Below are 57,671 nucleotides of genomic sequence, written 5' to 3'. Positions count from 1 at the left end.
TAAGGCAAGGGTTGAGCAAAACATCGGAGACAACGAGGATTTTAATCTTACCTCTGCCACTCTTGGAACATGGCTTACTCCTGGGCTTTCATCTCATCAGAAAATTGAGGAGGTGTTTAGTGACCTTCAGACACTTGAAAACAAGGGTTATATATTCGGTTTTGTTTACTCAGGTATGGAGGGTGTAAGGTGGAATAATGACCACGTATGTGTGGAGATTATTGAGGATGCAGAAGGCAATATCAATCAGCACACTATCGCTTATGGCCGTACTCACGATAAGAGTATAAGGCTTTTAAGGACGGCATTACTGCCAAAGGTTAAAAAGTCTTATCCGGTTGACCCGGCAACGGGTAAACTGCCTGTTGGGGTGCTAAAGTACTTTAAAGGGCTTGGTGATGAAGTGTATGCCGGAATGGTACGCAGGAAAGAAATTTCTGCCGGGGAAATGTTTGTAGACCCAAACAGTGACCTTGTGACAGAAAAGGTATTAAAAACCTCTTACGTAATAGTTCCTTACGGCACTATCGGGGAGATAACAGGAACGTCTAACCTCAGAACAAATATAGCATAATGTCTACAGTAATCAGAAATAGAAAGGCGTACGATAGTGCGGACGTGGAAGTAACTTTTAACGGTGTATCTATTGAAGTGGTGGAAATAACATACGACACCGAGCAGGAGCATCAGCTTAACCATACATTGAAGTCTAAAGCGACTTCATGGTCAAGAGGTAAGATAACGCCAACGGCTACAATGACGGTAATGATGCATGATATCGTGCCTGTAGAACAGGCGGCAGGCGGTAACCTTCTTAATATCGCTCCTTTTGATATTAACGTGACTTTCATTAACGAGTTTAACGTTCCGGTGAATGATACCATCGTGGCCAAGTTCCAGAACCAAGGCCGTGATGTAACAGGAGATATGGGCTTAAATAAGCAATACACTCTGTTTGTTTTAGATATAGACCACAATAACCCAATTTAATAATTAAAGTTATGACAGGAACAAATCCTCAGGAAACAAAAATTGAAAAAGCTGCAAAAGCTGTAAGCTTATGCAAGTCTCCGGCAATAACCCCGGAACAAAGAAGCGCATTTATAACTGCTTACGGTGCTGACAAGTTAAGAATACTTGAAGTGCCTGTAAGTGATACGGGAGCCGAGTACTATGACGTAGTGGCTATAGTTCCGGACAGGGCTACAATGTCGCAGTACATGAAGTACATCGACATTAACCCTAAAAAAGCGCAGGAAATATTAATTAAGCAGTGTGTAAAAACACACCTTGAAGAAGTACTGGCCGATGACGCTTTATTTATGACTACCGTTTCATTAGTTGCAGAGCTAATACCAATTAGAGACGGTAGGGTAAAAAAGTTCTAAGCGACTGCTCCGGCTTAAACTTCAGCGATACAAAGGATACCATAATGAAGATAGATGCAATGATATCGCACTTCTTACATATCCCTTTCCCTGAAGAATTAAGCGACACGCAGTGGGCTGAGAAGTGGGCTCAGGTTCAGTTCTTAGCCGAAAAAGGAATATTAGGTAACAAAATGACAGGAGATTTGTTATGACACAGGAACTGATTATTTCATTAAGCGGCAGGTATGCTGCCGCTTTTGGGTTCTTAGCAACAACTAAGCTCCCCTCTCAGGCAAGGGTTACTAACGACTATAGTCTTGTAACCTATCCGGAAAGCGAAGGAAGCTTTGAAGATATAGAGTTCCTGTATGAGTCAGACAGTGTAAAGTTTGGCGATATGCTAAACGCTAAAGATTTTGACGGGTTACTTGCTCCACCGCCATTAATAAGTTTCACACAGCAAAAGGACTTGATAGAAACGCAAGTCAACGGTACAGATAACTTAGTTATAGAGCGGTGGGGTACCAGACCCTTCGATATCCGGATGCGGGGCTTACTGATAGACGTTAAAAACAGGACATATCCTGAAGACCTGATAAAAAGGCTTTACCGCCTGTTTAAGTACAACAATGTTGTAGATGTAGTAGGTACACAGTTCTTTGATAAAGATATTAAAACGATATACTTCACAGATATAGAGTTCAACCCGGTTCAGGGTTTTGAAGATACAATGCAGTACATGCTTATAGCCCGCAGTATTGAGCCAGTGACGTTTACCCTTATAAATCCCAACGCATAATGAACTATCTGTTTTATAACATGACCTGCGAGGTTACGATAGGGAATGTAAGGTTTGACAGGGTTAACAACATACACATTGAACAAAGTATAAAGAACCAGACAAAAACGGCTAAAATCATCCTGCCACGTGAATACAACTCGGCCATTGTTAACGGGAGCGTTGAGTCGATTGCCCGAAAGAACATTACCGAGTTCATTAAGGCAGGTGATGCCGTTAGCATTAAATTGGGTTATGACGGAGACAATGAGGAGGAGTTTTCGGGTGTTGTCAGCTCCATTGGGGCTGACATACCGCTCGAAATTGACTGTGAGGACGAAATGTGGCATTTAAAGCGCACCAGTTATACAAAGGTGTTCCCTAATGTAACGCTCCTACAGCTTTTAAAATACATTGCTCCGGGTTATACTTATAATGTTATTGATGACATTAACCTCGGAAAGTTCACTTTGTCCAATGCCTCAGCATACAAAATACTTGAGGGTTTAAAATCCAGTTACGGCCTGCACAGTTACTTTAAAAGCGGTGTGCTTACTGTTGGGTTTATGATTGATGTTGCACCCATAGCGGTACATCAGGTAAACATAAACCGCAATGTAAGGGCTAATGAGGCTAACGAACTCAAGTTCCTGAGAAAAGAGGATATACGAGTACTACTCAAAGGAATATCCCTCAACAGGAAAGGCGGCCGTTTAACCTATGACTTTGGCGATAAGCTTGGAGCTGTGCGCACACTGCATTTTACCAACAAGACACTTGACGAGCTGAAGAACCTAACCGAAAAGACATACAAGTCCCTGAGCTTTGACGGCTACAGAGGAAGTATTCCAACATGGGGAGTACCACGAACCAAACCCGGAGACGGTGTTTTTATTACCGACCCTAACTATGAGAATAGTGAGCGTGCGGGTAAATACTTGATAGAGGCCGTTACTATTGATTTTAATGGCAATGACGGATTTAAAAGAACCAATACATTAGGAATGAAGTTATGAGAAAAAAGCAAAGTATATTCTTAAAAAATGTCGCCCTCTTGATTCTTTGGGCTTATGAGAACGGTTACGAGCTTACAGCAGGCGAACTGTTAAGAACTGAGGAACAACAACAAATATACCTGAAAAAAGGGCTGACTAAAACAACACACAGCAGACATCAGGACAAACTTGCAATAGACCTTAACCTGTTTGTTAATGGTGTTTATCAATCCCAAAGAGAGCCTTACAAGCCTCTTGCAGAAAAATGGAAATCACTGCACCCGGATAACGTTGCCGGGTATGACTGGGGTTGGGATGCTAACCATTTTGAAATGAAGCCATGAAAAAGTTAATAGTATTATCCTTCATGGCCGTGTTCATTATGTACGGATGTAAAACCCGGCAAGTGGCCAAAGAGAGTCAGGAACTTGAGCTTAACCAAGAGCAAAAAAGTAGCCTGAGCCAAACGGAAACAGACAGATCGTCTGAAGAAAAGAATACTGAAAAAACGCAAGCATCAGAAAGCAATACGCAAAGTACAGTGACTGCATCCGGTGTTAAGCTTACCCCAATCGATAAGGATAAGCCAATGACAGTGGAAGACCCTGAAGGCCGTAAAACAGTCTTTACAAATGCTGAAGTAGAGCTGACAAACTCTAAGGAAGAAACTACCAAAAAGGAAGCATCTACAGAGACGGCCAAAGAGCAGACTCAAAAACAAAATGATGTGGCCAAAGCTTCAGATTTTGAGAGCGAAGGTTCTACCGAGATTAAGCAGGAAAGCGACAATAAGTTTGTACATAGTGAACCTGTGAGCTTATGGTCGTACTGGTGGGCAGCGATACTGGTTCTCATTGCGGTAGTAATAGTAAGATGGCTGTATAAGAAATACAGGGATTTTAAAAAGACTTTAAAACAGTTTTAAATGTTAGAGACTTTTAAGCAGGCCGTTGAAGCTCTTGTAAAGAAGCAGCTTATTATGACGGTAGTGTCCGGAACTGTAAAAGAGGTACGGGATAATGTTTTAGATGTTTCCCGGACAGACCTGCCGGACTTGTTAGATGTGCGCTTTCATGCAATTATCGATGAGGAGCAGGCCAATAAGTTTAAAGTTGTTCCGAAGGTTGGTAGCGAAGTATTGTGTGCTATTATTGAGAATGATGTTAGCGAAGCTTTCTTACTGGCCTGCTCAGAAGTCGAAACGATAAATGTAAAAATTGGTGCGCTTGTTTTTGACCTTCAGGAAGAAGGTGTAAGGATAACCAATCAGGGAGAGAACCTTAAAACGGTTTTAAACCAATTTCAGGACGGATTCGGAGCTTTATGCGACGAGGTTAACAAGATAGTTGTTTCTGTGGGTGTAACGCCTAATGTTCCGGTGATAACACAAATAAAACAGAGCATAACTGACACTAACAAAACCAAACTTAATAAAATACTGATAGAGTAATGGGATTAGACAAACCAACATTAATTCAAACCTTGATAACCATATTTAATAACCCTACCACCAGTAGCAACGTTGAGACAGTTGCACAGCAGTTGGCCGATGCTATTGAGGTGTATGTTAAGAGCGGTACTGTTGTGGGTCTTTGCCCATCTAACGGCGGTGCGCTATTAAACGGTAAAGTAGAATAAACATGAATAAGGATATAGCCCTGGACGAAAACTTTGACCTGATGACTGAAAACGGGGACTTTGCTATAATACAAAGTGACCAACAGCACGTTAACTGTATTTTTTTAGCGCATCCGGGAGAGTATAAACAATTTCCTTTAGTTGGTTTTGGAGCGTCAAAGTATCTCAAGAAATCAACCGCAAGCAAACAAAAATTTGTACGTGACCTTACATTACAATTACAGATGGATGGTTACGCTAACCCTGAAATCAGTAATGATTTTAATAATCTTATCATAAAAGTATGAAGCTTATAGAGCATTTAAATTACCTGCTTAAAGGTTTTGGTTATGCCAATACAAACGACCTGTGTACAACGGTGTTTAAGCTGTTTTACATGAAGAACCTAAAAGTAACACTCCCTTTAATAGTGTCGCTTGGCACAATAAGAGAGTTTATAGAGGGTTCTTTGGGGCTTGATATCATGGTTGTGGGAGCTTTTGTTTGGCTGTGCGCTGCTGAGTTTCAAACAGGCATAAAGGTCGCTTTAAAGAAGAAGGGTGAGCGCATCCAGAGCCGCAAGCTGGGTAGGATGTTTTTAAAGATTGGCGTGTATATACAGATACTTGCACTGCTGTACACCTTTGCCTCAAAGATGGAGTCAAAAGTAATAGTAGGATTTGAGATTAACCCATTCGGATGGCTATACTACATTGTGTTTGTAGGCATCGTGTTTCAGATGGTTATATCTTATTTGGAAAATTTATCAGCGTTGGGCTATGCTGAAGCAAAAGGCCTGCACGGAGTAGTACTAAGGAAGTTTAACAAATGGTTTGAGTTTGATGGCACAAAAAACGGTGACAATATCCAATAATCAAAGCCTTTTTGATATAGCGGTTCAGGAGCTTGGCAATGCTCAGGCAGTTTTTGAATTGGCTCTGGCTAACAACCTGTCAATAACTTCAGCTCTTGTTCCGGGACAAATATTAACTATCCCGGACAGCAAATTTAAGAAGCCTGAGATTGTAAACAACTTTGTGAAGTACAACCAACTTATAGCGACAGCTGCTACTCTGGAACAGATACCAAGCGAACCGGATGGTATAGATTATATGATAATAGGTTCAACTTTTATAGTATCATAATTATGGCAAGACAGATATCTGAAATACAAAATGAAATGTTGTTGGCCATCGCTAATGATAGTGTTTTATCATTAGTGTTTACGTCAACAAGTGCAACGGCCATGTTTAGGCTGTTTACTTATATAGTGGCGGTATCAATAGGAACTATGGAAAATCTGTTTGATACGCACGATGCAGAAGTGGCCACTACCTTATTTAACCAAAAGTCAGGCCGACTGCCGTGGTACAGAACTATGGCATTAGCTTTTTTATATGGCTTTGATTTAGTTACAGACCATGACTATTTTGATACTACAGGGGCAACGGATGAGCAAATAGAAGCGGCTAAAGTTGTAAAGTACTGTGCCGTTAATGAAGCTGAAGACAGCAGTACGGTAATTATTAAAATAGCGGGCGAAGAAAACGGGGTTCTTGCCCCAATACCCCTTGAGCAAAAAGAAGCTTTTGAAGCTTATATGGAGGAGGTTAAATGGGCAGGTGTTGACCTTGAGATTATAAACTTCCTGCCGGACAGGCTTTACCTATCAATACAGGTTAAACGTGATGCGCTTGTACTGGATGCTAATGGCATAAGCATACTAAACGGAAACAACCCGGTTAATGAAGCGATACAGGCATACATGAAGGAGTTGCCATTTAACGGGGAGCTTCGCCTTAACCATTTAATTGACAGGTTGCAGGTTGTTCCGGGAGTGATTGATGCTACAATATTAAACGCTGAGACCTCGTGGATTGATGCAGAGACGGCAGGCTATGGCGACCTTCAGCCGTTAAACATAGCAACGATACCGGAGTCAGGATATTTTGAAGTAGTAACGTTTGATAATATTACGTATGTGGTTTGATGTAAACTTCCTATTGCTGCTTATTAATGAACTACCTATTAATAAGCGGAAGCTTAAAAATATCAGGTTTTTATCCGTGCTTTTAAAGCCTATTGAAACAGTGTATTATAACTGGTTTCAATTAAGAAAGGAGAACATTTACAAGCTTAACCATAACGGGCAGGTATGTTATCTCAGGAAGTCTCTAAACGATAAGTTTGATACGGTGTTAAGGCGCATATATATAACGAATGGCCAGATTAATGAAACGGCCGTAATTTATACCGAGGCAGAACAACAGGATGAATATATAGGCAGTGAAACAGAGGAGGATTTCCTTTGGTTATATACTGAAGGAGAAACGGGCGATACCGGATTAGATTTTATTGTTTATGTGCCTCAGGAGGTTTATGATAACAGCCTGCACAGTGTAAATGCACATATACGCTTTTATAAAGCAGGCGGGAAAAGATATACAATTTTAGTAATAAGCGAATAATATGAACAAATCAGTATTTACTAATACAGGCGGTTTAAAACTGCATCAGGAAAGGCTTCAGGAACTTCAGGATAGCTACACCCTCTTTAATGCACTGGGCTTTTTAGCGGGTGACTTTTCCATTATAGAGGGCTGTGTGTATAACAACTCTAACAACACCACAAGTGACGGTGTTCTCTTTATAAATGGTGAGGTAATGGAGTTTAGAGGCGGTGTAACACAGGCATCTATCATTATTAATGAGCAGAACGTTAACCGACCTTACAAGAACGGAACTATACAGACGGTACACAAAATACGTTGGGCATCTTTCGGCACCGGAACAGGATCTATTTCTTGGGCAGGTTTTCAACGTTGTTACCCAACACGTGGCCTTGAGGCAATACTTAACGCTAAGGCATCACTAACCGCAGTGAATCAGTTAACCGCAAGGGTACAGACTTTAGAGAGTATAAACGCTGTATTTCAGGCGGCAGGAGGTGTTATACTCTGGATGAAGCCCGCAAGCGAAATTCCTGCCGGGTGGGCAGAGTACACTCCTTTACGTGGTAAGTTCCCGGTTGGTCTTGACCCTGACGACTCAACATTTAACACACTATTAGGGCAGGGAGGTTCTAAACAGGTAACACTATCGGCAAACAACCTACCACCTCACTCGCACCCGATAGACAGCAGCATTTTAAAACGTAAGGACGGCGCAGCCGAAGTTATTGACTACGGTAATGACGTACCTGTAAAAACCATAGCTGCTGACGGTGTAACTTCTACCGGGAATAATACTGGAGGTTCGCAGCCTGTTAACATACTTAACCCGCACAGGATAGTTTATTTCATTCATAGAATAGGATAATATGGCAACAAACATCAATACAATTTTAAGTTGGTTTCAAACAGGCGACAAGCCTACAGAAAACCAGTTCCTTCAGACATTTACTTCCTTTTGGCATAAGGATGACAATATACCGCAAAACAAGGTACAGGACTTAACGGCTACTTTAGCAGCTAAGGCAGAGGCCGCTCAATTAAATGGCCATCTAACTGACCCAGAGGCACACGCTGACCTATTTGATGCTAAGGCAAATGATGCCGATATAAGTGCGGTAGGTAAAAGCGGGGATTATGGCGACATTATAAATATCCCTATTTCATTTCCACCAGAAGCACATTCGCATGCGGCCAATGAGATTATTGGTATGGAAGATTATGCGTTAATGACTTTTGTGCAAAGCATGAGTATTGTTTTTGTACCTGCATCGGCAACCCTAAGCTTAAGGGACGGTGCCGGAACCACTATTGCATCAGCTAATCTTGGTTCTCTGAACAACGAAGGTACAAGCATAACTTATAACTCTGTTGATAAGACATTAGAGCTGCGTAATGATGCAGATGAGTTACTTGCTTCTATACCTGTAGCCGATTTTGTAGCCAACTTGGTAAGCATAGCCGGGTGGGGTTCTACTCCGGGTCGTTTACAGTTCAAAAGTAGTACCGGAACGGTTCTCTTTAATGTAGATTTTGATATTTCAAGAATTAACGGTTTACAAACTGCTCTTGATTCAAAACTGGCTACGGCTGACGCTCCTACGACTGTAAGGGGTGTAACGCTTACGGGATTTGCAGTAAGTAATGCGGCTGTAGTTGCTGCCGATACCATACTTGCGGCAGCGGGTAAATTACAGGGGCAGATTAACCAAATACAAACCGACCTCGGCACTAAGATAGCCTTAGGGGTAAACAGCGATATCCCTGTACTGAAGCTTGAAGTTATGAACTCTTTAGCCGTTACCGATGATGAGGGAACGTTAAGCTTTGTAAAAGACGACAGCGAGGAGTACTATGGCAAAACTACCTTAACAGCCCCGGGAGGTACTACGATTAATATACCTCACGGCCTGCCGGGTGTGCCTACATGGGTTAATGTTGTAGCTGCTAATGCGGCAGCTTTACCGGGTCAGTTTGCTGTGAGCTGTGACGCTACCAATATTATTTTAACCTATACGGGTTCTGCACCTGCCGGAACTCTTGAGTATAACCTTTCTTACCGTTCGTAACATGGTTTTAAACAATAATATAAAATACAATCCAATCTATTTTTACGGGGGTAAAAACGAACTGCCCAACAATCATAATTTTACTGTATTAGCAAATACAAGTGAGGTAAGCTTTGACTGGGAAGGGCATATAAATGAGAGTAAGGCCATATCGTTTGGAAACAACAGTATAACAAGACAGGCGGTAATGCCCTGTAATGTTGTGGTTGTACCAAATGGCAGGATTATTATTTCTGCTTACGTAAAAATGGATGACGGCTTAGAGCCAAGTACAGTACCCGGTAATCTCGACTTTGCATTTACCTATAATGCTAACACTGTATATATACCAAATCACCTACATTTAGGTAACGGGATTTATAGGGTTTGGATAAATGTGGCAATTGCACCGGGGGCGACTATTACATCTATTTCAGTATATAAAAACATCAGTGCAGCTACAGCAAAGAGCTTTAAAATATATGGTCTACAACTTGAAAGGGCAAACGTTTTAAGCGACACACCAACGGCTTATACACCTACTTATGGTGCTGCTTTAGGCTTAGGAAAACACAAGCCTTTCACTATAATAAGGGGTAACACCATTTACGGCAAGAAACGCCTGCTGTATGATACAGGGATGATATTTGCAAAGGCGCAGCAAAAGAATTTTACCGCACCCGATCTGAGGGAAAAGCTTTTAATCAATGAATTTATAAAACAGGAGATTAGAATTGGCGTTTGGCATAAGCAGGACTTATATGGCTTATTTGCCTATAATGACCCTGCGTTAATGAACTTTGCCCGTATTAACTGGCGTAACCCTTTTGGTAAGGGAACTATAGAAAACCTTTGTACTTATAGTACTTATTTTACTAATTCAGGATGGAGTTATTCAGGAACCGGGAATATTAAAGAACCCAATACTTTAGAAACAACTGCTCCAGATGGTAGCTTTACTGCTTGTAAATTTCAATTTAAAGGGAATCCCGGTGTATCAAGAAAAACAGGTATAATAGCTAACTCAACAACTTTAACATATAGTATTTACACAAAATCAGGGACGGCTTTAACTGCAAATTTTAGGTTAAGAGATGATACTACATCTATTATAAAAAAAACAGGTGTTATTAATTATGATTTGGGAACAATTACTAATGGAACAATACAAAATGTGGGAAATGGTTGGTTTAAAATTTCTATCACAGCAACTGATTGTGTTATAGGTAATTCTTATAGTATATATTATGGTGATGTGGGTTCAACTCAAAGTTTAGATGATATATGGTACGTTTGGCACCCACAGTTAGAGAATAACAGTTATGCTTCTGATTTTATCCCTACAGATGCAACAACCGAAAAGGGTGATAATTTATTCATGCTTTACGGCGGGCTTACTTATGGAGCATACGGATTTGAAGGCAACGGTCTTGATGGTTATATTGACACTCAGTTTAACCCGGCTATAATGGGGAGAAATTACACGCTAAATGATGCTTCAAGAATGTATGTTTTATACAAAGATGGCGGTAATTCAAGCAGAAGAGAAGGGATACTCGCAAGCAATAGGAACTGTACATTTGGATTGTCTTCAACTACAGCTATAAGAATAAATCAATCATTAACAGATTTTTCAGGAGGAGTTCCTACTCTTGAAACAGGCTTAAAAGCCTTAGTAAGGGATAGTTCTGAAGCTGTAAGATATATAAATGGTGATACGGAATACGCAAGGACAGTAACCTCGTCGAGCATTATTTCTGCAAATCAAATATTATTAGGTTTTGGAGGAGTATATGGAACAGACGGGATGAGTGAATACTTAATGGGCGGTTCAATAACAATGGCTCAGATACAAGGACACAGAGCAAACATTAATAATCTTTTAGCAGGTTTTGGCCTTAACCAAATAGCATAATGGAACAACTAATTAAATCAGTAGCAAAACTAACGCCTGAGCTTGCGGCTCAGCTTATGGGGCAGGATGCTCCCGGAATGTCTTTTAAGTTTAACCCGGTACTCGATGCAGACGGTAACAGCATAATTAGCCTGAGCATGGCGCAGTACCTTAATGCCAATCAATATGAAGTAATAGATTTTAAGCCTATACAGGCAGAGGAGGTATAAAGAAAGTCCCTCTTAGTAAAATAACCACACCTTACCTTTTTTGCCTTATGACCGAGGGACTTTCTAAAATAGAAAAACTAATATTTTAAAGAAACCCCTCAGGCAAATAAACCACACCTTACCTTAATTTACTTTGCCACCTTTCGGTCGAGGGGTTATGTTTTCAGATTATAAAAGGGGATAAAATGTCCCCCGACAAATTAAAACTTTCTCACGGTATTTAATTAGCACAAGCCACAGTCGGAGGACGTAAGTCTTCGGGTTGTGGCTTTTATATGTAATTATTACCGTGAGAGCTGCAAATATACGGAATCATCAATCATCAATCAAAAAATGAATAGTAAAATGAACGAAAAAAAGAAAGTTTTTACAACAGCACCCCTGCCATTTATGGGGCAAAAAAGAAGATTTTTAAAAGACTTTAAAGAAGCTTTAAAACAGTATCCGGCAAATGCTGTTTATGTTGACCTGTTTGGCGGCAGTGGTTTACTGAGCCATACCGTTAAAAGTGTTTATCCGGATGCCACTGTAGTGTATAATGATTTTGACAACTACAGCGACAGAATTAAGGCAATACCAACCACTAACAGTATTATGGCCGACTTGCGGGAGCTATTAGATGACTACCCAAAAGATAAGCGTATAACTGGACAGGTAAAGGAGGCGGTTCTTGGCCGGGTAGCGTCAGAACCCGGATATGTAGATTACATAACATTGTCCTCATCATTGCTGTTTAGTATGAACTATGTACAGTCACTGGATGAGCTGAAGGCAAACACATTATACAACTGCGTGCGCAAGAACGATTATAATGCTTCCGGGTATCTGGACGGCCTTACTATAGTGCGTAAGGATTATAAGGAGTTGTTTGCACAGTATAAGGACGTGGCCAACGTTGTGTTTTTGGTAGACCCGCCGTATTTGTCTACAGAGGCAGGAACCTATAAGAATTACTGGAAACTTGGCGACTACCTTGACGTGTTAGACGTGTTGAAGGGTAAGCCGTACTTTTATTTCGCCTCTAATAAGTCCTCTATATTGGAGCTGTGTGAGTGGGTGGAAACTAAAACAGGTGGAGAGAATCCGTTTAAAGGAGCTGAGAAAAAGGAGATAGCCATGCAGATGAATCATTCTGCCACATATACCGATATCATGCTACATAAGCAGTGGGTTACTTCTTATAGCCTGTAATGCTTATAAAGTCAAAAAATAAGCCCTGCAACCGATAACCGGAGCAGGGCTTTTAAATGCCTTTAAAAAGCCTTTTAAAGATGTTTAAAAAAATGACTTAAATTTGAACCCGGCATTCCAATCCATTAGGCTAATTTTTTGCGGTTTTGGTTTTGCCGATTATGAATATTCATTTTTGGATTAGGAATTTTTTTATTCCTAAAGGGGCACTTTTATATGCTTACCCAGAAGGGCATAGGCAAGAGGCTGATATATATGATTCACTTCAAAACAATAATCCGTCTTATTTCGGTATTTGGCCTATAAGCGGGGGTGATGTATGGCTGGAATATTATGAGCCGGGAAATGTAAAGGGACTCGGTCGTTTTGAATTATTTAAAGCAGGACTTGGCTATCAGAATGTAGCTACCAAAAGTACTAATGAGACTTTATCGCTATCCTGTAATTTTGATGTAGAGTGTTTTATGGATGGTATAGAAAATATAAAAAATCATTGTAAAAAATCAGTTACAATGATATTAGGAGGTACAGATGAAGGTGCTTTTTTAGCTAGCGGAGCGCTTATAAATAATACCCTTAATGACGGTACACCTTATATATTATCGGCAAATCATGCCTGGGTAGATACAGCTATGTACACCTTTAGGTTTAACTGGATAAACCCAAACCCCGACTGTCCGTCATCAGGTTGGGGAGATCAGTCCATCAACGAAAACCAAACTGTAAGCGGGGCAACATTACGGGCACGACGTGCACAAACAGACTTTTTGCTAATGGAGATAAATACAGACCTTCCGGAAGAATGGAACCTGGTATGGTCTGGATGGGACAGGAGTGGAATTCCTTCCTTATTTACTTTCGGAATTCATCATCCTGCAGGGGATATTATGAAAATATGCAGGGATTTTGATAGCCCTGAAATATTAGATGAGGATAATGGAGATATAAAGTGGCTTATCAATAATTGGGAAATTGGCACAACCGAAGGGGGTTCATCCGGTTCTCCGCTTTACACTGATCAGGGTGAAATTATAGGGCAATTATGGGCTGGCGCTTCAGCCTGTAACGGAAGTAATCCTAATGGGGCATTAGATGTTTATGGAAGGTTTGATGTATCCTGGAATGCCGGAATTACACCTGACACCAGACTTAAAGAGTGGCTTGATCCTGCTGATACAGGACAGTTGAGTGTTGGTTTTTACCCTCCTTTACCAACCTATTCGCTTGATGGTGAGATTAGATTTATTGATCAGGGAACTTCAATATGCGGAGATGGAATAGAATCGGTAATAAGGATAGTCAATAATGGAAGCTCTGTAATCTCTCAAGCTGTAATTCAGTACAGTATAAATGATAATACACCGCAAAATATATATTGGGAAGGTAATCTAAGTGAGAATGAAGCAGAAGTTCTTTATTTGCCTAATGTTCTTGGAGATAATGGCAATAATAGTTTTGTTGTAAACCTTTTAAGTATTAATGGTGTAAGTGATGAAAATCAGGAAAATGATATACTTGAGGCTAACTTTGTTAAAAGGATTGTACCAGACAATCAAATAGTTTTGGAAATACTTACAGATAATTTTGGAGAAGATATAAGTTGGCAGCTTACCAATGAAAATGGTGCTGTACTCCATAGTGGAGACTCTTATGATGATAATCAGTTGTATATACAGGATATGACTCTCCCTAACGGTTGTTATTTGTTTTCAATTAGTGATAGTTATGGAGACGGACTATGTTGTACCCAGGGCAATGGTTATTATAGCCTTAATTATAATGGCATTCTGCTGCAAGGCGGAGGCGATATGGGGAGTGGAGAATCAATAAATTTTAAAGTAGAAGGTGAGCTGAGTATAGATAAAAATAGTATAGAAAACGTAAAGATATATCCCAACCCTTCAAAAGGTATTTATAATATACAACTTATAGATGAGGGTAAGGAATATATTCTGTATAATCAGTTGGGCCAGACATTGAAAGTCGGTAGCTTAAATTCAAAAGAGAATATATTAGATATTAGTTTTTTACCCACAGGTATTTATAAATTATGGGTTGGAGACATCTCAGGAGATTATACCACATTTACTTTGCTTAAAGAATAAGGTTTGGTACCATGTGCCATTCGATTAGGATAATAAAACAAAAAATCCCGAAATATAATATGATTTCGGGATTTTTGCTTGTGACCCCAACGGGACAAATTTCAAACCATTTTATGCAGGATTTGAAGAAATTAGCTTATTATTCAGGCTATTTTGTAATATAATTTTTGCCTTTAGTGGTTTGGGTGTCCAATTGGGTATGTAGTGTGATAATTTAAGCCTTTAATAAAAGAGAGTGACAAAATGTATTTTCTTATTCGGTCACTTTTAAATGCTGGATTTGTTGATCAACAATATCAAAATGAAATTTTAGTGTAATTGGGCTTCCCGGGAAAGTGCCGGAACACTCGGCTGACAAGATACTTGCCGTGCCATTTTCGATATATGTAAGAGGTTTCATCACGGTCCTGTATTTTTTGTTCGCCTCGTCAATCCAGTACTGTATTTCCTGTCTTCCGGAATGCGTTTTGCCTTCATCAAATACGGTGGCAGTTTCAAAAAAACAATTGGCATAGGCAACACTATCAAAACTGTTTTGCGCATCAACCAAGTCTGCAATTACTTTTGGTAAATTCATTGTTATTATTTTTAAAGATTATTAAATTGTCGGTACCGTACCGCCATCTATTACATATTCAGTTCCGGTCAAATAATTGGCTCTGGGTGAAACAAGGAAACCAATTAATTCGGCTACTTCTTCCGGTTCTGCTGGCCTGCCATAAGGTATTCCACCAAGAGCATTCATAACACTTTGTTGGGCTTCTTCTATGGTAGTGTTTGCGTTTCTTGCAATTTCGCCCAACCATGCTTTCGATGCCGATGTATTTATCCATCCGGGAGAAACCGTTAGTACGCGGACGCCTTGTGGTGTAACTTCATTGGATAAGCTTTTACTGTAATTTCTCAGCGCTGCTTTTGCAGCGGCATAAGGCAGGGTAGAATCATATAAGGGCAGTATGCCCTGAATAGAGGCTATATGTATAATAACACCGCTCTTTTTTTCTATCATTTGCGGTAAAAATGCCCTGTCCAGCCGAACGGGAGCCAGCAAATTGGCTTTTAGGGTTGATACCCAGTCTTCATCACTTAAAGCGTTAAAGCCACCGGCAGGTGTTGTTGAAGAACCCATGTTGTTTACAAGGATATCCAGTCTCCCGTAAATGGAGAGTACTTCGTTAACCAGTTTTTGTGCATCTTCCGCTTTACTCAAATCAGAAGGGATAAAACGGAGCTGGCTGTTTTCGTCTTCAGGAAAGTTTCGGGCAGTAGTAATTACTGTTGCGCCTGCCTGAAGCAGCCTTTCTGCAATTGCTTTTCCGGTTCCTTTTGTACCTCCTGTTACTAAAGCAATTTTGCCTGATAATTCGTTTTGATAATCCATCGTGTGTTGTATTTTAAATTTCTTTGTACAAATCTCGGGAGTACGTTAGTTCCTCACAAGTACGGAGTTACGATTCAGATAGGGATAAATTATTCCCCTATTGCACAAATGGGTATATAGATTTAATTTTGTAATATGTATGAGAGAAAAACAATACCTAATCTTAATTGTGGCCTTGATTTGATAGGTGAAGTACTTTATGGCAAGTGGAAGATACGTTTGCTTTGGTTTATCGATCAGGGGCATAAGCGTCCAAGCGAATTACAGCGTAAAATACCCGATGCTTCACGAAGGGTTTTAAATATACAATTAAAGGAATTAGAAGACCATGAGCTTGTCTCAAAGATTATTTATCCTGTTGTACCTCCAAAAGTAGAATACAGTCTAACAGATTTTGGCAAAACACTCATTCCTGTAATTGCTGCTATAGGGAATTGGGGAGATGAGCATGAAGAGCGTTTACGGTCGCTCATTTTAAAACGTTTAGGTTAAATTCTAAAACAATCAGCACAGCTGAGAGTTTCTTGTTTTTATATAAATAAACTGTTTGATTTATAAATCCCAAAGGGATTTAATTCTGTCGGGATAATTACTCGGGACATAAAAACCGATGTAAAATCTTATAAATCTTAGGGTATAATTCTAAATATGTAAGATTATTAAAACAAAAAATCCCTAAATCATATCGATTTAGAGATTTTTGCTTGTGACCTCGATAGGACAAATTTCAAACCATTTTATGCAGGATTTAAAGAAATTAACTTACTTTGTGTAGGAGAAGTTTTCACTTTATCGGTTTTGATGTACTGTTGGGGTTTAAAGAATAACTTAAGAGATTGATTGCTAATTCTATTCTGGCGATCGGACTTACCCGGACAATTTTCGAGTACCTTTATCTTAGTGATATTTAAAATTTAAGATAATTTTATGGTGTGTTAAGAAAGAACCTTTTACAATAATTAATTATTTTAATATTTGTGCTGTAGATTGATTTATCTTATTACATTACGGAGTTTTGTTAAATAAACCAGTTCGGGAGCTTAAAATAATCAGCTATCATTTTTGTCAAATGGATTTTTTTGTCAGATTTCGTATAAATCTATCTATTTAACTTTATTAATTACTCATCCGCTTTACTACCCAATTAATAGTGAGACCTTGGCCTATAATGGAGAATAGCACAATAAAATAACAGCAGGAAAGTATACTTTCCCTAAATGGTGAGACAGGTAAAGACAGTGCCATAGCTATGGAAATACCTCCTCGAAGGTCTGCCCAGGTTAAGGTGAAAAGGTTACTTAATCTTAGTTTGCCCAAAACAAACAAGGTTGGCAATGATACACTGGCCATCCTTGCTACGAGCAGAATTAAAATACCTACAATACCTAACAGCCAGTATTCCCGCAGAAAAGGCATTGATACTAATTGCAGGCCAATCATTGCAAACAGGATAGTATTAAGCACCTCATCAATAAGTTTCCCGATTTGAAGCAGAAATTCATCGAAGACTGAATCTTTATTAAAGCTTTTATTTGGTGATAATTAATTTGGTAGACCAATCTTGAGGGTACCCGCAATCTCATTAACGCCGCAAAAAAAATTGTTCCCAATGCGCGTTTCATCTTTGCCAGCACATCACACGTTTACAAAACTGACAACCCGCATCCCGGGGGTGAAGACGACCTGATGGTTAATGATCATACTGCTTTCAGGGCTGACTGGATGCCCTTTGGAGGTGGGGATTCCTCCGGTATCGGCATGGGGGGAATAGCCCACACCATAGATGAAATGACCCGAACCAAGCTGACTGTCTTTAAAAGCAGGTATTTGTAATGAACAGCCGGTAAGCGGAGGCATAGTCTCATGAATTCTATCCAGTATGTCGAAGGCCCTCTTCTTCCCATATCCACGATTTGAACACAACAACAGTTGATTTGAATAGGCAGATGACACTTTATCTGGCCAAATTTGCAATATTAATTTAAATCAGTAGATATGGAAAACATTCAGGGAAAAGTAATTGCAGTTACAGGGGCAAGCAGTGGTATTGGCGAAGCTATAGCCCGTCACCTTTCAGGACTTGGGGCCAAAGTTGTTTTGGGAGCAAGACGTACTGATAAGCTACAGCGTATTACAGATGACATTGCTGAAAAAGGCGGAGTGGCGGCCTATAGAAAATTAGATGTGACACAACCCGATGCAATGAAAGCATTTGTTGATTTTACCGTAGCGGAATTTGGAACAATAGATGTATTTGTAAATAATGCAGGACTGATGCCTCTTTCGATGATCAATAGTTATAAGATTGGAGAATGGCATAAAATGATCGATGTGAATATTAAAGGCATACTGCACGGCATTGCTGCCACACTGCCTGTTTTTGAACAGAAGGATAGCGGTCAGTTTATCAATATTACCTCAGTTGGGGACCGCTGGGTAGGACCCACCTCTACAGTCTACAGTGCTACAAAATTTGCAGTGAGGGCTATTTCAGAGGGTTTACGTCAGGAAGTAAGTGAGAACATACGGGTAACTATAGTAGCACCGGGTGCTACCGAATCTGAATTAGCGGAAACCATTTCAGACCCGGCACTAAAGAAGTTGGCCATAGAAAAATTCAGGACCAATCTCTTACCTGCCGAGGCTATAGCCAAAGCGGTTGCCTATGTGGTTTCTCAGCCTGGCGATGTGGATGTAAATGAACTTGTGGTAAGGCCTACTGCTCAAAAATCATTATAATATGAAAAATAAGAGTATAATAGCTTTTATAATAATCGTCGTTTCATTTTGGTTTGTTTCCTGTTCAACAAAGACTCCCAATGCAAAACTTACAGAAGTGAATAAATCAAAAGACCTGGTTGCCCTGCAATTTGAGAAGTGGAAAAACGGGGAGGAAAGTTTTTTTGAACTTCTGGATGAGGATGTTATATGGACTGTTTCTGGCCGCTCGCCGGTTTCCGGCGTATATAGTAGTAAGGACGACTTTTTGGAGAATGCGGTCAAACCGATAATGGAGCGTTTCACAACCCCCCTGAAGCCAAAACTCATAAGCCTGAGCTGTGATGAGGATTATGTATGGCTTCATTTTAAGGCACAGGCCAGCACAGTTAAAGGGCAGCTTTATGAAAACACCTATGTGTGGAAAATGCAGCTGAAAAATAACAGGATCGTAAGCGGAGTTGCATTTTTGGATACTTATGAACTGTCGGAACTAATGACCTCAATTAAAAAGAAAACAATGGAAAAAAATAATAAATATGTTGGAATGTGGGTGACCAAAGATGGTCATATCCGACAACAATTGCTTCCAGACGGACGTTATGATGAGGCACGGGGTAACCGTAGAAGCGCATACCGCGGAAGCTATACGGTTTCGGGGAATCATATTGACTATGTGGATGATAGCGGATTTACGGCAGATGGAGAATTTGTAGATGAAAAAACCCTGCATCATGGCGGATACATTTTTTACAAAGAAGAATAATTTTTATATCATAAGGCAGGCCTCAACCTCACTCAAAAGTAAACGATGAGCTCCGGTTGTTTAATTTTTGTAACTTTATGGTATGAAGACTACAACGTCCCTTGCGGAGTTTTATGCCCAGATAAAGACGGATAATCCACATATTGCCACGGATCAATTGGGTCATTTCAATGTTTTTGAAATAGAAAAAGTGCATAGGAGTATGGCAAGTTCCCCTGTGATGCCCTATGATAAGCGAACCTATTTTAAAATCAGCCTCATTAAAGGTGCCAACAAAGTGGAATATGCCGATAAGACACTTTTCATAGAGCGCTACGGGCTTTTGTTTGCCACTCCCAAAATACCCTACAGTTTTAATCCGGTTAGTGAGGAGCAGTCCGGATTTTTCTGTGTTTTTACATACGATTTTTTAGCGAGTGAGAACATAAGTGAAAAACTGGATATGCTACCTGTATTCAGGCAGGGCGCCACACCTGTATTTGAAATAACAGAACAAGATTATGACGTCATCAGCCTTATCTACAGAAAGATGCAGGAAGAGCTGGATTCTGACTATGTTTATCGGTATGACCTGTTGCGAAATTACGTGCTGGAGCTTGTACACAAAGGGCAGAAATTAATGCCTGAACAGTCCAAACTGGGTGTGCTTAGTGCCGGTAAAAGGATAGTAAGTCTTTTTATAGAACTTTTAGAGCGTCAGTTTCCTATTGATAGTCCCAAACAGCGGCTGCAGTTAAGAAAGGCTGAAGACTATGCAGCTCGCTTGGCCATACATGTGAACCATCTTAATAAGACCCTTAAAGAAGAGACTTCCTTCAGTACCAAGCAGTTCATTAACCTCCGTATTGCCCAGGAGGCAAAAACTCTGCTAAGGGAGACGGACTGGCCAGTAGCTGTTATTGCAGAGTGCCTTGCTTTTGAGGAGATCTCTCATTTTTCAAACTTTTTCAAAAAGCAGACAGGAGAAAGCCCGGTTAAGTTTCGTGCTGCCTTGATAATTTGATTTTTACAACTATTCCTTTGTTTATTGCAACTAATGCTATGTATTGCTTAGGTACCTTTGTATAAAACAAAGTTGAATGTAAAGCTTCACAGCCGTGTTGCTTGGTAAAAATGTATAATTATGAACAAAATTGCAGTAGTTACCGGGGGAAGCCGGGGATTAGGAAAGGATATGGCGCTAAACCTTGCTAAAAAGGGTCTGGATGTTATTGTGACCTATCACAGTAAAGAAGAGCAGGCTCTTAAAGTAGTTTCAGAAATTGAAAGTATAGGCCAAAAAGCACATGCACTGCAGCTAGATACAGGAAAAGCAGGAACATTTGATTTCTTTTTCAGCGAGCTGACAAAAGTGTTGAACACCGGCTTCGCTACGGATAAATTTGATTTCCTTGTTAATAATGCCGGTATCGGCGTAACCGCCGCATTTGCGGATACCAGTGAGGAAGATTTTGATTCTTTAATCGATATTCAGTTTAAAGGCCCTTTTTTCCTTACGCAAAAAGCCTTGCCGCATATGAATGACGGAGGGGGTATTGTAAATATATCGACCGGTCTTACCCGTATCATCCTGCCTTACTATCCGGCGTATTCTTCGACAAAGGCCGCAATGGAAAACCTGACTAAGTATCTCGCCAAAGATTTGGGCGTGCGCGGCATTCGCGTCAATATTGTGGCACCTGGTGCTATTGAGACTGATTTTGCTGGCGGGATGGTTCGCGACAATGCCGAGATGAACAGCCATATAGCATCACATACTGCTTTAGGCCGTGTAGGGCTGCCTACCGACATAGGAAGCGTCGTAGCGTTTTTATGCTCTGAGGATGCGAAGTGGATCACCGCACAGCGTATTGAGGTCTCAGGAGGGCAGATGCTATAATTACACAGCAGCGCATATCTTAGCTCCTGTAATTGGCAGGAAGTGATTTTGCATTTAAGCTACTATGACTTAGCTATTCTATTTACTATAATCCAAAATCCAGATATGATTATGAAAAACAATAATCTAGAGGAAGCTTATAAACTCCTATCTGCAAAACTTCAAATTCAGAATACTGCTACGCCGTTATTTGGCGAAAATCCGGGAGGATTACTAATATTCACCGAAAATATGCGGTTTAATGTGGTGTTACATGACCTGGATGTTCCAAAATTCAGAACAGAAGACAGAAGCCTGGGCAGTTGTGAAGAGTTGAAGGCTGCGGTCAAAGGGGCTCTGGCACTATATGGTACCTACAGTGTTGATGAGCACGGAGATTTTACCGGCCAGCATGTTATCGGTTGTACGTTCCCTAACTGGAATGGTCTTGAGAGAAGGAGTAATGAGCTTACCCTTGAGCGAAAGGGAGGCCTCTTGGTAGAGCATTTACCATTGGAGAATGATGCCTTTGTCCTTATCGAATGGCAGCGTATCGAAGATTAATTAAATACAATTGAGTAATTTAGCAGTATGGACAAGATATTCCGTTTGAACTCGGTGGCAGAATTTCATGCCTTGTGTAATCTTCCTGAGCCCGAGCATCCGCTTATCAGTCTTATCGATTACAGCAAGGTGCACTATCCTTTTGAAGAGAACTATATCAGTTGGATCCAGAATTTTTATTCAATAGGGCTAAAGCGAAATGTAACTGCTAAATTTAACTATGGGCAGCAGGTATACGACTTTAATAAGGGACTGCTCAGTTTCATCTCGCCGCTTCAGTTCTTGAGGCTTGAAGTCAATCAAAAGGTGAGCGTGGAACCCAACGGCTGGCTACTTTTGATTCATCCGGATTTTTTATGGAACACGTCGCTGGCAAAGAAAATAAAGTCTTATGATTTCTTCGGGTATGCAGCTAACGAAGCCCTTTTCCTTTCCGAGACGGAAGAAAAAGCGATTGAACATATCTTGCTAAGCATGGAGCGTGAGTATCAGTCGCCGATTGACAAATTCAGCCAGGACCTTATAGTAAACCAGGTAGAAAGGCTTTTAATTTATGCAGAACGGTTCTATGAGCGCCAGTTTATTACCCGAAAAAAGTCCGGATATGATCTGCTGGAAATGTTTGAACATATCCTCAGTCGTTATTTTGACAGGAAAGAAGGCCTGGAGCGAGGTATCCCTACGGTAAATGCGGTGGCAGAAGAACTGAATATTTCTCCAAACTATCTGGGTACTCTTCTACGTACTCATACCCGGCAGACTACCCAGCAGCATATTCAGGAGAAAATAGTTGCTCATGCCAAAGAGCGACTCAGTACTACTGCTATATCAGTGAGTGAACTAGCCTACGAGCTGGGTTTTGAGTATCCGCAGTCCTTCAGTAAGCTGTTCAGGCAGAAGACCCGACAATCCCCGACAGAATTCCGTAAAGCATTCCATTAAAATACTCCTTCATTTCCGTCATAACAGCAAAATGCGAACGGTTTTTATTGTTTTAGGCCTGTAGTATTAATTGGCTACATCATGCGTTGATTTGGCTACATTATCATCTTTCCTTTTAGAGAACTTTGCTATAAACAAAAATCAAAGAAATGAAAATTATCGTAACAGGTTCCTTGGGGAACATTAGCAGGCCACTTACAGAGAAGTTGGTACAAAAAGGACACGTTGTAGTTGTGGTTAGCAGCAGGGCAGCGAGACAGAAAGATATAGAAAGCCTCGGGGCAATGGCTGCGATAGGTTCGCTACAGGATACAGGTTTTCTTGAAGCCACTTTTAAGGATGCCGATGTCGTATATACCATGGTTCCGCCGGCCAATTACTTTGACCATAGTCTTGATTTAATTAGTTATTACCGTAGGTTGGCAAACAGTTATCTACAGGCTATCAGGCAGTCAGGGGTAAAACGGGTCATTAACCTCAGCTCCATTGGCGCCCATCTGGAAAAAGGCAACGGTATCCTTGAGGGCACCTATCAGGTAGAGCAGCTGTTAAACCGGTTACCGCCGGAGGTAGCCATTACCCATATCCGTCCGACCGAATTTTATTACAATCTGCTGCCACATGCCCATTCGGCAAAAAATAATGGATATATTGCAATGAATATAGGCAAGGACGTGGTAAATGCATGGGTTTCACCCAGAGACATCGCAGGTGTTATTGCTGAAGAGATCTCCCTGGCGGTACCTGGCAGAAAAGTCCGTTATGTGGCCAGTGAAGAAATTACCTATAAGGAACTGATTGGCATTCTAGGTAAGGCTGTAGGGGATGAGGAACTGCAATGGCAGGAGCTTACTGATGAGCAAATGACACAAGGGCTGGTGGGTGTAGGAATGAACCCTCAAATTGCGATGAAAATGGCTGAAATGTATGCTGCTATTCATAGTGGCCTACTGTATGAAGATTACGATCGTAACAGGCCGGCGGTAATGGGTAGCGTTAAAATGGCAGATTTTGCAAAAGATTTTGCACATGCTTACAGTCAGCTATAAGTAAATAAGAAAGCATTATGCAACCGTATCGTTTTAAAACAATCAGTGATTATCATCAGTTCAGGGGCCTGCCCAAACCGGAGCATCCTCTTATAAGCGTGATTAATTTTGAGTCGATACCCTATATCAGGGATGATGAACCTAAGGCTATATTACAAGACTATTATGCTATTGCCTTAAAAAATAATGTTAACTGTAGAATGAAATACGGGCAGCAGGATTATGATTTTGATGAGGGAGCAATGCTTTTTATAGCACCGGGTCAGTTGTTTTCTGTTCAGGCAGATGGTGAACTAACACATACGGGATGGATGTTGCTTGTCCATCCCGATTTTCTATGGAATTTTCCGCTGGCAAAAACAATCAGAAGATATGACTATTTTGGCTATTCGGTTAACGAAGCTTTATTTCTCTCAGAGAAGGAAGAACTCACCATTACTTCGATTCTCAGGAATATCGAACAGGAATACAGAAATAATATTGATAAGTTTAGCCAGAGTATTATAATTACACAGATAGAAACCCTTCTAAACTATGCTAAACGCTTTTACCAACGCCAGTTTATTACACGTCAAATCGCAAATTCCCAGATACTGGAGCGTCTAGAAGAACTATTAAATGCCTATTACGATGGTGATGCAGCAGCAGAGAAGGGATTGCCTACCGTTAAATTTATTGCCCAGTCCCTGAATTTATCCCCTAACTATTTAAATGGTCTCCTGAAAGCGCAAACCGGACAGAGTACGCAACAGCACATTCATGACCGGCTGATTGAGAAAGCAAAAGAGCGATTATCCACTACCGAACTCTCAGTTAGTGAGATAGCTTATGAACTTGGTTACGAGCACACGCAGAGCTTTAGTAAGATCTTTAAGAGCAAAACCAATCAAAGCCCGCTCGAGTTTAGGGCAGGTTTTAAGTAGTTCCCATGAGAGTTCATTACAATAAACAGTATCCTGCTGAGGCGAAAGGGGGTAATGAGCCACCTTTAAAACTATCTGGGAAGTAAGATTGAATTCGTACAATTAAAGGTTCTTTGTATCGTTATTACCAATAAAAATAAGAAAAATGAAGAAAATACAGTTAGTATTTTTACTTAGCATACTAACCTCTTTCAGCGTTAATGCTCAGAAAAATGGATTAGAAGAAAATTCAAAAATAATACAAGATAAGCGTATTTATTTGGTGGGAGATGTTATAAAAGTGCCGTTGGTGATGATTCGTGACTGGCCCTTTATTGAAGGTGAAATCAATGGCGTTAAAGGACGTTGGATGTTTGATACCGGCAATGCGGAGGCGTTTTCGCTTCATTCAAAGAAAGTGACAGGGGTTGAATCCGAGGTGGTCGGTTCGGGATTTGTCGGCAGCGGGCAGAAGTATGAGGTGCTGGAATATCCTGTAATTAATAGGATAGTGGTTGGTGATACACTCTATAATGATGTAAAGGAAGTAAGGGGTAATAATTTTGATTTTCTTGAGGGAATAACCCCTACAGTTATTGGCCAGATAGGTTTTGATTACTTTAACGGCTATGATATGAAAATTGATTATTTAAGAAGTGAGCTCACCTTTTATAAGCAAGAAGAAGGTATAGAAAACTGGAAAGACATCAAAAAAAATAAAAATTATATTACTTCATTACCTTATTTTACAAGAAAGCTGGATAATCACCCCATGATTAAAGTACACCATAAAGGAGTTGATTTTTTGGTAACTTTTGATACGGCTGGTGGAAAAGGCAGTTTTACTATAGAGGATTCGCAATTTGAAAAGTTAAAGGAGGAAGGGGATATTGAAAATTTTTACGATGAACCAAGTACAATTTATAATTGGTACAATATTAAAATTGATGACCGTTTAACCGTAAATCTTTATGGTATGGACAAGGAAAAGTTCAGCCCTGCCCACAAACCTTTGGGAATAAATGAAAAAAATACATTCACGCTCGACCATTCTTTCCTATCCCAGTACATTACCATATGGGACACGAAAAATAAAGTAATCCATGTTTTGGAAAAAAGATAAATGTGCGGTTATGTTAGGTAGACCATTACGCGGAACTCAATCTGCCTAACAAAGGAAACGAATAGTCGTTTCCTTTGTTTTATACCGTACAATAGTAGTGTAAATAATCCCGGTCCTGTTTCCATCCCATTTTCTCATAAAGTGCCCGTGCAGGGTTATCTTTTGCTGTTTCAAGTGCCAGACCTTTGCCATTATTACGGCGTACGTAATTTTTAGCTTCCGTTAACAGCTGCGTTGCGATACCCGTTTTCCTGAAATCGGGCCTTACAAACAGGTATTGAGAATGTAATCCTTTTTGCAGCATAGCGGGATACATCCGGAAGAATTCCTCATAACGTTGCTGGGGATTATGGTATAGTAAAGAGATATTCCTTTGCTGAAGCGCTATATAACCGTTGGTAAGTTTTATTCTAAAAAAGTGTTACATTTTATGCGGGCCCAGCGACAGTTGTTCCCTGCCCTCAAAGGTAAGGCACAGCACCTCTCCTGGCTCCATACACAGGACATACATATTGGCATGCTTCTGATTAAAATAGGCAATATAGTCCGACATCCGCCAGTTTTCGGTTGCGAACTGCACGATGTGCTCTTTTCCGTCCTGATCAAGATAGAATACCGTGAAAATACCGCTCATGATCAAATATTCGTATTTTGCCTCATCGCCCTGCTGGACCAGGTATTGATTTTTTGGCGTTCGGAAGATAATCCTAAATTTAGGATATGAGATTTATTTTCATGATAATATGTAACAGGCTAACGGCACAGGCATACTATATTTGCCGTTACAGAGTTATATAGAATGTATAGTTACATTATGAACAACAAGGACCTTATCAAAAACCTTAAGCGCGGCAACCCCAAGACATTTAAGAAAGTGTATCTGGATAGTTATGACCGACTGATACAGGTGGCGAAAAAATTTAAATTTAAATTTCTTACCCCTGAGGATTTTGTACAGGAAACCTTTCTACACCTCTATAAAAAACGGGAATTATTAAATGAAGAGATACTTTTTGATAAGCAGCTCTTTGTTATCTGCAGGAATATAATTATCAATCACGTTAACAGAGAAAACAAAGTTATACCGCTCGAACCCTTAGTGCCCCTGCAAGAGGAAGAAAGTGAAGAAACTGATATTCAGCAACTGGAATACAGAAGAAAACAGCTGTATGCGCTTTTGGAGCAGCTTCCTGAGCAGCAGCGTAAAATCTTTACCCTGCATAAGCTTAATAACTATTCCTATGAGGAAATAGCGGAAATCACCAGTCTCTCTGAAAAGACTATTGCCAACCATATTTACCTGGCAAATAAATTTATTCAAAAAAAATTAGGTTCAGCTTAGGAACTTTTTTTACCCCGTTTGTTATATCTGTAAATAACAACCTTAATGGGGCTTGAAATCTTCAAAACAAATATCGAGACTGAAGAACAGGCACAATACCTTGCTAAGGTATTGCAGCATGTCATATCCGATGGGATGATCCGTTTTGAGCTGGAAAACGCCAGCCATATTTTCAGTATTGAAACCAACAGGGAAATAGAAGGGGTCGCCCTTTCTGTATTTATCAAACAGGGTATTTCCTGTCAAAAACTATAATTATGGATAAAAAAGAAATCGAAGAGAAGTTAAAGGGTGTCTGGGAAGAAAAACCAGTAATGCAGCCTAAAGAGAAGAAAGAGGCTTCCTGGAATGACTTTTCCGGGCAGGTATTTCCTGCTAAGAGGCGCCGGGCTAATAAAATAAGGTATTTAGTTGCTGCCTGCCTTGTTATTGGTTTATCGTTGACCGCATTGTTAACCTTAACGGATATCTCTGGCAACGGCAGCAGTATGGCTTATACGGTTATCGGGAATCCGACAGGTATGATGAAAAAGGTGGAATTGCCGGATCACTCGATAGTGGAGCTTGAACCTGATGCCACGATAGAATACAGGGATGATTTTTCACAAAGACGAGACATCATAATAAAGGGTACTGCTTTTTTTAGGGTACAAAAAGATAAAAAACATCCTTTCCGGGTTTTCTGCGGGCAAACCACCACCACGGTACTGGGTACCTCATTTAACCTTAAAGATGATACCGGAACGGTTACCGTACAGCTTTATGAAGGTAAAGTCCAGATGAGTGTAGCGAATAATGCCAGCAAATGGATACTGGCACCGGGTGAAGAATTTACTTATGATACCAACACCGTAAATGTGAAGGCATTTGAGCGTTTCAGGGATTTTGACGGTGAAAAGATGAGTGCAATAATTCAATATATAAAGGAGAATTACGGATATCGCGTGGAAATGCCCGCCGGTTATATTAACCAAGAGATTACCCTTCGCATAAATAAAAAGGAAGAACTCTCAGGTATCCTTACCATTATAGGCCAAATGTATAACCTAACACCTACAGTAAATGAAGAACTGAAACAAATCACTTTCAGGTAAGCAAAAGAAAAGGATGCCCTAGCCGCGAAACTAAACATCCTTTCTGCAATAAAACAGCATTACACTATTTTAATTTATTCAAAAGTACAAAAATTTATGAAGCATATTTTTTCATCATGCTTTTTAGTATTAAGCCTAAGTCTGTTTGCACAGGAGGTAAGCCTTTCTTTGGATCAAACAGCTACCTTAAAGGAAATATTCAACCAGATAGAGGCACAGACAGACTATAAGTTTGCCTTTACCGACCAGATCAATACCGACCAGCGTTATTTGAAGGAACCTTTGCGTTTACAAAACGTAACCGTACAGGAACTACTTACCCGTATGGAAAAACAATTGCCCTTACATTTTACTGTAATTGGAAATAATATTACAGTAAAGCAGCATTCAAATTACGAGAGTAGTCAAAATTATACTTTAACCGGTACTATTACAGATGTTTCGGGCGGGCCCTTACCGGGAGCTACTATCTATATCAGAGAAACACAGGCTGCCGTAAGTACTGATGTTAATGGTAAATACATATTACGGCTACCCTCAGGAAGTTACACAATTATTGTTCAGTACCTGGGGTTTAAAAACATTGAGAGGACTTTAAGGGTATCCGGGAATACCTCTTCGAATTTTACTTTGGAAGAGGACATGCAAAATTTGAAGGAAGTAGTAATCACCCAAAACAATAAGGCTACAGATATCCGAAAGCCGCAAATGAGTATCAACAGCCTTACTATGCAGGAGATTAAGCGTATACCTGCTGCTATGGGCGAGCCGGATCCAATAAAATCACTTATGACACTTCCGGGTGTTACTAACGCCGGGGAGGGGTCCTCAGGTTTTAACGTGAGGGGCGGGGCAGCGGACCAGAACTTAGTTTTGCTGGATGGTGCTCCCATCTATAATGATTCGCACATGTTTGGCTTCTTTTCCGTTTTCAATGCCGATGCAGTAAAGAGCCTTGACCTATACAAGGGAGGTATTCCGGCGGCTTTTGGAGGGCGGGTATCCTCGGTTTTAGATGTACACCAGCAGCAGGGACGTGGTGATAGCCTGAAAGTCAATGGGGGGATAGGTCTTATATCCAGTAGGCTTATGGTAGAGGGACCGGTAAAAAAAGACCTGGGCTCTTTTATGCTGGCAGGGCGGGCCTCTTATGCCCACCTCTTTTTAAAATTAGCTAACAATAGCAATTCTGCCAGCTTTTATGATCTTAACGGTAGATTCAATTACAAAGTAGGGAAAAAAAGCAGCCTTCATTTTTCAGGCTATCTTGGTAATGATGTCTTTGATATTGGAAACAGGTTTGCAAGCACCTACGGTAATACAATGGGCAATATATATTGGAATTATAAGCTTTCGGAGGCTATCGATACACGATTATCACTGTATTACAGCGATTATAAATTCAACCTTTCCATCGCTTCTGAAAATTTTAACTGGGATAGTGCCGTCAAGACCTATGGACTGAAGTACAACTGGCAGCAAAGGCTGTCGGAAAAATTCAATCTGAACTACGGGGTGGAGGCTACCTATTATGATTTCAATCCGGGAACCCTAAAACCGGAGGGAGGTGATTCCAGTTTCAATTTCCAGCAGTTAGATAAAAAATATGCCTTAGAGCCCGCGGCTTATCTTGATATCGAACATAAGATAACCGAAAAGTTAAATCTGCGTTATGGTTTTCGTTACAGTATGTTCTATCGCTATGGGGCTGAGGAAATCAGTACTTATGCAGACAATAAGGCGGTTGTGTATAACCCACTGTATGATATTTATCAGGAAGCTGTACCTACGGGATCGGTATCTTATGGCAGGGGTGAAAAGATTGCCGGCTTTGAAAATTTCGAGCCACGTGCTTCCCTGTCTTATATTCTAAGTGACGATAACTCTCTTAAGGCCAGTTACAACCGTATGGCACAGTATATTCATATCCTTACCAATACGCAGTCGCCATTGCCAATGAATATCTGGACCCCCAGCGGTCCGTTTATAGAGCCGCAGTTACTGGATCAATATGCGCTAGGTTATTTCCGAAATTTTAAGAATAAGGAATATTCTCTTGAAACAGAAGTGTTTTACAAGACAATACGTAATCGTGTTGATTATATTGACGGTGCTGATATACTGGGAAACAATAATATGGAAAGGGTGATTCTAAATGGTAAGGCAAGGTCGTATGGACTTGAGCTCCTATTGCGCAAAAATACCGGCAGGCTGACCGGATGGCTAGCTTACACGCTGTCAAAAGCAGAACAGAAAACCTCCGGCAGAACCCCTGAAGAACCGGGGATAGCTAATGGGGAGTGGTATTTATCACCCTATGATAAGTTGCACAACCTAAATATTACAGGGAATTATGAGTGGAGTCCTAAATGGTCATTTAGTGCGAATTTTACCTTACAGTCCGGAAGACCGGTCACTTTCCCCGACGGATACTATGAGTTTGGAAATATACACGTACCTAATTTCCCTGCGAGAAACCAAAACAGATTGCCTGCTTATCACCACCTCGACCTGGCAGCAACCTACACCCCAAAACCAGATAAACAAAGAGGGTGGCAAAGTTACTGGGTATTTAGTATCTATAATGTGTATGCCCGTAAAAATGCAGCCTCCATACAGTTTGGTACCAATGAAGACACCGGTATGAATCAGGCCACACGCCTCTCCATCTTTGGCATTATTCCCAGTGTATCATATAATTTTAAATTTTAGCCTTATGAAAAACATAAAAATAAATATGCTTAGATACTTGATATTATTGATTGTATTACCGTTTGTTGGCTGTGAAGATGTCATAGAAGTTGACTTGGCTTCCGGACAGGACAAGATTGTTATTGATGCTGAAATCCTATGGCAAAAAGGTTCAGACGGAAGTACACAGTCTATAAAAATCAGCCGTATGACCGATTACTACAACCCGACACCTCCTAAGGTGTCAGGCGCCCAGGTTTATATCGAAAATGCTCAGGGCACTGTATTTGTTTTTGAGGAATCTGAACAGGCAGGAGTATATATCTGCCATACTTTTGTGCCGGAAATTAATGTTGGTTATACTCTTACTGTTATTGCTGAAGGGCAGACTTATACTGCCTCAGAGTCCCTTGTGCCGGTAGCTTCAATAAATAGTGTGGAACAGGGGGTAGTAGAAGATTTTTCGGGTGATAATATTGAGTTAGCCTTTTACTATGATGATCCTCCCGGTGAAAGCAATTTTTACCTTACCGAGTTTAACACGGAGGTTTTACCCTATCCCGAGTATGAACTTACCGATGATGAGTTTTTTGACGGGAACGAGATACGCAATGAGATGATTGAGGAAAAACTGAGTGCGGGTGTCCCTGTTACGATTACCCTTCGCGGGGTATCAGAGCAATTCTATAATTATATGAACCTGATTCTGGATACCAGTGACTCCAATCCTTTTGCGACCCCTTCGGCCAATATACGCGGTAATATTGTTAATCAGAATGATACAGAAAATTATGCTTTAGGTTATTTCAGGTTGTGTGAAGCTGACAGAGTAGTACACATTATTGAATAAATGATTTGTTTCAGGCAGATGCTTAGCATTACTTCCTGAAATTTTTCCTGAATTTATTAGAAGATGAACATATGATTTCATGCTCCCGCATCCAGGAAGGTTAGGGGGCATTATGATATGAAGACAGTATTTTTTATGACACCTTTTCCAAAAGACTTTTTATAGTAATCAAATTTTTATTTGGAACGTTCGGTTTAATATGTTATCTTTGTACCGTTATGCCAAGGAACAAAGAATTCGACTATAACGAAAAGCTAAGAGCCGCTAGAGACCTTTTTTGGAAAAAGGGTTATAATGCCACATCCATGAGTGATCTGGTGGAAGCGATGAAAATTAACCGTAGCAGCCTGTATCTTACCTATGGCAATAAGCACGATCTATTTTTAAAATCACTTGAGGATTATATTCGGGATAAGGACATGCAGTACCGTATTGCTTCAGAGCTGAGTGCTGAGCCCTTGCAGGCTGTAAGGAATATTATCCGCTCGGTTTTCCAGTCGGCAGTGAAGGAAGGTAATTGTCTGTTTACCAACTCGGTATTCGAACTGGCTGTTGTCGACAGGCAAGTTAATTCGATGCTTACGGCACAGTCACTAAAAACGGTAAGCCTTTTTGAGAAGTTACTGACAGCGGCAAAAAAAGATGGCAGTCTGAAATCGGATAAGTCGCCCCGCGCGCTAGCACATTTCTTAGTCTCCGGGCTTACCTCAATATATAACGTACAGATATTGTTTTCTGATACTCAATTGACAAAACAAACTGCAGAAATTTTAACAGGCGTATTGGAGTAAATTTTTTTTTTTGCTCTTATTTTGGAACGATTGGTTTAATATAAAAATTACTATGAAAGTACAAAAAGCGTATGACAAACTAATTTTGAAAGCCAGGCGGGGTGCAGGTTTTCTGCTTACTAGCGCAGCCGTTTTACTGATTATGGAATGTAATAAATCGGAAAAAGAAAGAGATAGTATGAATGGTAAGGATCTGCCGACAGATACTCAAAATACAGAAACTTTTCAGGAGATAGGTTTTTTCGGCGAAATAAAAAGGGATTGCTGGGACGAATTTCTTGCTGCGGTACAAAAGAACATAGCACATTCCCGGGAGGAGCCCGGCAATTTGTGCTTTAGTTTGTACATTCCGGAAGAGGGAACACCTGCACCCATCTGGTTTGAGAGGTTTACCGGTAAAGCTGCTCATGAGTACCACAAGAGGCAACCTTATTTCAGGGATGCCATAGCGGTGATACAAAAATCAGTAGTTGGGGAGCCAGTGGGTATTACACTAAGGGAAGTCTGCGAAATTCCTGCGACAGTACCGCCAAGGGCAGATAATCCGAAAACTTCACACTATGGTATTACCTTGTATGAGGTTCCTCTCTATAAAAGACAATCCTTTATCGCTGCGGTAAAAGAGCTGATTACTCAATCCAGAGATTTGAAGATGAATCTTGAAGCTAACATTTATCAGTATGCCGATGACCCTAAAAGATTTGTCTTGATTCAGGGATGGACAGGAATTGGGGAATCGCAGTCAGGGTCAGCACAGGATTTGGAGAAAAGGTTTAATCCCACAGTGGAAGGCTATTTTGTTTGCCACCCTGCTGTAATCCACTGGTCAGTAAAGGATATCTCTACCGACTACAGTCAGTAGAAAATCAGAATAATAATTAATTCATAATAAATAAAGTAAACATGCAGAAAATCAAATTAAACAACGGTGTAGAGATGCCTCTTTTAGGTTTGGGTGTTTTTCAGATACCGGATACTGAGGAGTGCGAAAAGACAGTACTAACAGCTATAAAAGCAGGCTATCGTCTTATTGATACGGCTTCTCTGTACCTCAATGAAGCTGCTGTAGGCAACGCTATTAAAAAAAGCGGTGTTCCCAGGGAAGAACTGTTTATCACTACCAAATTATGGATCCAGGACGCCGGCTATGACAAGACCAAGAAAGCCTTTGAGCGATCGCTGAAAGAACTGCAGCTGGAGTATCTGGACCTGTACCTGATACATCAGGCTATGGGGGACTATTACGGCTCATGGCGGGCTATGGAGGAGCTTTATAAGGAAGGCAAGATACGCGCTATAGGGGTCAGCAATTTTTTTCCGGACAGAATTGTGGATTTAATGGTCCATAATGAAATTGTGCCCGCAGTCAACCAGATCGAGGTAAACCCTTTTTATCAAAGGGCGGATGAACATGAATTATTACAGAAGAATAATATAGTGACCCAGTCCTGGGCCTCCTTTGCAGAAGGAAAGAATGACCTTTTTAATAACGAGGTACTTTTTGCCATAGGCAAAAAATATAACAAAAGTGTGGCACAGGTTACCTTACGATGGCTTGTCCAACAAGGCATCGCCGTGATTCCCAAATCGGTACGCGAGGAGAGGATGATTGAAAACAGTGCTATCTGGGACTTCGCCCTTACTCGGGAAGATATGGCCGCCATTACGACCTTAGATACCGGCAAAAGCGTATTCTTTGACCACAGGGATCCCGAAACGGCACAGTGGCTGACCGAATTACGCTATGACTGATCGGGGGATGAAGGGACCCGATGGGATCAAAGCAGCGTATAAGGGCTGGACATTCCCTGCCCTTATGCATTGAAGGAAACAATACTATACAATAAGTGAAGCATGCAGACAATAGAACTCAATAACGGGGTAGCTATGCCCCTGCTGGGACTGGGGGTATACCAGATTACAGATCCTTCGGTATGTGAAGCGACTGTCCTGGCCGCCATTGAAGCGGGCTATCGCCTTATCGATACCGCCTCGGCCTATGGCAACGAACAGGCAGTGGGCAGTGCCATTAAGAAAAGTGGTGTCCCAAGGGAAGAACTTTTTATTACCACCAAGGTATGGGTGCGTGATACCGGTTATGACAATACAAAAAAAGCTTTTGAACTTTCGATGAAGAAATTGCAGCTGGACTATCTGGATCTATATCTGGTACATCAGGCAGTTGGTGATTATTACGGTTCCTGGCGCGCCCTGGAAGATTTATACAGGGAAGGTAAGATCAGAGCTATCGGGGTTAGTAATTTTTACCCTGAGCGGGCAATCGACCTTATTTCCCATAATGCAATTCCCCCTGCAGTAAATCAGATAGAGGTACACCCTTTTTACCAGCGTGAGGCTGAACAGCTTTTTCTGGAGGATAAGAAGGTACGTGTACAATCCTGGGCTTCCTTTGCCGAGGGACGGAATAATTTTTTTACTAATGAACTGCTCTGGGATATCGGCAGGCGGTATAATAAATCCGTGGCACAGGTTACATTGCGTTGGCTTATTCAAAGAGGTATCGCTGTGATACCGAAGTCAGTGCACAGGGAAAGGCTTATGGAGAATTACGATATATGGGATTTTACACTCACCCTGGAGAATATGGAGGCTATAGCTGATCTTGACACACGTCAAAGTGCCTTCTTTAACCATAGGGATCCGACCATTATTGCGCGCTGGGCGGGGAGGAAATAAAGCCAGTTCCAATAGTTAAAAAGGAAACTATATAAATATGAAAAAGATATAGCTTGTCAGGTTTGAGGTTTTCATACTGGCATTTTTTGAGTTAGAATTATTGACATAAACTTTTTGAATCTCCCGCGATTGCTCCTGAGGGCTTTTAAAGAAAAACTGTCAACAGCTCTGAGAGTTTTTTAAGTCTTCATAATATAAAAATTTACAGATTTAGTTTTAGTATTTAAACGGTTTAATCCTGTCGGGGTAACTACTTGGGACATCAAACCCGCTGTAAAATCTTATAAATCTTAGTGTATAATTCTAAATATGTAAGATTATACAAATAAAAAAATCCCTAAATCATATCGATTTAGGGATTTTTGCTTGTGACCCCAACAGGACAAATTTCAAACCATTTTATGCAGGATTTAAAGAAATTAACCTACTTTGTGTAGGAGAAGTTTTCACTTTATCGGTTTTGATGTCCTGTTGCTGTTTATTGGATTTGTTATATAAAAATCGAAACACATCTGTTTCAGTATATATACTTATTCGAAAATTTTGAATGCTCTCCAATCAAGATTTTATTTTTCTTAGATTATAAATAGATGAGCACCATAAGCAAATTAACTGTCTGATAAGTAAAAAAACTGTTTCTATTGGAAAATATAATGTAAAGTCAGGAACTGGAATTAACTTTTCATGATTTATCACTTAAGGAAAAATATCATTTGAATTTGTAGCATATAAACCAATAAGGTTTCCTGTAAATCCTCCGGCAACATCGGTTGAAAGAATATCGCCTGATACAACTCCTCCAAGGTTATTAAATTTACTGCCATCAAAAGAGTAATTAAAAGTATAATCATCTCCTTTTGTAGTTACCTGTAGATATAATGGATTGTTTATGTCTGTTTTTTGACTGGCAATAACTGTCGATTTTCCATTTTCTGTTCTCTCAAGCACAAGGTAATAATCCTGTTCTTTTTTAGTAAGCCCAAATACATAATTAAATTTTTCATTCTGAAAACAGGTAATACCTGCAAGGTCTTTTTCTGATTTGGGTTTGTATGATAGTTTTACTTTTGCTTCAAAATAAGCATGCTGTTGCCTGTAAAAAAGGGTAGAAGTAGGAGCAGTTGCTTTAATGTTAGTTTTGAAAGGTGTGATTTTTAAGCCATTCTTTCCCGTTACTATAAACTTTTCTCTTGGACCTCTTATGCCAATCCAGCGATAGTCTAGCTCTTTAGAGGTAAAATTTTCTGTAAAGCCAAAATTTCCGTTAGGTAAGAACCCGGTTTTACCAGTTTTATTTTCAACACCATTTGGCAATTTTAATAAAGGTTTTAAAGGAACAAGACCATTTTCAAACACAGGGAATTCTCCGCTCCAATCTACCGGAAGAATGAATGTTTCACGTCCTGTATTTACACGCTGTTTTTCATTAGGGCGAACAGCAAGAAATACTCCATAATAGTTTCCGTCAGGTGTTTCCACAAGATCTGCATGCCCTGCCCAGTCTACTTTGTTTGTCCTGTCTTTTGCGAAATAGCGTTGGGTAAGTATAGGGTTGTTTTTTGCAGGAAGATAGGGACCTGTAGGGTTGTCGCTTACAAAAATTACCTCACTGTGCCAGTCGCCTGTACCGCCTTCAGCACACATGAGATAATATTTATTATTCTTTTTATAGATATGAGGCCCTTCAATCCAAATTGGTTTTTGTGTAATGTCTGTTCCGCCGTTAACAATAATTTTATCTGAATTAGGAACAACTTGGTCTTTTTGCAAATCATATTCCCATATTTTTATTACCCTATGTCCCTCATATAATTCAGTGCCTTTATCCGGGGCATCATTATGCACCAGGTAAGCTTTACCGATATCATCAAAAAATAATGACGGGTCTATTCCTTCAAAATTAAGTTTAAACGGATCACTCCAGCCTTTAGAAGGTTCTTTTGTTTTTACGACTATATTACCCATGCCTCCTGCAATCTCTGTAGTAATCATATAGAAAGTATCGTTATGAGGATTGTACTTAATATCAGGCGCATATACCCCGCCGGATATTCGTGAATCTTCTACCTTAAGCTGAGATTCCCTGTCCAGTACATGTCCTATCTGTTTCCAGTTTACCAAGTCGGTAGAATGAAAAATAGGAACTCCTGGAAACATGGCAAACGAAGAATTTACCAAGTAATAATCATTTCCTTTACGCGTAATGCTTGGATCCGGATAACAGCCCTGTAGTATGGGAGTATAAAATTCATCTCCCTTTAAAGGATTTTTATCATAAATATCATCCTTTCCCTGATAGGAGAATTCAGAAAACACAGGGCCTTCTTTGCTCTTTGACTGAGGTTTTTGAGCCGAAGACTGATAAAATGATATAATAATTAATAGTACTGTTATTACTGTTTTTTTCATAGAAAAAAGGATTGGTTTTAATAAAAGAATAGGAATTAATCGTCTGTCCTGAAAGGAACCGCAGGTAAATCTTCCCTGTTAATTAAGTTAGGATTTACAGGATTGTCTGCCCAGGCATATCGTATGTACAATGGTTTTTCAATATTTTCATTCCATAGTATTACCGTGTTTCCATCTATTTTGGTCTTTGCCCAAACAAAATTTTTGTCAGCCCCGGCAATGGCAAATTCAGAGGGTGCCTCACCATCAGCAGTAGAAAGACCACTCCCTGTATTGTTAAAGCTTACTATTATTTTATTTCCCTGAATTTCTGATGATTTGTAAGAGGGACCGGAACTTATTACAGATTCATTATAAGCCGTTTTTTCTGCAGCAAGTGCTAATCGTTCACCTACCTCTTTTTTTCTGTCAGGATGTATGTCATTCCATTCGCCTAAATCTATTGCTACTGCCATTGCTGTTTTTGGAATGGTTAAGTTCTTAGCCTGTTGCTCCCTAAATAATGCCCATTGACTTTCAGATGGCGTATAGTTATAGTCCATAAATCCGGGAAGCTGTACATATAAAAAGGGTAATTGTTTATTCCATTTAGTACGCCAGTCGGCTATAAGTGCAGTCTGAAGCTTTGAGTACTCATGTGCATTTCCGGTATTACTTTCTCCCTGATACCATACAAAACCTTTAATTGTATAATTTGTTAAAGGTGATATCATTGCATTATAAAGTGAGGTAGGCTGATAATGTAGAGTTATCGTATTATGGCTTTTTTTAGAAGGTGTATTTACTTTTCCCACTTTATATTGCCAGTATCCGGTAAGATCAATAGTATCTTTTCCAGCAACAACATAATAAGGTTTATCTGGCACAAAACCACCTTTACCAAAATTATTGGTAACCTGTACAACAAAAAGGTTTTTACCAGGCTTTAATACGTCAGCGGCAATGGGATAGCGACGCTGAGGATACATATATGTTGTATTGCTAATTCGCTTACCGTTAATATATAGCACATCGGCATCTACTATGCGGCCTAAAAACACCATGGCTTCTTTGTTTGTCATAGCTTCAGGAATATCAATTTCCCGCCTGTACCATACTATACCGTCTAATCCTTTTATCCCCTGATCTTCCCAATAGCCTGGTATGGCTATATTTCTCCATCCTTTTGGCTTATAACTTGTGTCAAACCATTTTTCTTCCAGGCCTTTATCCTCAGGTAAAGAGGTTTCGGTTTGTGGTAATGCATTTTGCCTGCTTATGTATAAAGTATCTTTGTTCTTATTAATAGTTTCAAGTACATTAGGAAACTCCTTAAACCCTTTTTCGCTAATCCATGCTTCAATTGGCGTGCCCCCCCAGCTGGAATTTATAATTCCTATCGGGACTTTGTATTTCTCATATAATTCTTTAGCGAAAAAATAGGCAACAGCCGAAAACTCATTAATGTCAGGGTTTATAGCCTTTTTCCATGAGCTTTCAGGTAGTTTTGTTTGAGGTTCAGAGAGATTTACAGTATTAGGTACAAAAAACTGCCTTATTTCATGATAGGATGCATTTGCTATTTCTTCGGCATACAACACATTATGTAACCGCATTTGATGTACCATGTTAGACTGACCTGCACAAAGCCATACCTCACCAACCAGAATATCATTAAGTGTAATCTTATTGCTGCCTTCAATTTCCATACTGTATGGACCGCCAGCTTTACTAGGAGATAAGATAATTTTCCATACGCCGTCTTTTGCAGTAGTAGTTTTATATTTCTTATTGTTAAACCTAACTGTCACTTTTTCGTTGGGAGCTGCCCAACCCCAAATATTTATAGGTTCTTCTCTTTGCAAAACCATACCGCTGCTTACTATCTCAGGTAATTTTACCTGCGCTTTAGACGGAATTGAAAGTATAAGAGTAAAAAATAAAAGGAGTGCTTTTCTCATGTCTTAGTCGGTTAAAATTTTTAAAAAGCATTATTTGTAAAGTTATTTTTTTTAATCAGTTTGTCTTGTAATATCAATAAAAGATACAGAAAACGTTTTCGTAAATTTTCATCTTTACTTCTAAGGCTTTAGAAATAGTACACTTACTTTTGAGAATAAGTACTTACCTTAAAGAATGTTACAATCCACTAAAAATATGAACACTACAAATCAGGTTTATTTTAAAACTGTAGATAAAATACAGTTTGAAGGAAGAGATAGCGATAATCCGCTTGCTTTTAAATGGTATGATGAAAACCGAATAGTTGCCGGCAAATCACTTAAGGAGCATTTTAAATTTGCAATGGCCTATTGGCATACCCTGTGTAATACAGGCGATGACCCTTTTGGTCCGGGTACAGTAAGAAATTCATGGAATTCAAAGGAAGATGCCATAGCCCGGGCGAAAGATAAAATGGATGCAGGTTTTGAGTTTATGGAGAAACTTGGCCTGCCTTATTATTGTTTTCATGATGTTGATCTTGTTGATGAAGCTCCTACACTTGCAGAGTTTGAACAGCGTGTACAGGCAATGGTAGCTTATGCAAAAGAAAAACAAAAGGAAACAGGAATAAAACTGCTTTGGGGAACCAGTAACCTCTTTAGTAATCCGCGTTATATGAATGGGGCTTCAACAAATCCTGACTTTGATGTGGTTGCTTATGCCGGAGGGCAGGCTAAAATTGCTATAGATGCAACCATTGCTTTAAATGGTGAGGGATATGTGTTTTGGGGCGGCCGTGAAGGCTATATGAGTCTTTTAAATACCGATATGAAACGTGAGCAGGAACATTTAGCAATGTTTCTTGCTATGTGCAGGGATTATGCGCGCAATGAAGGTTTTAAAGGTTCTTTCTTTATTGAACCTAAACCAATGGAGCCTATGAAGCACCAGTATGATTTTGATGCGGCTACCTGTATAGGCTTTCTTAACAAATTTGGACTGCACGACGATTTTAAATTAAATATAGAGGTAAACCATGCTACACTGGCCGGGCATACCTTTGAACACGAGCTTCAGGTTGCTGCCAATGCAGGTATGTTAGGAAGTATTGATGCTAACAGGGGAGATTATCAAAACGGTTGGGATACCGACCAGTTTCCTATAGATATTTATGAGATAACCCAGGCGATGTTGGTGTTTTTACAAAATGGAGGAGTAAAAGGAGGCGGAATAAATTTTGACGCAAAAGTTCGCCGTAACTCAATAGATTATGAAGATAAGTTTATTGCTCATATAAGCGGTATGGATACTTTTGCAAGAGGGCTTATTTGTGCAGATCATATACTTAATAACACAAAATACAGCGAATTGAAAGCCACACGATATATGTCATTTGATAGCGGCAATGGCGCCGCATTTGAAAATGGTAAACTTACCCTTCAAAATCTTAGTGAAATAGCCCGTGAAAGTGGCAATCCTAAGCCAAAGAGTGGCAAACAGGAATTATTTGAGCAGATAATAGCAAACGCATATTAAACTTTTAAACCACTTTAAATATTTTATTTGAAGTGGTTTCTTTTTACCAACTAAAACTAAGACCTATAATGAACAGAAAAATTTACATATTAAGATCATCCATAGCAATTATTTCGGCAGTTTCACTAATAACCCTTACTTCCTGTAAAGAAGAAAAAGAAAAAGAAACCCATACGGATGAAACAAAAGAGACAACAGAAAAAGAGTTTTTAACTCAGCCTTTAGTTTCTCATATTTATACAGCAGACCCCTCTGCACATGTGTTTGATGGCAGGATATATATTTACCCTTCTCATGATATTGATGCCGGTATCCCTGAAAATGATAATGGTGACCATTTTGATATGAGAGATTATCATATTTTATCAATGGATAGTATAGGAGGAGAAGTAACCGATCATGGCGTTGCTCTTGATATTAAGGATATTCCCTGGGCCGGACGTCAGTTATGGGCTCCCGATGCGGCATATAAAAACGGAACATATTACCTGTATTTTCCTGTAAAGGATAAAGATGATATATTTAGAATTGGAGTGGCAACCAGTAAATCTCCACAAGGTCCTTTTACGCCTGAAAAAGAGCCTATAAAAGGAAGTTTTAGTATAGATCCTGCTGTGTTTATTGATGACGATGGAACGTCTTATATGTATTTTGGAGGTATTTGGGGAGGCCAGTTGCAACAGTGGGCTTCTGGTAAGTTTGATGCAAATGGTTCAAAAACCGATTTAGAAGATCCAAACGTTCCTGCGCTGAGTTGTAAAGTTGTGAAACTTTCTGATGATATGCTGCAATTTGACGGACCGATACAGGATGTTGTTATAAATGACAGTAATGGTAAGCCGCTTCTTACTTCAGATCATGACAGAAGGTTTTTTGAAGGCTCGTGGATGCACAAATACAATAATAAATATTATTTTACTTATTCTACAGGAGACACCCATTATCTGGCTTATGCAACATCAGACAAGCCTACCGGACCATTTGTTTACGGAGGTCATTTTATGAACCCTGTACAGGGTTGGACAACACACCATTCAATTGTTGAGATTAACGGAAAATGGTATATCTTCTATCATGATACTCAACTGTCAGGCAAAACTCATCTGCGCAATGTAAAGTTGACGGAGCTGACTCATAATCCTGATGGTAGTTTAGGGTTAATTAATCCGTAAAAAAATCATAGTTAATGATATACACAAGTAAAACCATAAGGAAAATTGTTTTGATTACGGTTGCAGGTCTATGCTCATTTTCCTGTAAGCAGAGTATTGAGGATAATGCCAGTGGCGAGACCTTTAAAGATGCTTTTAAGGATAAATTCTACATAGGGGTAGCAATAAACCGTAGGCAGGCTATGCAAAAAAATGAAAAGGAAGCTACTCTTATAAAGCAATACTTTAACAGTATCAGCCCGGAGAACGATCTTAAATGGGAAAACATTCATCCTGCGCCGGGAATTTACAATTTTAATCCTGCGGATACGTATGTAAAAACAGGAATGGAATCGGATATGTTCATTATAGGGCATACTTTAGTTTGGCACTCGCAAACCCCCGACTGGGTATTTACCGATGATCATGAAAATCTACTCACCCGAGAGCAGTTACTTGAACGGATGAAAGATCATATAGATGCAGTAGTTACCCGATATAAAGGGAAGATAAAAGGATGGGATGTTGTTAATGAAGCCCTTAATGAAGATGGCTCTTTAAGAGATTCTAAATGGAGAACTATAATAGGGGATGACTATATAGAAAAGGCTTTTGAGTTTGCCCATGCGGCAGATCCTGAAGCTGAACTGTATTACAACGATTATAATTTATATAAGGCTGAAAAGCGAAGTGGTGCGATTAAGATAGTTAACAGCTTAAAGGAAAAAGGAATACCAATAAAGGCAGTAGGGGAACAGGGACATTATAACCTGGACAGAGCCTCTTTAGAGGATATTGAGGCTACAATACAGGATTTTATAAAAGCCGGAGTAATTGTTAATTTTACTGAGCTGGATATTTCTATATTGCCTGAAGCAAACGCTGAAGCTACAGCTGATGTAGCTAACTCTGAAGCATATAAAGAGGATCTTAATCCTTATGTTGAAGGATTACCTGCAGAAGTAGAAGACCATTTAGCACAACGCTACGGAAGTATATTTAAGTTATTCGTAAAATATGAAAAACATATTGACAGGATTACTTTTTGGGGCCTTTCTGATGCCGATACATGGTTAAATAACTGGCCGGTTAGGGGTAGAACCAATTACCCTTTACCTTTTAACAGGGACTATACCCTTAAAAAAGAGGTAACAAAAGCAATACTGGATGCTGCAAAATAATAGTCTTCATTAGTAAATAGCAAAGCCTGTAGGGAGCTCAATCCTACAGGCTTTTTAACGAACGCTAACTAACTTTTAACTGGTTAAAAGTTGTTACTGTAACTGTTTATAGGCAGTATTTCTTTATTTTATATAAATCGTTTTGGTTATTATATTACTGGTACTTTTATTAGGTTCTCCCGGTTGATGGCCACCAACAGCAATTTCCAATTCCCCATACAAAGGCTTTAATTCCCCGTCAGTAGTAACATAAGTAAGGTCCTCTGGGGTAAGCTTAAAGATTACCGTTTTAGATTCTCCCGATTTTAGGTTAACTCTTTCAAATCCTTTCAGGGTTTTCAAGGCTGTTTTTATTTCTTTATTTTTATTTATCAGGTATAATTGAGCTACTTCATCACCCTGTGTTTTTCCTGTGTTAGTTATCTTTACTGATATCTCCATCCCTTCTCCTTTATTTGTTTTTGCAGATATGTTTAACTGCTCATAAGCAAAAGACGAATAACTTAGTCCGTAACCAAAGCCATATAGCGGTTTACCTGAAAAATACCTATAGGTACGGTTTGCCATGCTGTAATCTGTAAATGCAGGGAGGTCATTGTCACTTTTGTAAAAAGTTACTGGTAACCTGCCTGAAGGATTATAATCTCCAAAAAGAATATCAGCCAGAGCTGTACCGGCAGCCTGCCCGCCATACCAACAGTTTATAATGGCAGGTATGTTTTCAGATTCCCATGGAGTCGCGATGGCACTCCCTGTCATCATTACAAAAATTACTGGTTTCCCAGTTTTTTGCAATGCCTTCATTAGTTCTGTCTGTATTTGTGGGAGTAGGATAGAGGTACGGTCACCGCCTTCAAATCCCGGATAGTTTACTTCCATCTCTTCACCTTCCAGTTGAGGTGATATGCCTCCGGCAAAAATAAAAACGTCGGCATCCTTATAACGATCGGCAATATTTTCAAAGCTGGTATTGATATATTTACCTGTACTGAACCTTACATTGGCTTTTCCTGTTCCCTGCCAATATTCTATTTTTAAGTTGTAAACAGAATCTTTTTTTACATTCAACTCATAAGTTTTGGCTCCCCATCTGTTTCTGTTCCACGCATCAATAACTGTCTTTCCATTTATAATAAATCGATAACCGTCATCTGCTTCCAGTTCAAACACTACCGGTCCATCAGCCAGAGGTTTAAAATCAGTAATGAAACGTACAGAAAAATTGTAGGCTTTAATGTCGTTTATAACAGTTTGTCCTTCCTGCCAGTTATAATCAGGGCTTTTTTCCGTTTTTACAATAGGAGTACCTTCTAAAAGCGTATTATTATAATACTCAGCCTTAAATCCCTTTTTACCTTCATACGAATATTGGTCGTTAAGGTTGCTGTACTCAAGCATAGTATTGTCTGTAAAGTTAACTGCCTTTTCAAAAATCACTTCGCAGCCTTCAGGTAGTTTTCCTTTAATTCCCTGCAACACAGTAGTAATGTGTGATGGAGTACCATTATAATTACCTAGTACAGCTATTTTATTATCAGCATTTGGACCCAAAACCACTACTTTTTTTAGTTTTTTAGGTAAGGGTAGTGCTTTATTTTCATTCTTAAGCAGCACTATAGATTCCCTTGCCATTTTTAGAGCATGATCTGCATGAGGTTTACTTTCCAAAACAGATGTTGGTGTTTGTGCATATTTTACCATAGATACCGGGTCGAACATTCCTAAGCGAAACCGGACCATGAATAATCTTTTTACGGAAACATCTATTTGCTCTTCGGTAATTTCTCCGTTTTTTACAGCCTGTATCAGGGAGAGGTATACATCTGTTCCACATTCCAGGTCAGTACCATGAAATACAGCATCTGCCGATGCCAATTCAGCATTTGGATGTGTTTTATGATGTTTAAAAAAGTCATCGATTGCCCAACAATCGGAAGTGACATATCCTGTAAAACCCCACTGATTACGTAAAATATCAATCATTAAGGTATTACTGGCACAACAAGGTTGCGTTCTGAATGCATTATAAGCACACATAACCCCTGCCACATCAGATTCGGTCACGAGTTGTCTGAAAGCAGGCAGATAAGTGTCCCATAATTCGTACGGACTAACATCTACATCAAAAGTATGGCGAAGAGGCTCAGGGCCACTATGTACAGCATAATGCTTGGCACAGGCGGCAGCCTTAAGATATTTTGAGTCATTACCCTGCAGGCCTTTTACAAAAGCATCACCTAACTGTGCCGTTAAAAAAGGATCTTCTCCATATGTTTCCTGTCCGCGACCCCAGCGGGGATCCCTAAATATATTAATATTAGGAGTCCAGTAGGTAAGTCCCAGATAGCGCTCTTTGGTTTGTCCGGTTTCCAGTGCAATGTTATATATAGCCCTTCCTTCTGTAGCCGAAAAATCGGCCATGGTATAAAGGGCTTCTTTGTCGAAAGTAGCAGCCATAGCTATAGCCTGAGGATATACCGTTACATTATAGGGAGTGCGTGCCACACCGTGAAGTGTTTCGTTCCACCAGTCGTATGCGGGAATTCCAAGACGTTCAATGGCAGGAGAAGAATTAAGCATTTGTGATACTTTCTCCTCAAGGGTCAATCTGCTAACAAGATCATTTACTCTTTCCTCAAAAGTTAAGTTATAATCCTGAAACGGATATTGATGATTCTGTGCAAAAACAGAAAAACCGGTATTTACATACATAAAGAACAGGAATATATAAAGTGTATTAAATTTCATTTTTAATAATAATTTGAAAGGTAATTTATTGGGAAGTATATATCATTTTTTAGTTTTCTCATTACAGGGAAAGAAAATGCATATTTCAAAAATATAACATAATTATAGTGCTCTTATCGAAACAAAATGAAAGTTACGAATACGTTTGCGCTTATATTTCAGAAAAATATGAGAATTAAGAAATTTAAAAGGTATTATTGAAATACAAAAATTTAATATTTACGGTAAATACCGGGATTAGTCAAAATATAATGAAGCAAATTATAACCTTTTTAATAATCTTAGTTTCTTTAAATGTTGTTGCACAGGAAGTTATAGCCGATAGTAATAACGGAATGGATTTTCCGGTTGTTACAACAGAAGCTGCTACAACCGTATTTTATGATAAGAATGAAGATTCACTTGTGCCTGTAGCAGTAAACCTTTTTACAGATGATATTGAACGTGTAACAGGGAAAAGACCGCAACAGCTTACAAAGATTAATAAGGAAAAGAATATTATCATAATAGGTACTCTGGAAAAATGCAGTTTTTTTAAAGAACTTGAGAAAAATAAAAAAATAGATTTTTCCGCATTAAGAGGAGAGTGGGATGGATATATGATTCAGGTGGTTAAAAGTCCTTTTAAGGGCGTTGACAGCGCATTGATTATAGCCGGAAGCAATAAACGCGGTGCTGCTTATGGTGCTTTAGAACTGACAAAACAAATGGGAGTTTCTCCTTGGTATTGGTGGGCAGATGTACCGGTAAAGAAAAAAGAACAGATTTTTATAAAAAGCGACGTAAACATCAACGATGCTCCTAAGGTAAAGTATAGGGGGATATTCATCAACGATGAGGCTCCTGCATTGAGTGGTTGGGTGGAAGAGAACTACGGAAAGTTTAATCATGAGTTTTATACTAAAGTGTTTGAGCTTCTATTGAGAAACAAAGCCAATTACTTATGGCCTGCAATGTGGGGCAGGGCTTTTAATGATGACGATAAGCTTAACCCGGTTTTGGCCGATAAATGGGGTATTGTTATGGGGACATCCCATCACGAGCCAATGCTAAGGGCTCAGGCAGAATGGAAGCGATATGGAAGCGGAGCATGGGATTATACAAAAAATGAGGCAGTACTTAAAGACTTTTGGAGAAAGGGTATTAAGAATATGGGGTCTCATGAGAGTCTGGTAACCATAGGTATGCGTGGTGACGGAGATGAGCCCATGACAGAAGGTACAGCAACAGCGCTTTTAGAAAGAATAGTTAAAGACCAACGGGATATTATAGAAGAAGTGACGGGAAAGAGTGCAGAAGAGACACCTCAGGTTTGGGCACTTTATAAAGAGGTTCAGGATTATTATGACAAAGGGATGCGTGTTCCCGATGATGTTACGTTACTATTGTGTGATGATAATTGGGGAAACCTTCGAAAATTGCCAGCCAGAAATGAAAAGGAGCGAAAAGGAGGTTATGGCATTTATTATCATTTTGATTATGTGGGCGGACCAAGAAATTACAAATGGATTAATACCAATAATATAGCCAGGGTATGGGAACAAATGCATTTGGCATGGGAATATAATGTAAAGCAAATATGGATTGTAAATGTAGGCGATATAAAACCAATGGAGTTTCCTATTTCTTTCTTTCTGGATTATGCCTGGAATCCTGAGAAATGGACACCTGATAATTTAAGGGAGTATTATACGGAGTGGGCCAGAGGTCAGTTTGGAGACACCGATGCTAAGGAAATAGGAATTGTTCTGAGAGAATATGGCCAACTGGCTTCAAGAAGAAAACCTGAGTTAGTTGATAAAAACACATATAGTCTTGAAAATTATGATGAGGCTTTCAGGGTGGTTAATGAATACAAAAAGTTATTAGAAAAAGCAGAAAAAATTGAGAATCAGTTGCCAAAGAATTATAAAGATGCTTACTATCAGTTGGTTTTACACCCGATTCAAGCAAATGAAAATTTGCATAGAATGTATTTGGCAGTTGCCCTGAATGAAAAATATGCGACTCAAAACAATTCAAAAGCCAATGCTTATGCAGATTTAGCGAAAGAACTGTTTATAAAAGATTCCCTTATTTCCAAGCAATATAATAAAGAGCTGTCGGGAGGTAAATGGAATCATTTTATGGATCAGACACATATAGGTTACACTTCCTGGTTTGATCCTAAAAACAATATAATGCCATCGGTATCTTATGTTTCAGACGATTCACCGATTAAGCCTTTTATAGAGATTACTGAGACCATAGAATCCTCTAAAGAGCAAGCTGTAATGGATACTAAAACAGTTTTTTACGAAGAGAATGGCTATGTTTCCATTAATGCAGAAAACTACAGTAAAGCAAATAATACTAATGGCATTGAATGGAAAATTATCCCGGACATAGGACGCACTACATCTGGGGTCACTCCATTTCCTGTAACGGCTCCTGTTCAGGACCCTTATTCCAACGGACCTAGTTTGGAATATACTTTTTACAGCTATGAAGACGAATCGGTAAATATACACACCTATTTTTCTCCAACACTTAACTTCCATAATACTGAAATCGGATTACGTTATGCTGTTTCGGTAGATGACTCCCAACCTGTAATTCTTAGTATAAATGCAGAGAAAGGTGAGAGGGCATGGGCCATCTGGGTAGCAAACAATATCATCATTAAAGAAACCGCATTTAAGGAGCTTACATCCGGAAAACATACTCTTAAAATATGGATGGTAGATCCGGGTATTGTACTGCAAAAAATCATACTGGATTTTGGCGGTATGAAAAAAAGCTATTTAGGCCCTCCTGAAACCAGATAATACACTTTCTCACATTTAATTGTAATACCACTTATAACAATATGATACCAAAATTCTCAAGAGGATTTTTATTTATTTCAATCCTTTTATTTCCTTTTTTACTTATAGCTAATGATGGTTATGATCTTTGGCTCAACTATAGAAAAATTGAAAATAAAGCATTACTTGACAAATATAACGGAGCATTTAATGACTATTATATTAAAGGGAATTCCGAAACTTTAAAAGCAGCTGAAAATGAACTTAAACTTGCTTTTTCGGGATTACTAGGAACTGAGCCTAAACTTTTGAATTCCATTGAAAATGGATGCATAGTACTGGCAACAAAAAATGAGTCTGTACTTAAAGGGCATATCTCTGCAAAAGATTACGATAAATTAGGTAATGAAGGCTTTATAATCAAATCGGTTAAGATTAATAACAGGAACTGTACATTAATTAGCGCGAATACGGATATAGGTGTTTTATATGGTGTTTTTCATTTTATAAAGCTTATACAAACACAGCAAATAGCCGATAAACTAACTATTACTGAAGTTCCCAGGTTAGATATAAGGGCTTTAAATCATTGGGATAATCTTGATGGTAGTATAGAACGTGGCTATGCCGGTAATTCCTTATGGAAATGGGACGAATTACCTAATACAATTGATAAAAGATATATTGATTATGCAAGGGCAAATGCATCCATAGGAATTAATGCGACTGTGCTGAACAATGTAAACTCCAATCCTAAGATTTTAACTAAAGACTATCTTGAAAAAGTAAAGGCGCTCGCAGATGTTTTCAGACCCTACGGTTTAAAAGTATATCTGTCTGTTTCATTTACTTCTCCAATAAAACTGGGTGGTTTACCTACTGCCGACCCACTTAATCCACAAGTGATTGACTGGTGGGAAGCTAAAGCAAAAGAAATATATACGCTTATCCCGGATTTCGGAGGGTTTTTGGTAAAAGCAAATTCAGAAGGACAGCCGGGACCTCAGGACTATGGGCGTACTCATGCAGATGGAGCCAATATGTTGGCTCAAGCTTTAGAGTCTTATAAAGGGGTTGTAATGTGGAGGGCTTTTGTATACAATAGTGACCCCGAAGAAGACAGGGTTCTTCAGGCTTATAATAGTTTTAAACCTCTTGATAGTCAGTTTAAAGACAATGTACTTGTACAGATAAAAAACGGACCTATAGATTTTCAGCCACGTGAACCTTTTTCTCCGTTATTCGGCGCGATGCCAAATACTTCGCTTATGATGGAGTTCCAAATTACACAGGAATATTTAGGGTTCTCTAATCATTTGGTTTTTCTTTCCACTTTGTACGAAGAAACATTAGACTCGGACACTTATGCTAAAGGAAAGGGAAGTACTGTGAGTAACGTAATTGAAGGGAAATACTCCACTAAAAAGCTTACCGGTATGGCAGGGGTTTCCAATATTGGGAACAGCAGGAATTGGTGCGGACATCCTTTTGCACAATCTAACTGGTATAGTTTAGGGAGATTGGCATGGAATTCTGAAACATCGTCGGAAAGCATAGCTGAAGACTGGATTCGCATGACTTTTTCAAATAATAAAGATTTTATTGAGCCTGTAAAAAAGATGATGTTAGAATCCAGAGAAACTACAGTAGACTACATGACACCTTTGGGACTTAACCATATAATGGCCTATAACACACATAGAGGACCGGGGCCCTGGGTTGATACGGCAGCGCAACCCAACTGGAAATCCACCTATTATCATAGAGCAGATAGTATAGGCATTGGGTTTGACAGAACTACAGGTGGCTCTAATGCCGTGTCACAATATTTTCCTCCTGTAAGGGACAGGTTTAATTCTCTTGAAACATGTCCTGAAAATCTTTTATTATGGTTTCATCATGTTAGCTGGAAACATAAAATGAAGTCAGGAAATACTCTGTGGGATGAAATGTGTCTCCACTATTATAACGGTGTAGATAAAGTAAGGGAAATGCAGTCTTCCTGGAATAAACTAAAATCCTTTATTGATGAAGAGAGGTTTATTAAAGTAAAACAGCTACTTGAAGAGCAGGAAGTGGAAGCTGTGATTTGGAGAAACTCATGCGTACTTTATTTCCAGACTTTTTCTAAAATGCCTATTCCGGAAGAACTGGAAAAACCGGAAAAATCATTAAGCTATTATATCGGCCTAAAATTGGAATAGCTTTTCTTTTTTAATCAATAATTACAATTTTGATATTGATTATCATATTAGTCTTGCTATATGTGCTTCTTGAATATAATTTTAAGCTATATGTTTTAATTATTGTTCTATAAAAGGATATAAAATAAAATATTGACAAATTAGGTGTTATTTTTTTGAGGATAATGTTTTTATCGAATTTTTAACTAAAACGTATTCGTAGCTTTTATGTGTTAGATTTTTAACTTAAAATAAGAAAATTTTACTTTTGGTCTATAACACCATAAGGTAGTTTAAATGATTTAAAAATAGGTTCTTAAATCATAACTGGAAAAATTAAAGGGGTTTTATACCCTGTTTACGAAATCGATTTAGTTGAGGTTGTTTAACCAATACTAGAAAAATTAAACACAAATATTATTAATAACCAACTACTAACTATTATGAAAAAACTCTACAAAGTATCAATTAAATCCCATCGCCTTTTATTGGTTTTGGCGTTAGTCTTTAGTACGCACTTGTGCTGGTCTCAGGATATGAATGTAAGTGGTACAGTTACTTCGGGAGATGATGGTATGGGTATACCGGGTGCTCTGGTTGCAGTTAAAGGGACGACAACCTCTGTTGCAACAGATCTGGACGGTAACTACACTATATCCGCACCCCTAAATGCTGTATTACAATTTTCATTTATAGGATACCAGTCACAGGAAGTTACTGTTACCGGTAGTACTATAAATGTAGTATTACAGGAAGAGGCACAGGTTCTTAGCGAGGTTGTGGTCGTGGGTTATGGTACGCAGCGTAAAGAGGCTGTAACAGGATCTGTTATATCAATTAAAGGAGATGCTATAAGAGAGGTACCGGCACCTAACATAACACAGGCTTTACAAGGCCGCCTTGCGGGGGTCGAAATTAATCAGACCTCATCGCAGCCGGGAGCATCTATGCAGATACGTATAAGAGGTGCACGTTCTCTTACGGCGAGTAATGATCCGCTTATTGTATTAGACGGTATTCCTTTTCCGGGCTCGTTAACAGATATAAGCACAGATGATATTAAAAGTATAGATGTACTTAAAGATGCATCTGCTACAGCAATTTATGGTTCAAGAGGTGCTAACGGTGTAATTTTAATTACTACTAACAAAGGAACCCTTGGGCAAAAAGCAAAATTCTCTTATAACTCTTATTATGGAGTAAGAAACGTATTTTCAGATTATCCAATGATGGATGGAGCTAAATATGCACAATTACGGGCAGATGCAGATATGTTTTCAAATGGAGTTGACGAGTTTGATGATGTTAATACTGATTGGCAGGATTTGTTTTACAGAACAGGTAGTGTACAAAATCATCATTTCAACGTTTCTGGAGGTTCTACTACCGGGAGCTATAGCTTTAGTACAACATACTATAAAGACGAAGGCGTTATACCTCTTCAGGATTATGAGCGTTTTTCGCTGGTTAGTTCATTAGATCAGCAAATAGGCAATTATGTAAGGGTTGGCTTTAATACAAATAACAATTATTCAGTTACTAATGGTAGTACTTTAGGTACTTACGGAGTTATAAGTATGTCACCATTGGCAAACCCTTATAATGAAGACGGTTCCTGGAAGAGGACAGTAAGAATGCCATTGGATGAACAATGGGTTTACTCAAGAGATATAATGAATGATCTGGGCGACAGATTTTTAGATCAGACAAAAGCCTTTGCCTCTTATAATACGGTATATGGAGAAGTAAAAATTCCGGGAGTCGAAGGGTTAAAATACAGATTAAATTTAGGAGGAAACATCCGTATGAGTACAGGAGGTACTTACACAGGACAGGGAGTGTTCAGTACAAATCCTGACACTCCGTCTACAGCTACTGTTAATAACTCTTTTAACAGTAACTGGGCTGTTGAAAACATACTTAGTTATGATCGTACTTTTGCTGAGAAACATACAATAAATGCAATAGCTCTTTACTCGGCACAGGAAAACTTCTTTAACAGTTCTTCCATTTCAGCAAGAGAAATACCTTCAGATGCTTTTCAGTTCTTTAATTTAGGACAGGCTCAGGGAGAAATAACCATTAACCCTGCTAATCAGAGCTATCAGAAGAGTGGATTAGTTTCTTATATGGGGCGTTTAATGTATTCTTATGACGATCGTTATATGGTAAGCGCTACTTTCAGATCAGATGCCTCTTCAAGACTTGCTCCTGGGCATCAATGGCATTCTTATCCGGCTGTTTCTGCAGGATGGAATATTGCTAATGAATCCTTTATGGATGGAGTGGATGAGATCAGTCTTTTAAAATTTAGGATAGGCTATGGTGAAACTTCAAACCAGTCTGTTGATCCATACAAGACTTTAGGATTATTAAGTACAAGACCGTACAATTTTGGAGGTGATTTTGTGACGGGATATTATGTGTCCGAACTTCCAAACCCTAATCTTGGCTGGGAGTTCTCAAAAACATGGAACTACGGACTTGATTTCGGATTATTTAATAATCGTTTATCAGGAACTTTAGAATATTATGTACAAAATACAAATAATGTACTGTTAGGTGTTAATTTACCGCCAACATCAGGAGTAGGTAGCTACACGGCTAATATTGGTGAAACGCAAAATAAAGGTTTTGAGCTTTCTCTTAATGGTGTGATATTAGATAATCCCAGTGGTGTAACATGGAGTGCAGGTTTTAATCTCTACTCTAATAAAAATAAGCTGACAGCATTAGCATCGGGACAGCAGGAAGACGAGGCTAACTGGTGGTTTGTGGGTAAACCGATAAACGTTATTTATGATTACAATAAACTAGGACTATGGCAGGAGGGAGACCCTTATCTGGATATATTAGAGCCGGGAGGAAATGTAGGTATGATTAGGGTAGAATATACCGGTGATTATAATGAAGACGGCACCCCAACAAGAGCTATTGGCCCGGATGATCGTCAGGTTTTGGATGTTAATCCTGATTTTCAGGGAGGTTTCAATACTAATGTAAATTATAAGAATTTTGATTTTGGTATAGTGGGAGGTTTCCAGAGCGGAGGTATACTTATAAGTACACTTTACGGTTCTTCCGGATATTTAAATATGCTTAACGGCCGTAGAGGTAACGTTGATGTTGATTACTGGACTCCGGAAAATACAGGAGCTAAATATCCTAAACCGGGAGGTATAACAAACGGAGATAATCCGAAATACGGAAGTACATTAGGTTATTTTGATGCTTCTTATGTAAAGATCAGAACCATTAGCCTTGGCTATACCTTTAATCAGGACTTTATTAAAAAGGCCGGAATAGACAAATTAAGGCTTTATACTACGGTACAAAATGCATTTGTATTATACTCTCCTTATCACAAGGAAACTGGTCTTGATCCTGAGCCTAACTCATATGGAGATCAAAACGCAGCCGTAACTACCAGTTATCAGAGAAGGTTACTTACAGTAGGTACAAATACACCTGCGACACGTACTTTTATGTTTGGTTTAAATCTAACATTCTAAAAATCAATTATGAAAAATTTAAAAATAAAAATTATAGCAACTACCCTTTTTACAGCCATACTGTTTATGGGATGTAGTGATGAAATTTTAGATGAACAGCCTCGCAGTATTTATACTCCTGATTATTTTAAAACTGAAGAAGGAGTTTACGGAGGTTTAACATCAATGTATGCACATTTAAGGTATATATACGGACAGGCATATTACTACAACAGTTGTCTTACAGGAACGGATGAGGTAACCTACGCCCAAAGTGCAGATGCCAACTTTAAGGATATGGATCTTTCGGGAGTAGGACAGGTAACCAGTGTTACAAGCCGTGCAGATGTTTTATGGAATGCCGCTTTTCCTAATATTAATACTGCAAATGGTATAATAGAAAATGCTACGGAAGTAGGTACAATACCTGAAGCACTTATATCGGAAGCAAGGTTCTTTCGGGCATTTGATTATTTTATGCTGGTACAAACATTTGGTGGTGTACCATTAGACTTAGGAGCAGGAGAGTTAAGGTTCAATACAAATCCGGTAAGGACATCCGTGCGTAATACAGTTCCCGAAGTATATACTAAAGTAATATTCCCGGACCTACTAACAGCGATTAACGATTTACCTGAAGCCGGACGTGTAACCGGGGGTGTAACAAAAACAGTAGCAAGGCTGTATCTTGCAAAAGCATACTTAACATATGCATGGTGGCTGGAAAACCCTAACGGAATACCAACTTATCCTGATACCTCCAGAGTAGACCCTGACGGACAAAGCGCACAGTGGTACTACCAGCAGGCTTATGATATTGCTGTAGAAGCTATAGATAATCCGGGGCCCTTTGCTCTACAACAAACCTATTATGATGTTAATTTAGGTTCTAACGACCGTAATAATGAGATACTATTATATGCAGATCATACCGAATCCAGTGAGTTTTATAATGGGGCCAGTCTAACCTATAGTAATGGTGCAGCTCCTGATAATTTTGCCGGATGGATGATGACTTGGAACTACACTAATGTAAGAAGCGCAGCTGATACCGGACACGAAACCCTTATAAGTTCGGTGCAACGTGAGGCTTCTCAGGCTCTTGGGCGTCCCTGGACACGTATGTGTCCTACTATAGATGTAGTAACCAATACATTTGCAGATAAGACTAATGATTCACGATACGATGGAACCTTTACCACTGTTTATCGTGGTAACTGGCCTAAAGGCGGAGTATCTAATCCGTTTTTATATAATGCTAACAATATGGAGGTTTATCCGGGCGATGCCATATTAACTTTCTTAAACGAAGAACCTGCTGAAGCTATAGATTATTCAAACTCTGTATACAAGAGCAATATTGGCGCTGGTGTGTTACCGGGAAGGGCAGACTATGTAATATCGCCACAAGGGATAAGCAGACTTACCTATCCGGGCCTATGGAAATTAGGAACTTACCGTACCGATAACGGAAGCGGATTAGGACAGCCAAATGCAGCGAGTACACGTCCGTTTAATGTTGCCAAGTTCTCTGAGCTATATTTTATAGCCGCAGAAGCCAATGTGAAAGGAGCAGCGCCGCAAGGAGGTAAAACAGCTTATGATTTAATAAATGTTATCCGTGCCCGTGCAGGTATGTGGCGTTGGGATAACAATGGCAATATGGTTAAGAATGAAGACAATAGTGCTGCAATGGTAGCTGCAACACCAACAAATATTGATATTAACTATATTCTTGCCGAGCGTTCACGTGAGTTTTATGGAGAAGGATATCGTTGGTTTGATCTAGTACGCACACAAAAATGGGGTGAGTTAGCTTCAACCTACACTATTTGTGGTTCGGGAATAGGAGATCATACACCACAAACCATTCAGCGTAATATTGAACCTTATTTGTATTTACGACCAATTCCTCAGGGGCAGCTTGATGCTATGGAAGGAAGTACACAAAATTATCAGAATCCAGGATATAATTAAATTAGTTTGTGTTAAGTTGAGTTTAAACCTGCGACAGTAACTGTTGCAGGTTTAATTTTTTATATTAATAAAAATTTTTGTAATTTATTACTATAAATGGATTATTTATTGATATTTTATTGAAAATTATTATAATTGCCTTACCAATTAATCAACACAATTATAAATGGCTAATATTACAATAAAAGATATTGCAAAAGCACTTAATTTCTCTGTTTCCACTATCTCTAAAGCTTTAAATAACAGCTATGAAATAAGTGCCGAAACAAGGAAAATAATAATTGATTATGCTAACCAGCATAATTACCGGCCTAATAGGCTGGCAAAGAGCCTTAAGATAGGGCATACAAACTCAATTGGTGTAATTGTAAACTCTTTTTTTAGCAGTACTTTTTTAGCACAGGTATTAGATGGTATCCATAAAGCATCATATGAGGTAGGCAGTGATATCATTATAATGCAGAGCTATGAAAATGTGGACAATGAACGTGCCTGTCTGGATTCTTTAATTTCTAAAGGCGTAGACGGCATTTTGTTAGCTCCGGTTAGTGAGACATCAAATTCAGATTATATAAATCTAATTAATGAAAAGCACTGCCCGGTTGTGTTGTTTGACAGGATAAACCCTGATATTAAAACCACCAAGATAGGTGTAAATGAATACAAGGGTGCTTTAGAGGCTACCCAACATCTTATTGATATTAACAGGAAAAGAATATTATTTATAACGGGAGATAAATTTGGGGATAATAACCAAAGGATTCAGGGTTTTAAAAAAGCATTAAAGAATTTAGATATACCAATTAACCCCCGATATATGGTTTTCTGCAATCTGGAAAA

General features: G+C 39.3%; 56 protein-coding genes and 1 pseudogene (2 of these 57 running past the window's edge). 49 read left to right on the top strand and 8 right to left on the bottom strand.

What is annotated here, in order from left to right:
- From FUA48_RS16100 to FUA48_RS16005, 21 genes are all read left to right on the top strand, one after another.
- On the top strand, positions 1–574 hold the 3' portion of the coding sequence (locus tag FUA48_RS16100) for a DUF2586 family protein (protein WP_147584482.1). Its footprint begins 671 nt before the window's first position; the window shows 574 of its 1,245 coding nt (coding positions 672–1,245); its start codon lies off the left edge, out of view; its stop codon occupies positions 572–574.
- Positions 574–990, top strand: coding sequence for a hypothetical protein (locus FUA48_RS16095; RefSeq protein WP_147584481.1), 417 nt, complete (start codon positions 574–576; stop codon positions 988–990). The genes FUA48_RS16100 and FUA48_RS16095 overlap by 1 nt, the downstream gene beginning before the upstream one ends.
- Positions 991–1,001: 11 nt before the next feature.
- Positions 1,002–1,388: a hypothetical protein gene (locus FUA48_RS16090; RefSeq protein WP_147584480.1), complete on the top strand. Its 387-nt coding sequence runs from the start codon at positions 1,002–1,004 to the stop codon at positions 1,386–1,388.
- 44 nt (positions 1,389–1,432) lie between these two features.
- Complete coding sequence (locus FUA48_RS18440; protein ID WP_168197003.1) at positions 1,433–1,582, top strand: hypothetical protein; 150 nt, start codon at positions 1,433–1,435, stop codon at positions 1,580–1,582.
- Positions 1,579–2,169, top strand: a complete 591-nt coding sequence (locus FUA48_RS16085) for a DUF6046 domain-containing protein (protein ID WP_147584479.1) — start codon at positions 1,579–1,581, stop codon at positions 2,167–2,169. Before FUA48_RS18440 ends, FUA48_RS16085 begins: the two co-directional genes overlap by 4 nt.
- Entirely contained in the window at positions 2,169–3,164 is a 996-nt protein-coding gene (locus FUA48_RS16080; protein ID WP_147584478.1) for a hypothetical protein, read from the top strand. Before FUA48_RS16085 ends, FUA48_RS16080 begins: the two co-directional genes overlap by 1 nt.
- Positions 3,161–3,487 carry a M15 family metallopeptidase gene (locus FUA48_RS16075; protein ID WP_147584477.1) on the top strand — a complete coding sequence of 109 codons (327 nt, stop codon included), beginning with the start codon at positions 3,161–3,163 and terminating at the stop codon, positions 3,485–3,487. The genes FUA48_RS16080 and FUA48_RS16075 overlap by 4 nt, the downstream gene beginning before the upstream one ends.
- Positions 3,484–4,068: a hypothetical protein gene (locus FUA48_RS16070; protein ID WP_147584476.1), complete on the top strand. Its 585-nt coding sequence runs from the start codon at positions 3,484–3,486 to the stop codon at positions 4,066–4,068. Before FUA48_RS16075 ends, FUA48_RS16070 begins: the two co-directional genes overlap by 4 nt.
- Complete coding sequence (locus FUA48_RS16065) at positions 4,069–4,593, top strand: hypothetical protein (protein WP_147584475.1); 525 nt, start codon at positions 4,069–4,071, stop codon at positions 4,591–4,593.
- Entirely contained in the window at positions 4,593–4,781 is a 189-nt protein-coding gene (locus FUA48_RS16060) for a hypothetical protein (protein ID WP_147584474.1), read from the top strand. Before FUA48_RS16065 ends, FUA48_RS16060 begins: the two co-directional genes overlap by 1 nt.
- Positions 4,782–4,783: 2 nt before the next feature.
- Positions 4,784–5,068, top strand: a complete 285-nt coding sequence (locus FUA48_RS16055; protein ID WP_147584473.1) for a hypothetical protein — start codon at positions 4,784–4,786, stop codon at positions 5,066–5,068.
- Complete coding sequence (locus tag FUA48_RS16050; protein WP_147584472.1) at positions 5,065–5,634, top strand: phage holin family protein; 570 nt, start codon at positions 5,065–5,067, stop codon at positions 5,632–5,634. The genes FUA48_RS16055 and FUA48_RS16050 overlap by 4 nt, the downstream gene beginning before the upstream one ends.
- Positions 5,603–5,905: a hypothetical protein gene (locus FUA48_RS16045; protein WP_147584471.1), complete on the top strand. Its 303-nt coding sequence runs from the start codon at positions 5,603–5,605 to the stop codon at positions 5,903–5,905. Before FUA48_RS16050 ends, FUA48_RS16045 begins: the two co-directional genes overlap by 32 nt.
- A 2-nt stretch (positions 5,906–5,907) precedes the next feature.
- On the top strand, positions 5,908–6,750 hold the full coding sequence (locus FUA48_RS16040; protein WP_147584470.1) for a nucleotidyltransferase: 843 nt from the start codon (positions 5,908–5,910) through the stop codon (positions 6,748–6,750).
- Positions 6,740–7,228 carry a hypothetical protein gene (locus FUA48_RS16035; RefSeq protein ID WP_147584469.1) on the top strand — a complete coding sequence of 163 codons (489 nt, stop codon included), beginning with the start codon at positions 6,740–6,742 and terminating at the stop codon, positions 7,226–7,228. Before FUA48_RS16040 ends, FUA48_RS16035 begins: the two co-directional genes overlap by 11 nt.
- Position 7,229: 1 nt before the next feature.
- Positions 7,230–8,078: a phage baseplate protein gene (locus FUA48_RS16030; RefSeq protein WP_147584468.1), complete on the top strand. Its 849-nt coding sequence runs from the start codon at positions 7,230–7,232 to the stop codon at positions 8,076–8,078.
- Between the two features lies 1 nt (position 8,079).
- On the top strand, positions 8,080–9,279 hold the full coding sequence (locus FUA48_RS16025; protein WP_147584467.1) for a hypothetical protein: 1,200 nt from the start codon (positions 8,080–8,082) through the stop codon (positions 9,277–9,279).
- Position 9,280: 1 nt separating this feature from the next.
- Entirely contained in the window at positions 9,281–11,173 is a 1,893-nt protein-coding gene (locus tag FUA48_RS16020; RefSeq protein ID WP_147584466.1) for a phage head spike fiber domain-containing protein, read from the top strand.
- A complete protein-coding gene (locus tag FUA48_RS16015) occupies positions 11,173–11,382 on the top strand; it encodes a hypothetical protein (RefSeq protein WP_147584465.1) in 210 nt (69 codons plus the stop codon). The genes FUA48_RS16020 and FUA48_RS16015 overlap by 1 nt, the downstream gene beginning before the upstream one ends.
- A 345-nt stretch (positions 11,383–11,727) precedes the next feature.
- Positions 11,728–12,573: a DNA adenine methylase gene (locus tag FUA48_RS16010; RefSeq protein WP_147584464.1), complete on the top strand. Its 846-nt coding sequence runs from the start codon at positions 11,728–11,730 to the stop codon at positions 12,571–12,573.
- Positions 12,574–12,734: 161 nt separating this feature from the next.
- On the top strand, positions 12,735–14,678 hold the full coding sequence (locus tag FUA48_RS16005) for a T9SS type A sorting domain-containing protein (protein WP_147584463.1): 1,944 nt from the start codon (positions 12,735–12,737) through the stop codon (positions 14,676–14,678).
- A 253-nt stretch (positions 14,679–14,931) separates the two neighbouring features.
- Here the strand turns inward: FUA48_RS16005 and FUA48_RS16000 are convergent, their stop codons facing one another.
- Positions 14,932–15,255 (bottom strand): nuclear transport factor 2 family protein, encoded by a 324-nt coding sequence (locus tag FUA48_RS16000; RefSeq protein WP_147584462.1) that lies wholly within the window; start codon positions 15,253–15,255, stop codon positions 14,932–14,934.
- 21 nt (positions 15,256–15,276) lie between these two features.
- Positions 15,277–16,059 carry an SDR family oxidoreductase gene (locus tag FUA48_RS15995; protein WP_147584461.1) on the bottom strand — a complete coding sequence of 261 codons (783 nt, stop codon included), beginning with the start codon at positions 16,057–16,059 and terminating at the stop codon, positions 15,277–15,279.
- 135 nt (positions 16,060–16,194) lie between these two features.
- Between FUA48_RS15995 and FUA48_RS15990 the strand changes: the two genes are divergently transcribed.
- Entirely contained in the window at positions 16,195–16,551 is a 357-nt protein-coding gene (locus tag FUA48_RS15990) for a winged helix-turn-helix transcriptional regulator (RefSeq protein ID WP_147584460.1), read from the top strand.
- 624 nt (positions 16,552–17,175) lie between these two features.
- Here FUA48_RS15990 and FUA48_RS15985 read toward each other — a convergent pair.
- Positions 17,176–17,532, bottom strand: coding sequence for a cation:proton antiporter domain-containing protein (locus FUA48_RS15985; protein ID WP_262712755.1), 357 nt, complete (start codon positions 17,530–17,532; stop codon positions 17,176–17,178).
- Positions 17,533–17,625: 93 nt separating this feature from the next.
- Between FUA48_RS15985 and FUA48_RS18680 the strand changes: the two are divergent.
- From FUA48_RS18680 to FUA48_RS15935, 10 genes and pseudogenes are all read left to right on the top strand, one after another.
- Positions 17,626–17,892: pseudogene (locus FUA48_RS18680) on the top strand (hypothetical protein); the annotation flags it as partial.
- 162 nt (positions 17,893–18,054) lie between these two features.
- Positions 18,055–18,798 carry an SDR family oxidoreductase gene (locus FUA48_RS15975; RefSeq protein ID WP_147584458.1) on the top strand — a complete coding sequence of 248 codons (744 nt, stop codon included), beginning with the start codon at positions 18,055–18,057 and terminating at the stop codon, positions 18,796–18,798.
- Between the two features lies 1 nt (position 18,799).
- A complete protein-coding gene (locus FUA48_RS18490; RefSeq protein ID WP_205729418.1) occupies positions 18,800–19,543 on the top strand; it encodes an Atu4866 domain-containing protein in 744 nt (247 codons plus the stop codon).
- An 82-nt stretch (positions 19,544–19,625) separates the two neighbouring features.
- Positions 19,626–20,546, top strand: coding sequence for a helix-turn-helix domain-containing protein (locus tag FUA48_RS15965; protein WP_147584457.1), 921 nt, complete (start codon positions 19,626–19,628; stop codon positions 20,544–20,546).
- Positions 20,547–20,666: 120 nt separating this feature from the next.
- A complete protein-coding gene (locus FUA48_RS15960; protein WP_147584456.1) occupies positions 20,667–21,422 on the top strand; it encodes an SDR family NAD(P)-dependent oxidoreductase in 756 nt (251 codons plus the stop codon).
- Between the two features lie 111 nt (positions 21,423–21,533).
- Positions 21,534–21,965 carry a lipocalin-like domain-containing protein gene (locus tag FUA48_RS15955; RefSeq protein ID WP_168197002.1) on the top strand — a complete coding sequence of 144 codons (432 nt, stop codon included), beginning with the start codon at positions 21,534–21,536 and terminating at the stop codon, positions 21,963–21,965.
- A gap of 27 nt (positions 21,966–21,992) precedes the next feature.
- Complete coding sequence (locus tag FUA48_RS15950) at positions 21,993–22,907, top strand: helix-turn-helix domain-containing protein (protein WP_147584454.1); 915 nt, start codon at positions 21,993–21,995, stop codon at positions 22,905–22,907.
- A 149-nt stretch (positions 22,908–23,056) separates the two neighbouring features.
- Positions 23,057–23,956 (top strand): NAD(P)H-binding protein, encoded by a 900-nt coding sequence (locus FUA48_RS15945; protein WP_147584453.1) that lies wholly within the window; start codon positions 23,057–23,059, stop codon positions 23,954–23,956.
- 17 nt (positions 23,957–23,973) lie between these two features.
- Complete coding sequence (locus FUA48_RS15940) at positions 23,974–24,879, top strand: helix-turn-helix domain-containing protein (RefSeq protein ID WP_147584452.1); 906 nt, start codon at positions 23,974–23,976, stop codon at positions 24,877–24,879.
- A gap of 145 nt (positions 24,880–25,024) precedes the next feature.
- Positions 25,025–25,981 carry a hypothetical protein gene (locus FUA48_RS15935; RefSeq protein WP_147584451.1) on the top strand — a complete coding sequence of 319 codons (957 nt, stop codon included), beginning with the start codon at positions 25,025–25,027 and terminating at the stop codon, positions 25,979–25,981.
- A 79-nt stretch (positions 25,982–26,060) separates the two neighbouring features.
- On the opposite strand, the gene FUA48_RS15930 is transcribed toward FUA48_RS15935, so the two are convergent.
- Together FUA48_RS15930 and FUA48_RS15925 are read right to left on the bottom strand one after the other, a co-directional pair.
- Positions 26,061–26,285 (bottom strand): GNAT family N-acetyltransferase, encoded by a 225-nt coding sequence (locus FUA48_RS15930; RefSeq protein WP_168197001.1) that lies wholly within the window; start codon positions 26,283–26,285, stop codon positions 26,061–26,063.
- A gap of 117 nt (positions 26,286–26,402) precedes the next feature.
- Complete coding sequence (locus FUA48_RS15925) at positions 26,403–26,684, bottom strand: Crp/Fnr family transcriptional regulator (RefSeq protein ID WP_262712754.1); 282 nt, start codon at positions 26,682–26,684, stop codon at positions 26,403–26,405.
- A gap of 111 nt (positions 26,685–26,795) precedes the next feature.
- Here FUA48_RS15925 and FUA48_RS15920 point away from each other — a divergent pair, with 111 nt between their 5' ends.
- From FUA48_RS15920 to FUA48_RS15880, 9 genes are all read left to right on the top strand, one after another.
- Entirely contained in the window at positions 26,796–27,323 is a 528-nt protein-coding gene (locus FUA48_RS15920) for an RNA polymerase sigma factor (protein WP_147584448.1), read from the top strand.
- Between the two features lie 45 nt (positions 27,324–27,368).
- Positions 27,369–27,578: a hypothetical protein gene (locus tag FUA48_RS15915; RefSeq protein ID WP_147584447.1), complete on the top strand. Its 210-nt coding sequence runs from the start codon at positions 27,369–27,371 to the stop codon at positions 27,576–27,578.
- Positions 27,579–27,580: 2 nt separating this feature from the next.
- Positions 27,581–28,417, top strand: a complete 837-nt coding sequence (locus tag FUA48_RS15910) for a FecR family protein (protein WP_147584446.1) — start codon at positions 27,581–27,583, stop codon at positions 28,415–28,417.
- A gap of 96 nt (positions 28,418–28,513) precedes the next feature.
- Positions 28,514–31,129, top strand: a complete 2,616-nt coding sequence (locus tag FUA48_RS15905) for a TonB-dependent receptor (RefSeq protein ID WP_147584445.1) — start codon at positions 28,514–28,516, stop codon at positions 31,127–31,129.
- Between the two features lie 4 nt (positions 31,130–31,133).
- Entirely contained in the window at positions 31,134–31,958 is an 825-nt protein-coding gene (locus FUA48_RS15900) for a DUF4249 domain-containing protein (RefSeq protein WP_147584444.1), read from the top strand.
- 218 nt (positions 31,959–32,176) lie between these two features.
- Positions 32,177–32,749, top strand: a complete 573-nt coding sequence (locus tag FUA48_RS15895; RefSeq protein WP_147584443.1) for a TetR/AcrR family transcriptional regulator — start codon at positions 32,177–32,179, stop codon at positions 32,747–32,749.
- 52 nt (positions 32,750–32,801) lie between these two features.
- Positions 32,802–33,611 carry a putative quinol monooxygenase gene (locus FUA48_RS15890; RefSeq protein WP_147584442.1) on the top strand — a complete coding sequence of 270 codons (810 nt, stop codon included), beginning with the start codon at positions 32,802–32,804 and terminating at the stop codon, positions 33,609–33,611.
- Between the two features lie 41 nt (positions 33,612–33,652).
- A complete protein-coding gene (locus tag FUA48_RS15885; RefSeq protein WP_147584441.1) occupies positions 33,653–34,501 on the top strand; it encodes an aldo/keto reductase in 849 nt (282 codons plus the stop codon).
- 102 nt (positions 34,502–34,603) lie between these two features.
- On the top strand, positions 34,604–35,446 hold the full coding sequence (locus tag FUA48_RS15880; protein WP_147584440.1) for an aldo/keto reductase: 843 nt from the start codon (positions 34,604–34,606) through the stop codon (positions 35,444–35,446).
- A gap of 696 nt (positions 35,447–36,142) precedes the next feature.
- Here FUA48_RS15880 and FUA48_RS15875 read toward each other — a convergent pair.
- Complete coding sequence (locus tag FUA48_RS15875) at positions 36,143–37,855, bottom strand: glycoside hydrolase family 43 protein (protein ID WP_147584439.1); 1,713 nt, start codon at positions 37,853–37,855, stop codon at positions 36,143–36,145.
- Positions 37,856–37,890: 35 nt separating this feature from the next.
- A complete protein-coding gene (locus tag FUA48_RS15870) occupies positions 37,891–39,795 on the bottom strand; it encodes a sialate O-acetylesterase (protein WP_147584438.1) in 1,905 nt (634 codons plus the stop codon).
- A gap of 196 nt (positions 39,796–39,991) precedes the next feature.
- Between FUA48_RS15870 and xylA the strand changes: the two genes are divergently transcribed.
- The 3 genes from xylA (at position 39,992) to FUA48_RS15855 (ending at position 43,646) form a co-directional block, all read left to right on the top strand.
- A complete protein-coding gene (xylA, locus tag FUA48_RS15865; protein WP_147584437.1) occupies positions 39,992–41,314 on the top strand; it encodes a xylose isomerase in 1,323 nt (440 codons plus the stop codon).
- Positions 41,315–41,382: 68 nt separating this feature from the next.
- Positions 41,383–42,486, top strand: a complete 1,104-nt coding sequence (locus FUA48_RS15860) for a glycoside hydrolase family 43 protein (RefSeq protein ID WP_147584436.1) — start codon at positions 41,383–41,385, stop codon at positions 42,484–42,486.
- A gap of 14 nt (positions 42,487–42,500) precedes the next feature.
- Positions 42,501–43,646, top strand: a complete 1,146-nt coding sequence (locus tag FUA48_RS15855; RefSeq protein ID WP_147584435.1) for an endo-1,4-beta-xylanase — start codon at positions 42,501–42,503, stop codon at positions 43,644–43,646.
- A gap of 123 nt (positions 43,647–43,769) precedes the next feature.
- Here the strand turns inward: FUA48_RS15855 and FUA48_RS15850 are convergent, their stop codons facing one another.
- Positions 43,770–46,394 (bottom strand): glycoside hydrolase family 3 C-terminal domain-containing protein, encoded by a 2,625-nt coding sequence (locus FUA48_RS15850; protein ID WP_147584434.1) that lies wholly within the window; start codon positions 46,392–46,394, stop codon positions 43,770–43,772.
- Positions 46,395–46,645: 251 nt separating this feature from the next.
- On the opposite strand from FUA48_RS15850, the gene FUA48_RS15845 reads away from it, so the two are divergent.
- The 5 genes from FUA48_RS15845 to FUA48_RS15825 form a co-directional block, all read left to right on the top strand.
- A complete protein-coding gene (locus FUA48_RS15845; RefSeq protein ID WP_147584433.1) occupies positions 46,646–49,201 on the top strand; it encodes a glycosyl hydrolase 115 family protein in 2,556 nt (851 codons plus the stop codon).
- Positions 49,202–49,242: 41 nt separating this feature from the next.
- The gene (locus FUA48_RS15840; protein ID WP_147584432.1) at positions 49,243–51,384 is read left to right on the top strand and encodes an alpha-glucuronidase family glycosyl hydrolase; all 2,142 of its coding nucleotides are present in this window, start codon (positions 49,243–49,245) and stop codon (positions 51,382–51,384) included.
- Positions 51,385–51,806: 422 nt separating this feature from the next.
- The gene (locus FUA48_RS15835; protein ID WP_147584431.1) at positions 51,807–54,875 is read left to right on the top strand and encodes a SusC/RagA family TonB-linked outer membrane protein; all 3,069 of its coding nucleotides are present in this window, start codon (positions 51,807–51,809) and stop codon (positions 54,873–54,875) included.
- A 9-nt stretch (positions 54,876–54,884) separates the two neighbouring features.
- Positions 54,885–56,831, top strand: a complete 1,947-nt coding sequence (locus tag FUA48_RS15830) for a RagB/SusD family nutrient uptake outer membrane protein (protein WP_147584430.1) — start codon at positions 54,885–54,887, stop codon at positions 56,829–56,831.
- Between the two features lie 166 nt (positions 56,832–56,997).
- Positions 56,998–57,671, top strand: the 5' portion of a protein-coding gene (locus FUA48_RS15825; protein ID WP_147584429.1) for a LacI family DNA-binding transcriptional regulator. The gene runs 367 nt beyond the window's last position; the window shows 674 of its 1,041 coding nt (coding positions 1–674); its start codon is at positions 56,998–57,000; its stop codon lies beyond the right edge, outside the window.

The organism is Flavobacterium alkalisoli, assembly GCF_008000935.1.
GTDB lineage: Bacteria > Bacteroidota > Bacteroidia > Flavobacteriales > Flavobacteriaceae > Flavobacterium > Flavobacterium alkalisoli.
This window is presented reverse-complemented; position numbering and strand designations above follow the sequence as displayed.

Excerpts from the sequence above, each read along its gene's own strand:
- FUA48_RS16095 (WP_147584481.1), top strand. The coding sequence starts at position 574 with ATGTCTACAGTAATCAGAAATAGAAAGGCGTACGATAGTGCGGACGTG.
- FUA48_RS16090 (WP_147584480.1), top strand. The coding sequence starts at position 1,002 with ATGACAGGAACAAATCCTCAGGAAACAAAAATTGAAAAAGCTGCAAAA.
- FUA48_RS18440 (WP_168197003.1), top strand. The coding sequence starts at position 1,433 with ATGAAGATAGATGCAATGATATCGCACTTCTTACATATCCCTTTCCCT.
- FUA48_RS16085 (WP_147584479.1), top strand. The coding sequence starts at position 1,579 with ATGACACAGGAACTGATTATTTCATTAAGCGGCAGGTATGCTGCCGCT.
- FUA48_RS16080 (WP_147584478.1), top strand. The coding sequence starts at position 2,169 with ATGAACTATCTGTTTTATAACATGACCTGCGAGGTTACGATAGGGAAT.
- FUA48_RS16075 (WP_147584477.1), top strand. The coding sequence starts at position 3,161 with ATGAGAAAAAAGCAAAGTATATTCTTAAAAAATGTCGCCCTCTTGATT.
- FUA48_RS16070 (WP_147584476.1), top strand. The coding sequence starts at position 3,484 with ATGAAAAAGTTAATAGTATTATCCTTCATGGCCGTGTTCATTATGTAC.
- FUA48_RS16065 (WP_147584475.1), top strand. The coding sequence starts at position 4,069 with ATGTTAGAGACTTTTAAGCAGGCCGTTGAAGCTCTTGTAAAGAAGCAG.
- FUA48_RS16060 (WP_147584474.1), top strand. The coding sequence starts at position 4,593 with ATGGGATTAGACAAACCAACATTAATTCAAACCTTGATAACCATATTT.
- FUA48_RS16055 (WP_147584473.1), top strand. The coding sequence starts at position 4,784 with ATGAATAAGGATATAGCCCTGGACGAAAACTTTGACCTGATGACTGAA.
- FUA48_RS16050 (WP_147584472.1), top strand. The coding sequence starts at position 5,065 with ATGAAGCTTATAGAGCATTTAAATTACCTGCTTAAAGGTTTTGGTTAT.
- FUA48_RS16045 (WP_147584471.1), top strand. The coding sequence starts at position 5,603 with ATGGCACAAAAAACGGTGACAATATCCAATAATCAAAGCCTTTTTGAT.
- FUA48_RS16040 (WP_147584470.1), top strand. The coding sequence starts at position 5,908 with ATGGCAAGACAGATATCTGAAATACAAAATGAAATGTTGTTGGCCATC.
- FUA48_RS16035 (WP_147584469.1), top strand. The coding sequence starts at position 6,740 with ATGTGGTTTGATGTAAACTTCCTATTGCTGCTTATTAATGAACTACCT.
- FUA48_RS16030 (WP_147584468.1), top strand. The coding sequence starts at position 7,230 with ATGAACAAATCAGTATTTACTAATACAGGCGGTTTAAAACTGCATCAG.
- FUA48_RS16025 (WP_147584467.1), top strand. The coding sequence starts at position 8,080 with ATGGCAACAAACATCAATACAATTTTAAGTTGGTTTCAAACAGGCGAC.
- FUA48_RS16020 (WP_147584466.1), top strand. The coding sequence starts at position 9,281 with ATGGTTTTAAACAATAATATAAAATACAATCCAATCTATTTTTACGGG.
- FUA48_RS16015 (WP_147584465.1), top strand. The coding sequence starts at position 11,173 with ATGGAACAACTAATTAAATCAGTAGCAAAACTAACGCCTGAGCTTGCG.
- FUA48_RS16010 (WP_147584464.1), top strand. The coding sequence starts at position 11,728 with ATGAACGAAAAAAAGAAAGTTTTTACAACAGCACCCCTGCCATTTATG.
- FUA48_RS16005 (WP_147584463.1), top strand. The coding sequence starts at position 12,735 with ATGAATATTCATTTTTGGATTAGGAATTTTTTTATTCCTAAAGGGGCA.
- FUA48_RS16000 (WP_147584462.1), bottom strand. The coding sequence starts at position 15,255 with ATGAATTTACCAAAAGTAATTGCAGACTTGGTTGATGCGCAAAACAGT.
- FUA48_RS15995 (WP_147584461.1), bottom strand. The coding sequence starts at position 16,059 with ATGGATTATCAAAACGAATTATCAGGCAAAATTGCTTTAGTAACAGGA.
- FUA48_RS15990 (WP_147584460.1), top strand. The coding sequence starts at position 16,195 with ATGTATGAGAGAAAAACAATACCTAATCTTAATTGTGGCCTTGATTTG.
- FUA48_RS15975 (WP_147584458.1), top strand. The coding sequence starts at position 18,055 with ATGGAAAACATTCAGGGAAAAGTAATTGCAGTTACAGGGGCAAGCAGT.
- FUA48_RS18490 (WP_205729418.1), top strand. The coding sequence starts at position 18,800 with ATGAAAAATAAGAGTATAATAGCTTTTATAATAATCGTCGTTTCATTT.
- FUA48_RS15965 (WP_147584457.1), top strand. The coding sequence starts at position 19,626 with ATGAAGACTACAACGTCCCTTGCGGAGTTTTATGCCCAGATAAAGACG.
- FUA48_RS15960 (WP_147584456.1), top strand. The coding sequence starts at position 20,667 with ATGAACAAAATTGCAGTAGTTACCGGGGGAAGCCGGGGATTAGGAAAG.
- FUA48_RS15955 (WP_168197002.1), top strand. The coding sequence starts at position 21,534 with ATGAAAAACAATAATCTAGAGGAAGCTTATAAACTCCTATCTGCAAAA.
- FUA48_RS15950 (WP_147584454.1), top strand. The coding sequence starts at position 21,993 with ATGGACAAGATATTCCGTTTGAACTCGGTGGCAGAATTTCATGCCTTG.
- FUA48_RS15945 (WP_147584453.1), top strand. The coding sequence starts at position 23,057 with ATGAAAATTATCGTAACAGGTTCCTTGGGGAACATTAGCAGGCCACTT.
- FUA48_RS15940 (WP_147584452.1), top strand. The coding sequence starts at position 23,974 with ATGCAACCGTATCGTTTTAAAACAATCAGTGATTATCATCAGTTCAGG.
- FUA48_RS15935 (WP_147584451.1), top strand. The coding sequence starts at position 25,025 with ATGAAGAAAATACAGTTAGTATTTTTACTTAGCATACTAACCTCTTTC.
- FUA48_RS15930 (WP_168197001.1), bottom strand. The coding sequence starts at position 26,285 with ATGCTGCAAAAAGGATTACATTCTCAATACCTGTTTGTAAGGCCCGAT.
- FUA48_RS15920 (WP_147584448.1), top strand. The coding sequence starts at position 26,796 with ATGAACAACAAGGACCTTATCAAAAACCTTAAGCGCGGCAACCCCAAG.
- FUA48_RS15915 (WP_147584447.1), top strand. The coding sequence starts at position 27,369 with ATGGGGCTTGAAATCTTCAAAACAAATATCGAGACTGAAGAACAGGCA.
- FUA48_RS15910 (WP_147584446.1), top strand. The coding sequence starts at position 27,581 with ATGGATAAAAAAGAAATCGAAGAGAAGTTAAAGGGTGTCTGGGAAGAA.
- FUA48_RS15905 (WP_147584445.1), top strand. The coding sequence starts at position 28,514 with ATGAAGCATATTTTTTCATCATGCTTTTTAGTATTAAGCCTAAGTCTG.
- FUA48_RS15900 (WP_147584444.1), top strand. The coding sequence starts at position 31,134 with ATGAAAAACATAAAAATAAATATGCTTAGATACTTGATATTATTGATT.
- FUA48_RS15895 (WP_147584443.1), top strand. The coding sequence starts at position 32,177 with ATGCCAAGGAACAAAGAATTCGACTATAACGAAAAGCTAAGAGCCGCT.
- FUA48_RS15890 (WP_147584442.1), top strand. The coding sequence starts at position 32,802 with ATGAAAGTACAAAAAGCGTATGACAAACTAATTTTGAAAGCCAGGCGG.
- FUA48_RS15885 (WP_147584441.1), top strand. The coding sequence starts at position 33,653 with ATGCAGAAAATCAAATTAAACAACGGTGTAGAGATGCCTCTTTTAGGT.
- FUA48_RS15880 (WP_147584440.1), top strand. The coding sequence starts at position 34,604 with ATGCAGACAATAGAACTCAATAACGGGGTAGCTATGCCCCTGCTGGGA.
- FUA48_RS15875 (WP_147584439.1), bottom strand. The coding sequence starts at position 37,855 with ATGAAAAAAACAGTAATAACAGTACTATTAATTATTATATCATTTTAT.
- FUA48_RS15870 (WP_147584438.1), bottom strand. The coding sequence starts at position 39,795 with ATGAGAAAAGCACTCCTTTTATTTTTTACTCTTATACTTTCAATTCCG.
- xylA (WP_147584437.1), top strand. The coding sequence starts at position 39,992 with ATGAACACTACAAATCAGGTTTATTTTAAAACTGTAGATAAAATACAG.
- FUA48_RS15860 (WP_147584436.1), top strand. The coding sequence starts at position 41,383 with ATGAACAGAAAAATTTACATATTAAGATCATCCATAGCAATTATTTCG.
- FUA48_RS15855 (WP_147584435.1), top strand. The coding sequence starts at position 42,501 with ATGATATACACAAGTAAAACCATAAGGAAAATTGTTTTGATTACGGTT.
- FUA48_RS15850 (WP_147584434.1), bottom strand. The coding sequence starts at position 46,394 with ATGAAATTTAATACACTTTATATATTCCTGTTCTTTATGTATGTAAAT.
- FUA48_RS15845 (WP_147584433.1), top strand. The coding sequence starts at position 46,646 with ATGAAGCAAATTATAACCTTTTTAATAATCTTAGTTTCTTTAAATGTT.
- FUA48_RS15840 (WP_147584432.1), top strand. The coding sequence starts at position 49,243 with ATGATACCAAAATTCTCAAGAGGATTTTTATTTATTTCAATCCTTTTA.
- FUA48_RS15835 (WP_147584431.1), top strand. The coding sequence starts at position 51,807 with ATGAAAAAACTCTACAAAGTATCAATTAAATCCCATCGCCTTTTATTG.
- FUA48_RS15830 (WP_147584430.1), top strand. The coding sequence starts at position 54,885 with ATGAAAAATTTAAAAATAAAAATTATAGCAACTACCCTTTTTACAGCC.